Annotated in this window: 59 protein-coding genes and 1 tRNA gene (1 of these 60 cut by a window edge); 39 read left to right on the top strand and 21 right to left on the bottom strand. The window is 64.9% G+C overall.

The annotated features are described in order from the left end of the window. From hisG to AC3WRI_RS14265, 16 genes are all read left to right on the top strand, one after another. Nucleotides 1–31: the final stretch of an ATP phosphoribosyltransferase gene (gene hisG, locus AC3WRI_RS14340; RefSeq protein ID WP_010812333.1), read on the top strand. Its footprint begins 644 nt before the window's first position; the window shows 31 of its 675 coding nt (coding positions 645–675); its start codon lies beyond the left edge, outside the window; its stop codon occupies nt 29–31. Between the two features lie 39 nt (nt 32–70). After that, the gene (hisD, locus tag AC3WRI_RS14335) at nt 71–1,411 is read left to right on the top strand and encodes a histidinol dehydrogenase (protein WP_010812332.1); all 1,341 of its coding nucleotides are present in this window, start codon (nt 71–73) and stop codon (nt 1,409–1,411) included. A gap of 47 nt (nt 1,412–1,458) precedes the next feature. Continuing rightward, entirely contained in the window at nt 1,459–2,559 is a 1,101-nt protein-coding gene (hisC, locus tag AC3WRI_RS14330; protein ID WP_010812331.1) for a histidinol-phosphate transaminase, read from the top strand. Between the two features lie 4 nt (nt 2,560–2,563). After that, nucleotides 2,564–3,151, top strand: a complete 588-nt coding sequence (gene hisB / locus AC3WRI_RS14325; protein WP_010812330.1) for an imidazoleglycerol-phosphate dehydratase HisB — start codon at nt 2,564–2,566, stop codon at nt 3,149–3,151. 92 nt (nt 3,152–3,243) lie between these two features. Further along, entirely contained in the window at nt 3,244–3,867 is a 624-nt protein-coding gene (locus AC3WRI_RS14320; RefSeq protein ID WP_010812329.1) for a YchE family NAAT transporter, read from the top strand. Beyond that, the gene (gene hisH, locus AC3WRI_RS14315; RefSeq protein WP_010812328.1) at nt 3,864–4,517 is read left to right on the top strand and encodes an imidazole glycerol phosphate synthase subunit HisH; all 654 of its coding nucleotides are present in this window, start codon (nt 3,864–3,866) and stop codon (nt 4,515–4,517) included. The genes AC3WRI_RS14320 and hisH overlap by 4 nt, the downstream gene beginning before the upstream one ends. A gap of 138 nt (nt 4,518–4,655) precedes the next feature. Further along, complete coding sequence (gene hisA, locus AC3WRI_RS14310; RefSeq protein ID WP_010812327.1) at nt 4,656–5,402, top strand: 1-(5-phosphoribosyl)-5-[(5-phosphoribosylamino)methylideneamino]imidazole-4-carboxamide isomerase; 747 nt, start codon at nt 4,656–4,658, stop codon at nt 5,400–5,402. 60 nt (nt 5,403–5,462) lie between these two features. Then, on the top strand, nt 5,463–6,233 hold the full coding sequence (hisF, locus tag AC3WRI_RS14305) for an imidazole glycerol phosphate synthase subunit HisF (protein ID WP_492293454.1): 771 nt from the start codon (nt 5,463–5,465) through the stop codon (nt 6,231–6,233). Nucleotides 6,234–6,235: 2 nt separating this feature from the next. Further along, nucleotides 6,236–6,640 (top strand): phosphoribosyl-AMP cyclohydrolase, encoded by a 405-nt coding sequence (gene hisI, locus AC3WRI_RS14300; protein WP_011616141.1) that lies wholly within the window; start codon nt 6,236–6,238, stop codon nt 6,638–6,640. Then, nucleotides 6,637–7,008, top strand: coding sequence for a phosphoribosyl-ATP diphosphatase (locus tag AC3WRI_RS14295; RefSeq protein WP_010812324.1), 372 nt, complete (start codon nt 6,637–6,639; stop codon nt 7,006–7,008). Before hisI ends, AC3WRI_RS14295 begins: the two co-directional genes overlap by 4 nt. Nucleotides 7,009–7,068: 60 nt before the next feature. Continuing rightward, on the top strand, nt 7,069–7,461 hold the full coding sequence (locus tag AC3WRI_RS14290; protein ID WP_010812323.1) for a DUF4870 family protein: 393 nt from the start codon (nt 7,069–7,071) through the stop codon (nt 7,459–7,461). A 63-nt stretch (nt 7,462–7,524) separates the two neighbouring features. Then, on the top strand, nt 7,525–7,881 hold the full coding sequence (locus tag AC3WRI_RS14285) for a histidine triad nucleotide-binding protein (RefSeq protein ID WP_011616140.1): 357 nt from the start codon (nt 7,525–7,527) through the stop codon (nt 7,879–7,881). 148 nt (nt 7,882–8,029) lie between these two features. After that, nucleotides 8,030–8,263: a Sec-independent protein translocase subunit TatA gene (gene tatA / locus AC3WRI_RS14280; RefSeq protein ID WP_010812321.1), complete on the top strand. Its 234-nt coding sequence runs from the start codon at nt 8,030–8,032 to the stop codon at nt 8,261–8,263. 95 nt (nt 8,264–8,358) lie between these two features. Beyond that, a complete protein-coding gene (gene tatB, locus AC3WRI_RS14275) occupies nt 8,359–8,871 on the top strand; it encodes a Sec-independent protein translocase protein TatB (protein WP_010812320.1) in 513 nt (170 codons plus the stop codon). Nucleotides 8,872–9,011: 140 nt separating this feature from the next. Continuing rightward, nucleotides 9,012–9,809 carry a twin-arginine translocase subunit TatC gene (gene tatC, locus AC3WRI_RS14270; RefSeq protein ID WP_010812319.1) on the top strand — a complete coding sequence of 266 codons (798 nt, stop codon included), beginning with the start codon at nt 9,012–9,014 and terminating at the stop codon, nt 9,807–9,809. Nucleotides 9,810–10,052: 243 nt separating this feature from the next. Then, nucleotides 10,053–11,162 (top strand): porin, encoded by a 1,110-nt coding sequence (locus AC3WRI_RS14265; RefSeq protein WP_010812318.1) that lies wholly within the window; start codon nt 10,053–10,055, stop codon nt 11,160–11,162. 455 nt (nt 11,163–11,617) lie between these two features. On the opposite strand, the gene AC3WRI_RS14260 is transcribed toward AC3WRI_RS14265, so the two are convergent. Next, a complete protein-coding gene (locus AC3WRI_RS14260) occupies nt 11,618–12,811 on the bottom strand; it encodes a Do family serine endopeptidase (RefSeq protein ID WP_010812317.1) in 1,194 nt (397 codons plus the stop codon). Nucleotides 12,812–12,831: 20 nt separating this feature from the next. Here AC3WRI_RS14260 and AC3WRI_RS14255 point away from each other — a divergent pair, with 20 nt between their 5' ends. Next, nucleotides 12,832–13,578: a Nif3-like dinuclear metal center hexameric protein gene (locus AC3WRI_RS14255; protein ID WP_010812316.1), complete on the top strand. Its 747-nt coding sequence runs from the start codon at nt 12,832–12,834 to the stop codon at nt 13,576–13,578. 72 nt (nt 13,579–13,650) lie between these two features. Here AC3WRI_RS14255 and mscL read toward each other — a convergent pair whose 3' ends face one another. Further along, nucleotides 13,651–14,076, bottom strand: a complete 426-nt coding sequence (gene mscL / locus AC3WRI_RS14250; protein ID WP_010812315.1) for a large conductance mechanosensitive channel protein MscL — start codon at nt 14,074–14,076, stop codon at nt 13,651–13,653. 214 nt (nt 14,077–14,290) lie between these two features. Between mscL and petA the strand changes: the two genes are divergently transcribed. The 7 genes from petA to AC3WRI_RS14215 all read left to right on the top strand — a co-directional run bounded on the left by petA (nt 14,291) and on the right by AC3WRI_RS14215 (nt 18,900). Continuing rightward, nucleotides 14,291–14,908: a ubiquinol-cytochrome c reductase iron-sulfur subunit gene (gene petA, locus AC3WRI_RS14245; protein ID WP_010812314.1), complete on the top strand. Its 618-nt coding sequence runs from the start codon at nt 14,291–14,293 to the stop codon at nt 14,906–14,908. A 2-nt stretch (nt 14,909–14,910) separates the two neighbouring features. Continuing rightward, a complete protein-coding gene (locus AC3WRI_RS14240; RefSeq protein ID WP_454750839.1) occupies nt 14,911–16,314 on the top strand; it encodes a cytochrome b in 1,404 nt (467 codons plus the stop codon). A 36-nt stretch (nt 16,315–16,350) separates the two neighbouring features. Beyond that, entirely contained in the window at nt 16,351–17,094 is a 744-nt protein-coding gene (locus AC3WRI_RS14235; RefSeq protein ID WP_010812312.1) for a cytochrome c1, read from the top strand. Nucleotides 17,095–17,313: 219 nt separating this feature from the next. Further along, entirely contained in the window at nt 17,314–17,925 is a 612-nt protein-coding gene (locus AC3WRI_RS14230) for a glutathione S-transferase N-terminal domain-containing protein (RefSeq protein WP_010812311.1), read from the top strand. Between the two features lie 57 nt (nt 17,926–17,982). Then, nucleotides 17,983–18,471 carry a ClpXP protease specificity-enhancing factor gene (locus AC3WRI_RS14225; protein ID WP_010812310.1) on the top strand — a complete coding sequence of 163 codons (489 nt, stop codon included), beginning with the start codon at nt 17,983–17,985 and terminating at the stop codon, nt 18,469–18,471. Between the two features lie 52 nt (nt 18,472–18,523). Continuing rightward, nucleotides 18,524–18,599, top strand: a tRNA-Thr gene (locus AC3WRI_RS14220). Between the two features lie 25 nt (nt 18,600–18,624). Next, nucleotides 18,625–18,900 carry a type II toxin-antitoxin system Phd/YefM family antitoxin gene (locus AC3WRI_RS14215; protein ID WP_492293461.1) on the top strand — a complete coding sequence of 92 codons (276 nt, stop codon included), beginning with the start codon at nt 18,625–18,627 and terminating at the stop codon, nt 18,898–18,900. Between the two features lie 20 nt (nt 18,901–18,920). Here the strand turns inward: AC3WRI_RS14215 and AC3WRI_RS14210 are convergent, their stop codons facing one another. Next, a complete protein-coding gene (locus AC3WRI_RS14210) occupies nt 18,921–20,753 on the bottom strand; it encodes a DEAD/DEAH box helicase (RefSeq protein WP_439668323.1) in 1,833 nt (610 codons plus the stop codon). A 389-nt stretch (nt 20,754–21,142) separates the two neighbouring features. Between AC3WRI_RS14210 and AC3WRI_RS14205 the strand changes: the two genes are divergently transcribed. Beyond that, entirely contained in the window at nt 21,143–21,985 is an 843-nt protein-coding gene (locus AC3WRI_RS14205) for a sensor histidine kinase (RefSeq protein WP_439669056.1), read from the top strand. A gap of 13 nt (nt 21,986–21,998) precedes the next feature. Then, entirely contained in the window at nt 21,999–22,760 is a 762-nt protein-coding gene (locus AC3WRI_RS14200) for a LytR/AlgR family response regulator transcription factor (RefSeq protein ID WP_058698048.1), read from the top strand. A 38-nt stretch (nt 22,761–22,798) separates the two neighbouring features. On the opposite strand, the gene AC3WRI_RS14195 is transcribed toward AC3WRI_RS14200, so the two are convergent. Next, nucleotides 22,799–23,122: a 2TM domain-containing protein gene (locus tag AC3WRI_RS14195; protein WP_010812298.1), complete on the bottom strand. Its 324-nt coding sequence runs from the start codon at nt 23,120–23,122 to the stop codon at nt 22,799–22,801. A gap of 253 nt (nt 23,123–23,375) precedes the next feature. Between AC3WRI_RS14195 and AC3WRI_RS14190 the strand changes: the two genes are divergently transcribed. The 7 genes from AC3WRI_RS14190 to AC3WRI_RS14160 all read left to right on the top strand — a co-directional run bounded on the left by AC3WRI_RS14190 (nt 23,376) and on the right by AC3WRI_RS14160 (nt 28,707). Further along, nucleotides 23,376–24,152, top strand: coding sequence for a FadR/GntR family transcriptional regulator (locus tag AC3WRI_RS14190; protein WP_010812297.1), 777 nt, complete (start codon nt 23,376–23,378; stop codon nt 24,150–24,152). Between the two features lie 106 nt (nt 24,153–24,258). Continuing rightward, a complete protein-coding gene (locus AC3WRI_RS14185; protein ID WP_439668322.1) occupies nt 24,259–25,680 on the top strand; it encodes an amidase family protein in 1,422 nt (473 codons plus the stop codon). Nucleotides 25,681–25,695: 15 nt separating this feature from the next. Beyond that, entirely contained in the window at nt 25,696–26,700 is a 1,005-nt protein-coding gene (locus tag AC3WRI_RS14180) for a Bug family tripartite tricarboxylate transporter substrate binding protein (RefSeq protein WP_439668321.1), read from the top strand. A 264-nt stretch (nt 26,701–26,964) separates the two neighbouring features. Next, the gene (locus AC3WRI_RS14175; RefSeq protein WP_010812294.1) at nt 26,965–27,372 is read left to right on the top strand and encodes a hypothetical protein; all 408 of its coding nucleotides are present in this window, start codon (nt 26,965–26,967) and stop codon (nt 27,370–27,372) included. Beyond that, nucleotides 27,369–27,827: a DUF2846 domain-containing protein gene (locus tag AC3WRI_RS14170; RefSeq protein WP_010812293.1), complete on the top strand. Its 459-nt coding sequence runs from the start codon at nt 27,369–27,371 to the stop codon at nt 27,825–27,827. Before AC3WRI_RS14175 ends, AC3WRI_RS14170 begins: the two co-directional genes overlap by 4 nt. A 206-nt stretch (nt 27,828–28,033) precedes the next feature. After that, on the top strand, nt 28,034–28,288 hold the full coding sequence (locus AC3WRI_RS14165) for a type II toxin-antitoxin system Phd/YefM family antitoxin (RefSeq protein WP_010812292.1): 255 nt from the start codon (nt 28,034–28,036) through the stop codon (nt 28,286–28,288). Then, entirely contained in the window at nt 28,285–28,707 is a 423-nt protein-coding gene (locus tag AC3WRI_RS14160) for a type II toxin-antitoxin system VapC family toxin (protein ID WP_010812291.1), read from the top strand. Before AC3WRI_RS14165 ends, AC3WRI_RS14160 begins: the two co-directional genes overlap by 4 nt. Nucleotides 28,708–28,776: 69 nt before the next feature. On the opposite strand, the gene AC3WRI_RS14155 is transcribed toward AC3WRI_RS14160, so the two are convergent. The 3 genes from AC3WRI_RS14155 to AC3WRI_RS14145 form a co-directional block, all read right to left on the bottom strand. Beyond that, entirely contained in the window at nt 28,777–28,956 is a 180-nt protein-coding gene (locus tag AC3WRI_RS14155; protein WP_037023834.1) for a DUF1484 family protein, read from the bottom strand. A gap of 359 nt (nt 28,957–29,315) precedes the next feature. Beyond that, entirely contained in the window at nt 29,316–30,722 is a 1,407-nt protein-coding gene (locus tag AC3WRI_RS14150) for an amidohydrolase family protein (protein ID WP_058698054.1), read from the bottom strand. A 3-nt stretch (nt 30,723–30,725) separates the two neighbouring features. Next, nucleotides 30,726–32,075 carry a nucleobase:cation symporter-2 family protein gene (locus AC3WRI_RS14145; protein ID WP_058698055.1) on the bottom strand — a complete coding sequence of 450 codons (1,350 nt, stop codon included), beginning with the start codon at nt 32,073–32,075 and terminating at the stop codon, nt 30,726–30,728. A 345-nt stretch (nt 32,076–32,420) separates the two neighbouring features. Here AC3WRI_RS14145 and AC3WRI_RS14140 point away from each other — a divergent pair, with 345 nt between their 5' ends. Further along, a complete protein-coding gene (locus AC3WRI_RS14140) occupies nt 32,421–33,428 on the top strand; it encodes an AraC family transcriptional regulator (RefSeq protein WP_037023832.1) in 1,008 nt (335 codons plus the stop codon). Between the two features lie 39 nt (nt 33,429–33,467). Here the strand turns inward: AC3WRI_RS14140 and AC3WRI_RS14135 are convergent, their stop codons facing one another. Both AC3WRI_RS14135 and AC3WRI_RS14130 read right to left on the bottom strand, forming a co-directional pair. Continuing rightward, nucleotides 33,468–34,658 carry a CaiB/BaiF CoA transferase family protein gene (locus AC3WRI_RS14135; RefSeq protein WP_011616133.1) on the bottom strand — a complete coding sequence of 397 codons (1,191 nt, stop codon included), beginning with the start codon at nt 34,656–34,658 and terminating at the stop codon, nt 33,468–33,470. A 130-nt stretch (nt 34,659–34,788) separates the two neighbouring features. Then, complete coding sequence (locus AC3WRI_RS14130) at nt 34,789–35,691, bottom strand: LysR family transcriptional regulator (protein ID WP_439671031.1); 903 nt, start codon at nt 35,689–35,691, stop codon at nt 34,789–34,791. A gap of 157 nt (nt 35,692–35,848) precedes the next feature. On the opposite strand from AC3WRI_RS14130, the gene AC3WRI_RS14125 reads away from it, so the two are divergent. Together AC3WRI_RS14125 and AC3WRI_RS14120 are read left to right on the top strand one after the other, a co-directional pair. After that, a complete protein-coding gene (locus tag AC3WRI_RS14125) occupies nt 35,849–36,832 on the top strand; it encodes a tripartite tricarboxylate transporter substrate binding protein (protein ID WP_010812284.1) in 984 nt (327 codons plus the stop codon). 54 nt (nt 36,833–36,886) lie between these two features. After that, nucleotides 36,887–37,363 (top strand): MaoC family dehydratase, encoded by a 477-nt coding sequence (locus AC3WRI_RS14120; RefSeq protein WP_010812283.1) that lies wholly within the window; start codon nt 36,887–36,889, stop codon nt 37,361–37,363. 33 nt (nt 37,364–37,396) lie between these two features. Here AC3WRI_RS14120 and AC3WRI_RS14115 read toward each other — a convergent pair whose 3' ends face one another. The 5 genes from AC3WRI_RS14115 to AC3WRI_RS14095 form a co-directional block, all read right to left on the bottom strand. Next, on the bottom strand, nt 37,397–38,485 hold the full coding sequence (locus tag AC3WRI_RS14115; protein ID WP_010812282.1) for a CobW family GTP-binding protein: 1,089 nt from the start codon (nt 38,483–38,485) through the stop codon (nt 37,397–37,399). Between the two features lie 62 nt (nt 38,486–38,547). Further along, nucleotides 38,548–39,144: a UbiX family flavin prenyltransferase gene (locus AC3WRI_RS14110; protein WP_010812281.1), complete on the bottom strand. Its 597-nt coding sequence runs from the start codon at nt 39,142–39,144 to the stop codon at nt 38,548–38,550. Then, entirely contained in the window at nt 39,141–41,429 is a 2,289-nt protein-coding gene (locus tag AC3WRI_RS14105) for a xanthine dehydrogenase family protein molybdopterin-binding subunit (RefSeq protein ID WP_010812280.1), read from the bottom strand. The genes AC3WRI_RS14110 and AC3WRI_RS14105 overlap by 4 nt, the downstream gene beginning before the upstream one ends. Then, entirely contained in the window at nt 41,429–41,935 is a 507-nt protein-coding gene (locus AC3WRI_RS14100) for a (2Fe-2S)-binding protein (RefSeq protein WP_010812279.1), read from the bottom strand. Before AC3WRI_RS14100 ends, AC3WRI_RS14105 begins: the two co-directional genes overlap by 1 nt. Continuing rightward, nucleotides 41,923–42,795: an FAD binding domain-containing protein gene (locus AC3WRI_RS14095; protein WP_011616130.1), complete on the bottom strand. Its 873-nt coding sequence runs from the start codon at nt 42,793–42,795 to the stop codon at nt 41,923–41,925. Before AC3WRI_RS14095 ends, AC3WRI_RS14100 begins: the two co-directional genes overlap by 13 nt. Nucleotides 42,796–42,987: 192 nt before the next feature. Here AC3WRI_RS14095 and AC3WRI_RS14090 point away from each other — a divergent pair, with 192 nt between their 5' ends. After that, nucleotides 42,988–43,911: a LysR family transcriptional regulator gene (locus AC3WRI_RS14090; protein ID WP_492293453.1), complete on the top strand. Its 924-nt coding sequence runs from the start codon at nt 42,988–42,990 to the stop codon at nt 43,909–43,911. 5 nt (nt 43,912–43,916) lie between these two features. Here the strand turns inward: AC3WRI_RS14090 and AC3WRI_RS14085 are convergent, their stop codons facing one another. The 4 genes from AC3WRI_RS14085 to AC3WRI_RS14070 form a co-directional block, all read right to left on the bottom strand. Further along, a complete protein-coding gene (locus AC3WRI_RS14085) occupies nt 43,917–45,308 on the bottom strand; it encodes a nucleobase:cation symporter-2 family protein (RefSeq protein ID WP_010812276.1) in 1,392 nt (463 codons plus the stop codon). 230 nt (nt 45,309–45,538) lie between these two features. Next, nucleotides 45,539–46,981, bottom strand: a complete 1,443-nt coding sequence (locus tag AC3WRI_RS14080; RefSeq protein WP_010812275.1) for a UbiD family decarboxylase — start codon at nt 46,979–46,981, stop codon at nt 45,539–45,541. 111 nt (nt 46,982–47,092) lie between these two features. After that, the gene (locus tag AC3WRI_RS14075) at nt 47,093–48,007 is read right to left on the bottom strand and encodes an amidohydrolase family protein (protein WP_010812274.1); all 915 of its coding nucleotides are present in this window, start codon (nt 48,005–48,007) and stop codon (nt 47,093–47,095) included. Nucleotides 48,008–48,052: 45 nt separating this feature from the next. After that, nucleotides 48,053–48,955, bottom strand: a complete 903-nt coding sequence (locus tag AC3WRI_RS14070) for an amidohydrolase family protein (protein ID WP_011616127.1) — start codon at nt 48,953–48,955, stop codon at nt 48,053–48,055. A gap of 416 nt (nt 48,956–49,371) precedes the next feature. Between AC3WRI_RS14070 and AC3WRI_RS14065 the strand changes: the two genes are divergently transcribed. Next, complete coding sequence (locus tag AC3WRI_RS14065; protein WP_010812272.1) at nt 49,372–50,271, top strand: endo alpha-1,4 polygalactosaminidase; 900 nt, start codon at nt 49,372–49,374, stop codon at nt 50,269–50,271. Here AC3WRI_RS14065 and AC3WRI_RS14060 read toward each other — a convergent pair. After that, entirely contained in the window at nt 50,253–50,777 is a 525-nt protein-coding gene (locus AC3WRI_RS14060) for a M48 family metallopeptidase (RefSeq protein WP_011616126.1), read from the bottom strand. The genes AC3WRI_RS14065 and AC3WRI_RS14060 overlap by 19 nt on opposite strands. A gap of 49 nt (nt 50,778–50,826) precedes the next feature. Beyond that, nucleotides 50,827–51,048, bottom strand: coding sequence for a hypothetical protein (locus tag AC3WRI_RS14055; RefSeq protein ID WP_011616125.1), 222 nt, complete (start codon nt 51,046–51,048; stop codon nt 50,827–50,829). Nucleotides 51,049–51,186: 138 nt separating this feature from the next. On the opposite strand from AC3WRI_RS14055, the gene ettA reads away from it, so the two are divergent. Beyond that, a complete protein-coding gene (ettA, locus tag AC3WRI_RS14050) occupies nt 51,187–52,854 on the top strand; it encodes an energy-dependent translational throttle protein EttA (protein WP_010812269.1) in 1,668 nt (555 codons plus the stop codon). A gap of 369 nt (nt 52,855–53,223) precedes the next feature. Here the strand turns inward: ettA and AC3WRI_RS14045 are convergent, their stop codons facing one another. After that, nucleotides 53,224–54,372, bottom strand: a complete 1,149-nt coding sequence (locus AC3WRI_RS14045) for a metallophosphoesterase (RefSeq protein WP_492293460.1) — start codon at nt 54,370–54,372, stop codon at nt 53,224–53,226. Nucleotides 54,373–54,388 lie beyond the last annotated feature (16 nt).

The raw sequence follows: 54,388 nt of genomic DNA, 5'->3' as shown, positions 1-54,388 counted from the left end.
ATTCGAACGGGCTTCGGCGGCGCTGGCGTAAGGCCACACCAGGCCCGCGCCGACTGAGAGGAAAGTAGTCATGAACGCAACCGAAATGGAAAACCTGCCGATCCGCCGGCTCGATTCCAGCAAGCCTGGCTTTGCCGAGGCGCTGCGCCAGGTGCTGGCCTTCGAGGCTGGCGAGGACGAGGCCATCGATCGCGCCGCCGCGCAGATCCTGGCTGATGTGAAGGCGCGCGGGGATGCCGCGGTGCTGGAATACACCAGGCGCTTCGACCGCGTGGAAGCGTCGTCGATGGGCGCGCTGGAGGTATCGCAGCAGCAGCTCGAAGCCGCGCTCGAAGACCTCGAACCCAAGCGCCGCGCCGCGCTGGAGGCCGCCGCCGCGCGCGTGCGCGCCTACCACGAGAAGCAGAAGATCGAATGCGGCAGCCACAGCTGGGAATACACCGAGGCCGACGGCACCATGCTGGGCCAGAAGGTGACGCCGCTGGACCGCGTCGGCATCTACGTGCCGGGCGGCAAGGCCGCGTATCCGTCGTCGGTGCTGATGAACGCGATCCCGGCGCGCGTGGCGGGCGTGAAGGAAATCATCATGGTCGTGCCCACGCCGGGCGGCGTGCGCAATGAGCTGGTGCTGGCCGCCGCGCAGATCGCCGGCGTCGACCGCGTGTTCACCATCGGCGGCGCCCAGGCGATTGGCGCGCTGGCCTACGGCACGGCGACGCTGCCGCAGGTCGACAAGATCGTCGGCCCGGGCAATGCCTATGTGGCCGCGGCCAAGCGGCGCGTGTTCGGCACCGTCGGCATCGACATGATTGCCGGCCCGTCCGAGATCCTGGTGATCTGCGACGGCACCACCGACCCCGACTGGGTGGCGATGGACCTGTTCTCGCAGGCCGAGCACGACGAACTGGCGCAGTCGATCCTGCTGTGCCCGGACGCCGGCTATATCGCCCGCGTCGAAGCCAGCATCCAGCGCCAGCTTGGCACCATGCCGCGGCGCGAGGTGATTGCCGCCTCGATCTCCGGCCGTGGCGCGCTGATCAAGGTGCGCGACATGGAAGAGGCCTGCGAGATCGCCAACGCGATCGCGCCCGAGCACCTGGAGATCTCGGCCGAGAACCCGCGCCAGTGGAGCGAAAAGATCCGCCACGCCGGCGCCATCTTCCTGGGCCCCTATACCAGTGAGTCGCTCGGCGATTACTGCGCGGGCCCGAACCACGTGCTGCCGACCTCGCGCACCGCGCGCTTCTCTTCGCCGCTGGGCGTCTATGACTTCCAGAAGCGTTCGAGCCTGATCGAAGTGAGCGAGGGCGGGGCGCAGATGCTCGGCCAGATCGCCGCCGAGCTGGCCTATGGCGAAGGCCTGCAGGCCCACGCCCGCAGCGCGGAATATCGTTTCACCAAACGCAGTTGATCTACTGACCCACGCTGCCTGATAAGGCAGCCAACTTAGGAGTTCCCATGCCAGCCGTAGAGCCCTCCCTGATCGAACGCATCATCCGTGACGACGTACGCGCCATGGGCGCCTACCACGTGCCGGATTCGCACGGTCTGGTCAAGCTCGACGCAATGGAGAACCCGTACCGGCTGCCTCCCGCTCTGCGCCGCGAACTGGCCGAGCGCCTGGGCGAGGTTGCGCTGAACCGCTACCCGGTGCCCAGCAGCGAAGCGCTGCGCGCCAAGCTGAAGACCGTGATGCAGGTGCCGGCCGGCATGGACGTGCTGCTCGGCAATGGCTCGGACGAGATCATCAGCATGCTGGCGCTGGCCGCGGCCAGGCCCGGCGCCAAGGTAATGGCGCCGGTGCCGGGCTTCGTCATGTACGCAATGTCGGCGCAGTTCGCCGGCCTGCAATTCGTCGGCGTGCCGCTGCGCGCGGACTTCACGCTCGACCGCGCCGCCATGCTGGCGGCGATGGCCGAGCACCAGCCCGCCATCATCTACCTGGCGTACCCGAACAACCCCACCGGCAACCTGTTCGATGCCGCCGACATGGAGGCCATCGTCCGCGCCGCCCAGGGCGAGGTCTGCAACAGCCTGGTGGTGGTGGACGAGGCCTACCAGCCGTTCGCGCAGCACAGCTGGATGCCGCGCCTGACGGAATTCGGCAACCTTTTGGTGATGCGCACCGTATCCAAGCTGGGCCTGGCCGGCATCCGCCTGGGCTACCTGGCCGGCGCGCCCGAATGGCTGTCGCAGCTGGACAAGGTGCGCCCGCCGTACAACGTCAACGTGCTGACCGAAGCCGCCGCGCTGTTCGCGCTGGAGCACGTGTCGGTGCTGGACGAACAGGCCGCCCAACTGCGCGACGAACGCGCCCGTGTGGCCGAAGGCATGGCCGCGAATGCGGGCGTGACGGTGTTCCCCAGCGCCGCCAATTTCCTGCTCGCGCGCGTGCCGGATGCCGCACAGACGTTCGACCGGCTGCTGGCCCGCAAGGTATTGATCAAGAACGTGAGTAAAATGCACCCGTTGCTGGCCAATTGTCTGCGCGTCACGGTCAGCACCCCCGAAGAAAACGCGCAGTTCCTTGAGGCATTCGCAGCGTCGCTGCAGGATTAACACCATGCGTGTTGCAGAGGTCACCCGCAATACTTCGGAAACGCAAATTCGCGTTTCCCTGAATCTCGACGGCAGCGGCCGCCAGAAACTGGCGTCCGGCGTGCCGTTCCTTGACCACATGCTGGACCAGATCGCCCGGCACGGCATGTTCGACCTGGAGGTCGAAGCCACCGGCGACACGCATATCGACGACCACCACACGGTGGAAGACGTGGGCATCACGCTCGGCCAGGCGGTTGCCAGGGCCATCGGCGACAAGAAAGGCATCACCCGCTACGGCCACAGCTATGTGCCGCTGGACGAATGCCTGTCGCGCGTGGTGATCGATTTCTCCGGCCGTCCCGGCCTGGAATTCCACGTGCCGTTCACGCGTGCGCGCGTGGGCAGCTTCGACGTGGACCTGACCATCGAGTTCTTCCGCGGCTTCGTCAACCATGCGGGCGTGACCCTGCATATCGACAACCTGCGCGGCATCAATGCCCACCATCAGTGCGAAACCGTGTTCAAGGCCTTTGGCCGGGCATTGCGCATGGCGGTGGAGCTGGACCCGCGCGCGGCGAACACGATCCCGTCGACCAAGGGTACGCTCTGACCTTTCCACCACGGTAGGCGTGCCGGCTGGTTGCGGCGCCCGCTGACCTTCCAAGCCTGAACCTGGCCAGCGATGCTGGCGACCCGCAACCGATGGATACGCTCAAGTCGTTTATTTCGCTGCTGGCGCTGATCAACCCGATCGGGGCGATCCCGTTCTTCATCAGCCTGACCAGCCTGCAGACGGAAGCGGAAAAGCTGCGTACCATCAAGATCGCATCGGTTTCGGTGGCGATCGTGGTGGCGGTGTCGGCCTTGCTGGGGCAGCAGATCATCGAGTTCTTCAATATCTCGGTGGCGTCGCTGCAGGTGGGTGGCGGGCTCATCATGATCATGATGGCCATGAACATGCTGAACGCGCAGACCAGCCGCACCAAGGCCACGCCGGAAGAAGAGGACGAGGCCGAGGTAAAGTCCAGCATCGCGGTGGTGCCGCTGGCGCTGCCGCTGCTGACCGGGCCGGGCTCGATCAGCACGGTGATCGTCTATGCCGGCAAGACCCAGCACTGGTACCAGTTGCTGATCCTGGTCGGCCTGGGCGTGGTGATCGGTGCGGTGGTGTACCTGGTGTTCCGCGCGGCCGACCCGATCGCCCGGGTCATCGGCCGCACCGGCATCAATATCGGCACGCGCCTGATGGGGCTGATCCTGTCGGCGCTGGCCGTGGAATTCATTGTGGACGGGCTGAAGACATTGTTGCCTGTTTTGAAATCATGACTACCATAGCAATTGTGGATTACGGCATGGGCAACCTGCGCTCGGTGGCGCAGGCGCTGCGTGCCGCGGCGCCGGAAGCGGACGTGCGCGTGGTGGATGCCCCCGAAGGCATCCGCTCGGCGGACCGCGTGGTGCTGCCCGGCCAGGGCGCGATGCCCGACTGCATGTCGGCGCTGGGCGCGTCCGGGCTGCAGGAGGCGGTGGTGCAGGCCGCCGCCAGCAAGCCGATGCTGGGTGTGTGCGTGGGCGAGCAGATGCTGTTCGAGTTCAGCACCGAAAGCCGGGCCGGCGCGGACCGTACGCCGGCGCTGGGCCTGATGCCCGGCCAGGTGGTGCGCTTTGCGCTGGACGGCATGACGCAGCCCGACGGCTCGCGCTACAAGGTGCCGCAGATGGGTTGGAACCGGGTGCGCCAGGCCAGGCCTCACCCGCTGTGGGACGGTATCCCGGACGACAGCTGGTTCTATTTCGTCCACAGTTACTATGTGCAGGCGCAGGACCCGGCCCATGTTGCCGGTGAAACGGAATACGGAGTCGTATTTACCAGCGCGGTAGCGCGCGATAATATTTTCGCGACGCAGTTCCACCCCGAGAAGAGCGCGGCCCTGGGCCTGCAGCTGTACCGGAACTTCGTCCACTGGAAGCCCTGACCCGATTCGTTTTTTTACCGATCATCGACCGCTAACTCGACCCGTCACCCGACCTGTTTCCGATCGACTATCGACCCGACCTGACCGGCAGCGCCGGTCTCGCTCAATCTCTATCACTCAACCACGCTCGTCACGCATATGTTGCTCATTCCGGCCATCGACCTGAAGGACGGTCAGTGTGTACGCCTCAAACAAGGCGACATGGACCAGGCCACCGTCTTTTCCGAAGATCCCGCCGCCATGGCACGCCACTGGGTGGAGCAGGGCGCCCGCCGCCTGCACCTGGTGGACCTGAATGGCGCGTTCGTGGGCAAGCCCCGCAACGAGGAGGCCATCAAGGCCATCATCGCCGAGGTCGGCGACGAGATCCCGGTGCAGCTGGGGGGCGGCATCCGCGACCTGAACACCATCGAACGCTGGCTGGATGACGGGCTGTCGTACGTCATCATCGGCACCGCCGCGGTGAAAAACCCCGGTTTCCTGAAGGATGCCTGCTCGGCCTTCGGCGGCCATATCATCGTCGGCCTGGATGCCAGGGACGGCAAGGTAGCGACCGACGGCTGGAGCAAGCTGACCGGCCACGAGGTGGCGGACCTGGCACGCAAGTATGAAGACTACGGCGTCGAGGCCATCATCTACACCGATATCGGCCGCGACGGCATGCTGCAGGGGATCAATATCGATGCCACCGTCAAGCTGGCGCAATCGATGTCGATCCCGGTGATCGCCAGCGGCGGGCTGTCCAACCTGGCCGACATCGACAATCTCTGCGCGGTCGAGGGCGAAGGTGTCGAAGGCGTCATTTGCGGCCGCGCGATCTACTCCGGGGATCTCAACTTTGCCGCCGCGCAGGCACTGGCGGACAAGCTGCGCGACGGGCAATAAGGCAACGCGCCGCGGGCGCAGCCGCCGCCAGACTGGAGCTGGCGGCGGACAAGGAATCTCATGCTAGCCAAACGTATCATCCCCTGCCTGGACGTGACCAACGGGCGGGTGGTCAAGGGCGTCAACTTTGTCGAGCTGCGCGACGCGGGCGATCCCGTGGAAATCGCGCGCCGCTACGATGAGCAGGGCGCCGATGAAATCACATTCCTGGACATCACCGCGACCAGCGACGGGCGTGACCTGATGCTGCACATCATCGAGGATGTGGCTTCGCAGGTCTTTATTCCGCTGACGGTGGGTGGCGGCGTGCGCACGGTCGAAGACGTGCGGCGCCTGCTCAATGCCGGCGCGGACAAGATCAGCGTCAATTCGTCGGCCATCGCCAATCCGCAGCTGGTGTCGGATGCGACTGCCAAGTACGGCTCGCAATGCATCGTGGTGGCGATCGACGCCACGCGCAGTTCCGCCCCGGGCGAAGCGCCGCGCTGGGAAGTCTTCACCCACGGCGGGCGCAAGGCCACCGGGCTGGATGCGGTCGAATGGGCGCGCGAGATGGCCGCGCGCGGCGCCGGCGAGATCCTGCTGACCAGCATGGACCGCGACGGCACCAAGAGCGGTTTCGACCTGGAACTGACCCGCGCCGTCAGCGACGCGGTGCCGGTGCCGGTAATCGCCTCGGGTGGCGTCGGCGGCCTGCAGGACCTGGCCGATGGCATCACCCGGGGCCGCGCCGACGCGGTGCTGGCCGCCAGCATCTTCCACTACGGGCAACACACCGTGGGCGAAGCCAAGGCATTCATGGCCCGCGAGGGCATTCCCGTGCGGATCTGATCATGGCAAAGAAGTGGCTCAACAAGGTCAAATGGGACGATAACGGCCTGGTGCCGGTGATCGTGCAGGAAGTCGGCTCGAACGACGTGCTGATGTTCGCGTTCATGAACCGCGACGCGCTGCAGCGCACCGTGGAGCTGGGCGAGGCCGTGTTCTGGTCGCGCTCGCGCAAGCGCCTGTGGCACAAGGGCGAAGAGTCCGGCCATGTGCAGAAGGTGCACGAGATCCGCCTGGACTGCGATGAAGACGTGGTGCTGCTCAAGGTGACCCAGATCGACAATATCGCCTGCCATACCGGGCGCCATTCCTGCTTCTTCCAGAAGTTCGAGGGCGATGTGGAAGTCGGCGACTGGCAGACAGTCGAGCCGGTGCTGAAGGACCCTGCCCAGATCTACACCAAGCCATGAGCGACAACCAACTCAGCAGCAATGATGTCCTGGCGCGCCTGGCCGAAGTGCTGGAATCGCGCAAGCCCGCCAACGGCGGCGACCCTGACAAATCCTATGTGGCGCGCCTGTTCAGCAAGGGCGACGACGCCATCCTGAAGAAGATCGGCGAGGAAGCCACCGAGACCGTGATGGCCGCCAAGGACGCGCGCGCCGCCGGGCAGACTGGCGCCGAGGCCGGCAAGGTGGTTTATGAAGTGGCCGACCTGTGGTTCCACAGCATGGTATTGCTGGCCAACTTCGGCCTGACGCCGGCGGATGTGGTCAACGAGCTCGCGCGGCGCGAGGGGCTGTCCGGCCTCGAGGAAAAGGCCCGGCGCAAGGACTAGCTGGCGCAGGCGCCGGCCGGTCTTCCGCCTGCCCGCAAGGCAGGCTTCTAACCAAGGGCAATGATGGCGAACGACTACACCGGGCAGGTCACCACCCCCAGCGGCGAGCAGTTGAGCAGCCTGCGCAAGCTGCTGCACATCCTGTATGCCCTGTATGCGATCTTCTGGCTGACCGGCGGCATCACCGCGCTGATCGCCATCGTGATCGACTACGTCAAGCGCGACGACGCGCGCGGCTCGCTGTATGCCTCGCACTTCGCCTGGCAGATCCGCTCGTTCTGGTGGTCGGTGGTGTGGGGCGTGCTGGGCGGGGTGCTGTTCGCGACAGTCGTGCTGATGCCGCTGGCCTTTGCCGTCTGGGGCGTGCTGTCGCTGTGGATGCTGTATCGTATCGTCAAGGGCTGGCTGTACCTGAATGACAGCAAGCCGATGTACCCGGATCAGCAGTTCTGATCCCGGGCAGGCCGGGCGCGTGAAGCTGACACCGGGTGCCGCGGCCGTCGCAATGAAATCTTCATGAACGCTCAGGATAATTGCATCTTCTGCAAGATCGTGGCCGGCCAGCTACCGTCGCGCAAGGTCTACGAAGACGACGATATGGTGGCCTTCCACGATATCCATCCCAAGGCACCAGTACACTTGCTGGTCGTTCCCAGGTCGCATGTCGACTCGCTGGCCGATTGCGGCGCCGGCGAAGGGGAGCTGCTTGCTAGAATGATGCTGAAGGTGCCTGAACTGGCGCGGGCGGCAGGCTGTGCCAACGGATTCCGGACGGTGATCAACACCGGCCCGGACGGCGGCCAGGAGGTCTACCACCTGCATCTCCATGTGTTGGGCGGGCCGCGCCACGAGTGGAAGGGACCGCTGCCCTGACCGGCAGCTTTTGGCATGGGAGTGTCCGCGGCGGCAACGCCTCGGGCAGAAGCTGCGTCGGCAACCGTCGCCCGGCGCGGCCATAACGGGACGGAACAACGGGTCCGGGCATATCTGATTGCGCCCGCGGCTTCATCAGGAGCAAGAAATGGGTTCGTTTAGCATTTGGCACTGGCTGATCGTGCTGGTGATCGTCATGCTCGTGTTCGGCACCAAGAAACTGCGCAATATCGGCCAGGACCTGGGCGGCGCGGTCAAGGGCTTCAAGGACGGCATGAAGGACGGCGAGGGCAAGGCTGCCGCCGATCCCGCCCAGTCCAAGGAACTGCGCGACTCCACCACCATCGACGTCGAAGCCAAGGAAAAGACCCGCCAGCAGTAATCCGGCGGTGTGCCATCCCTTCTACGCAAACCTCGCTGCCTGCGTGTCGTCCCGCGCCTGCGCTTTTCCGCATGTTGTCCGCATGATGTGTCCGCATGATTGATCTCGGCATTTCCAAGCTGGCGCTGATCGGCGCCGTGGCACTGATCGTGATCGGTCCCGAACGGCTGCCCAAGGTTGCGCGCACTGTGGGCGCGCTGGTCGGCCGGGCGCAGCGCTACATCAACGACGTCAAGGCCGAAGTCAGCCGCGAGGTTGAACTGGAAGAACTGCGCAAGATGCGCACGGAATTCGAGGACGCCGCGCGCGATGTCGAGCGCACCATCCATAAGGAAGTCAACGAGCAGACCCAGGCGCTGAACGAAGCCCTGGGCGGTGCCGAGGGAACCAGCGGCGGCGGTAGCGCCGACGCCGGCGGCGGCTTCGTGCCAAGCTGGGATGCGGCCCACAAGGCGCACAACGGGCGCAAGAGCTGGCGCGTCAAGCAGGGCGCCCGCCCGCTCTGGTTCAAGCGCCAGCACAATGTCCGCGTCTGGGTGCAGTCGGGCGCGGCGCGCGTCAAGCGCCACCGGCCGGTCACCCGGCCATCCCGATCCTTCTTCGAGTGAGCATGCGCCGCGGCATCACCTTGCCGGCCGTCGTTCCGGCCGCTGCCGTCGTGGCTGCAGTCCTGGTTGCATTCGCGCGCCGCCGCGTTGCGGCCCCATCGATCCACCTTGCCAGCCCCCGCGGCTGAGCGGTTCACGCCATGAGCGACACCCGGTCCCCAGATCCCCAAGACCCGCAAGACGAGTCGCAGCAGGAAACCTTTATTTCCCACCTGGTCGAACTGCGCCAACGCCTGGTCAAGGCGGTGGCCGGCATCATCCTGGTCTTCGTCAGCCTGGTCTACTGGGCCCCGGTGATTTTCAATCTGTTTGCCGCGCCGCTGATGGAGTCGCTGCCCAAGGGCGGCAAGATGATCGTGACCGATGTCACCGGCTCGTTCTTCGTGCCGATGAAAGTCACCTTGCTGGTGGCCTTCCTGATCGCGCTGCCGTGGGTGCTGTACCAGGTCTGGCAGTTTGTCGCGCCCGGCCTGTACCAGCATGAGAAACGCCTGATCCTGCCGCTGGTATCGAGCAGCTATTTCCTGTTCCTGTGCGGCGTGGCGTTCGCGTATTTCCTGGTGTTCCCCACGGTGTTCCATTTCATGGCGCACTACAACGCCCCGCTGGGGGCGGAGATGTCGACTGACATCGACAAATACCTCAGCTTTGCCATGACCACTTTCCTGGCCTTCGGCATCACCTTCGAGGTGCCGGTGGTGGTGATCGTGCTGGTGCGCTTTGGCGTGGTGGAGCTGGAAAAGCTCAAGCAGATCCGCCCCTATGTGATCGTGGGGGCCTTCATCATCGCTGCCATCGTGACCCCTCCCGATGTGCTGTCGCAGCTGCTGCTGGCCGTGCCGCTGGTGGCGCTTTATGAACTCGGACTGCTGCTGGCGCGCTTTGTCGGCCGTCCGTCACCTGAAGCGACTGCTTCAGGGGAAACGCAGCCCGACTAATTCGGCTGAGGTAGGTCTTTCGTATCTGCTAATCCCCGTTTTTGCACCAAAACGGGGATTTTCCCTCCCATTCCTGTTGCTCCCCCACAACAAAAACCGCCAGTAAGCATGGTTTACGCCGAAAAAGCCTTCTGACGGCCGGGGGGGCTGGCACATAATACGCAGCAGACGTGAATGTAAATGCGTCGCCCAAGTACTTGGGCAACCAAGATTTCCCAATCAGTTGACAAGGAAAGTGTCGATATGAAGATGAAACTGTTTGCTGCTGCCGTCGCCGCTCTGGCCGCTGGTGGCGCCTATGCCCAATCGAGCGTAACCCTGTACGGCGTGGCTGACGTCGGCCTCGAGTACGTCAACAACGCTAACGCCGCTGGCGACGACCTGTTCCGCATGTCGTCGGGTAACCAGTCCGGTTCGCGCTGGGGCCTGCGTGGCGTGGAAGATCTGGGCGGCGGCCTGAAGGGCGTGTTCGTGCTGGAAAGCGGTTTCGACCTGGACACGGGCAGCAATGCCACGAGCCAAGGTGGTCGTCTGTTCGGCCGTCAAGCCTACGTCGGTCTGCAAAGCCAGTTCGGCTCGCTGCTGCTGGGCCGTCAACAAACGTCGTTCTATGACTTCGGTCTGCAGTTCGACCCGATGGCCATTTCGTCGCGTTACGGCATCCTGTCGCAAGACAGCGCCTTCGCTTCGCGCGCTGACAACACCGTCAAGTACATCGGCAAGTTCGGTGGCCTGACCGCTTCGGCCTTCTACAGCTTCAACAACAACGGCCAGGAAGTCGCCGGCGCATTCCGCCGCGGCCAACAGTACGGCGCGCTGGTGAGCTACGCAGCTGGCCCGTTCGCGGTCGGTGCTGCTTATGACGAAATCCACGGCTCGACCACCGGTACGCCTCCCGTCGATGCAAGCGGCCAGCGTACTCGCCGTGCTACCGTTGGCGCCAACTACGCCTTCGGTCCGGCCAAGGTCTACGCCGGCTATCGCTGGGCCAAGGCCTTCGACGGCGCTGCTCTGACGGGCGGCACGACGGTTGACAATGGTGTCCTGACCACGTCGACGGCTTCGAACCTGTACTGGCTGGGTCTGGGTTACCAACTGACCCCGGCGTTCTCGCTGTCGGGCGCTGCGTACTACCAAGACTTCCGCAAGAGCGAAGCCGATCCGTGGCAGTTCGTGATCACGGCCGACTACGCGCTGTCGAAGCGTACCGACGTGTACACCTCGCTGTCGTACACCCTGAACGACAAGGGCTCGGCCCTGGGCGTGAACGGTTTCAACACCGCCACCACCACCAACGTTCAGGCGAACAAGGATCAGTTCGGTGCTGTGGTTGGTCTGCGCCACAAGTTCTAATCTGACGCGGGTGTAAGCCCGCTTAGGATTGGCTTGAACCAAGAGGCCGGCATCCCAAGGATGCCGGCCTCTTGTCTTTTGTGGCACCAAATGCTGGTACAGGCTGTTGCGCTGTTATCGTGCTGTGCCAGCCATGCCGCGCCTGGATGGCCGGCCAGAGGGCGGGTGGCGTGGGTGCAGCGCGGTGTGCCGGCGTTCTGCTTCGCGGCGATGTGGATCAGGCGCGGCGTTGCTCATGTCGATCGTGACCCGGTATGCACGTCGATCACGCCCCCCGGGCGTGAGTTTGCGCCTGCCAGTGACGGCCCCTGGTTCCACCGCCGCGATCCGGCAGCGCGGCGCGGCATTCCGTGACCGTTGCCTCGATGCCAAGGGCAGCAGCTGCGCCAGGCATAAAAAAACCCCGCCATCCAAGGCGGGGTTCCGTCTTCAGGGCCGTGTCGTCGTGCCCAGCCTCACTCTTCCTCTTCAAACGGCAGCGCGCGGCGCGGCGGCGGAGGCCGTTTGCCGATCGTCACCGTCAGGTCCGTTGCCTTGCCGCGGCGGATCACGGTCATCTTGATGTCCACTCCCGGCTTGAGCTGGGCAATCGCATTGAGCAGCGCGGTCGTGTCCGTGATCGACAAGCCATCCACCTTGGTCAGCACATCGCCGGGCTTCACGCCCGCCTTGTCGGCCGGCCCACCCTGGACCACCGCGGCGATCAGTGCGCCTTCCTTGGCATCGAGGCCGAACGATTCGGCGATCTCGGGCGTCATGTCCTGCGGCTCGACCCCGATCCAGCCGCGCGTCACGCTGCCGGTGGAGATGATCGATTCCATCACCTGCTTGGCCGTTGACACCGGAATCGCAAAGCCGATCCCCAGCGAGCCGCCCGAACGCGAGTAGATCGCCGTATTGATGCCCAGCAGGTTGCCCTGCGCATCCACCAGCGCGCCGCCCGAGTTGCCCGGGTTGATGGCCGCGTCGGTCTGGATGAAGTTCTCGAAGGTGTTGATGCCCAGGTGGCTGCGGCCCAGCGCCGAGACAATGCCCATCGTCACCGTCTGGCCGACGCCGAACGGGTTGCCGATGGCCAGCACCACGTCGCCGACCTTTACGTTCTCGAGCCGGCCCAGCGTGATCGCGGGCAGGTCCTTGAGCGTCACTTTCAGCACGGCCAGGTCGGTTTCCGGGTCGGAGCCCACCACCTTGGCGTTGGCCTTGCGGCCGTCGGTCAGCGCGATCTCGATTTCATCGGCGCCGTCGACCACGTGGTGGTTGGTTAGAATGTAACCCTCGGCGCTGACAATGACGCCGGACCCCAGGCTGGAGACCGGCTCCTGCCGCTCAGGCAGGCGGTCGCCAAAGAAGAAGCGGAACCACGGATCCTCGGCCTGCGGGTTGGGCGAGCGCTTGTTGCCGTTCTTGCTGGTAAAGATATTGACCACGGCCGGCATGGCCATCTGGGCGGCTTCGCTGTAAGACCCTTCGGCGGCAGGACCGGACACGTTGGGCACGACTTCCTTGAGCGCCACGATGGGCGAACCGGACTGGACCGCGACGCGCCCCCTCTGCAGCCAATCAGGCTTGAGCGTTGCCACGACGAACCAGACCGCCAGCACGACGGTGACAGCCTGGGCAAAGAACAGCCAAAAGCGCCGCAACATATTGGAGTTTTGAGCAGAAAATGAAAACAAAAGAGCTTGAATTGTACTTGAATGACCTGTTGGAAGTTTCCCGCTACAAGGACTATTGTCCCAACGGGCTGCAAGTGCAAGGTCGCTCGGAGATCACACACATCGTGACGGGAGTGACTGCAAGCCTGGCATTGGTCGATGCCGCAATCGAAGCGGGGGCCGACGCCATCCTCGTCCATCACGGCTACTTCTGGAAAAACGAAGATGCACGCGTGGTCGGGCAGAAGCACGCGCGTCTGAAGCGCCTGCTTGGCGCGGACGTCAACCTGTTCGCCTTCCACCTGCCCCTGGACAACCACCCGGAGTTCGGCAACAACGCCCAGCTCGGGCTGCAGCTCGGCTTTACCCCGACCGGCCGCTTCAGCGACGACCAGCTCGGCTGGACCGGCACGCTGCCCGCGCCGATGCCGCTCTCCGCGCTGGCCGCGCACGTTGGTGGCGTACTGGGGCGCGAGCCGCTGGCCATCGGTGAGCCGGACCAGATGATCCGCACCGTCGGCTGGTGCACGGGCGGGGCGCAAGGCTATTTCGATGCCGCGGTGGCCGCGGGTGTCGATGCCTACCTGAGCGGCGAAGTCTCGGAGCAGACCACGCACCTGGCGCGCGAAAGCGGCGTGGCTTACCTTGCCGCCGGCCATCACGCCACCGAGCGCTACGGCATCCGCTCGCTGGGCGAGCATGTGGCCGAACGCTTTGGCCTGCTCCATACGTTTATCGATATTCCTAATCCCGTCTGATCTGACGCAAAACAAAACGGCCCCATCGGGGCCGTTTTATCTTCCGGGGTCGGCGCGCATATGGCGCACCAGTCAGCGGGTCTTCAGGCTGTCGCGGATCTCACGCAGCAGCACGACTTCCTCGGGCGGTGCGGCGGGCGCTGCTTCCGGTTCCGCGGCGCGCATCCTGTTAAAGGCACGCACCATCAGGAAGATGATGAAGGCCAGGATCAGGAAGTTGACAACGATGGTCAGGAAATTGCCGTAGGCGAACACGGGCACGCCGGCCTTCTTCAAGGCATCGAGCGTAGTGGGAGTTCCGGGTGGGGGATCCGCCAGCACGATGAACATGCTGGAGAAGTCCAGCTTGCCGATCACGCGGCCTACCAACGGCATGATCAGGTCGTTGACCACTGAATCCACGATCTTGCCGAAAGCCGCGCCGATGATCACGCCGACCGCGAGGTCGATGACGTTGCCGCGTACGGCAAAGGTTCTGAATTCCGAGATCATGCCCATGGGGGGTTCTCCTTCTTGTCGCTAGCGATGAACGGTTTCAAGCTCGAAGCCTGCCGCATCACTCACCGGAAAGCAAGCACCGAAGCCGCTTTCCGGGTTGCACGTCCGATAATCGCGCATGGCCGTGGCATTTTCTGCCTATCTAGTGCGCTGGTGTCTAAGGTACACTTTATGGTTGACGCAAAATCTAAATTGACTTCCCCTGGGGTTTGGAATGAGTGACCAGCAAGACGTGAAGAGCGTGGATAAGGGTCGCCGCAATTGGTTGATCGCGACATCCGTCGCTGGCGGCGTCGGAGGCGTAGCGGTAGCGGTTCCTTTCGTCAGTACTTTTGCACCATCGGAGAAGGCCAAAGCCGCGGGTGCTCCAGTCGAGGCGGATATTGGCGCGCTGAAGCCAGGCGAGATGATGACTGTCGAATGGCGCGGCAAGCCGGTCTGGATCATGCGGCGCACGGACGAACAACTGGCGTCGCTGAAGAAGACGGACGGCGAGGTGGCCGATCCCAATTCCGAGATTGCATTCACCATGCAGACGCCTGAATACTGCAAGAACGAAACCCGTTCGCGCGCAGAACACAAGGACGTCCTGGTCGTGGTGGGTATCTGTTCCCACCTGGGCTGCTCGCCGTCGGGCCCCTTCGCTGCCGGTGCCAATTCCCAGCTCGGCTCCGATCCCGGTTTCCTTTGCCCCTGCCACGGGTCGACCTTTGACCTCGCCGGGCGCGTCTTCAAGAACAAGCCGGCTCCGCAGAATCTCGATGTTCCCCCCTACCAGTTCCTGACCGACAGCAAGATCGTGATCGGCAAGGACGAGAAAGGAGAAGCCTGATCATGGCGGCCGAAAAACAAGTCAAGACGACCGGCCTGCTGGGCTGGATCGACGCCCGCTTCCCCGCAACCCAACTGTGGGAAGACCACCTCTCCAAGTACTACGCGCCGAAGAACTTCAACTTCTGGTACTTCTTCGGTTCGCTGGCGCTGCTGGTGCTGGTGATCCAGATCGTCACCGGCATCTTCCTGGTGATGAACTACAAGCCCGACGCCACGCTGAACGCCGCCGGCATTCCCGTGGCCTTCGCCAGCGTGGAATACATCATGCGCGAAGTCCCCTGGGGCTGGCTGGTGCGCTACATGCACTCGACCGGCGCCTCGGCCTTCTTCGTGGTGGTCTATCTGCATATGTTCCGGGGCCTGCTGTACGGTTCGTACCGCAAGCCGCGCGAGCTGGTCTGGATCTTCGGCTGCCTGATCTTCCTGTGCCTGATGGCGGAAGCCTTCATGGGCTACCTGTTGCCATGGGGCCAGATGTCGTACTGGGGCGCCCAGGTGATCGTGAACCTGTTCTCGGCGATTCCCGTGATCGGCCAGGACCTGTCGCTGTTCATCCGCGGTGACTACGTGGTGAGCGATGCAACGCTGAACCGCTTCTTCTCGTTCCACGTCATCGCCGTGCCGCTGGTGCTGCTGGCGCTGGTCATTGCCCACATCATCGCGCTGCACGAAGTGGGTTCGAACAACCCGGACGGCGTCGAGATCAAGGCCAAGAAGGATGAGAACGGCATCCCGCTGGACGGCATCCCGTTCCACCCGTACTACTCGGTGCACGACACGCTGGGCGTTGCCGGCTTCCTGCTCCTGTTCTCGGCCGTGATCTTCTTCTTCCCGGAAGTGGGCGGCTATTTCCTGGAACACAACAACTTCTTCCCGGCTGACCCGCTGAAAACCCCGCCGCATATTGCGCCGGTGTGGTACTTCACGCCGTTCTACTCGATGCTGCGTGCCACCACGTCGAACTTCCTGCCGATCCTGTGGGTGTTCTTCGCGCTGCTGCTCGGCATGGTGTTCCTGCGCAGCAAGGATGCGCGCGTGAAGATCGGCGCCATCGCCGTCGCGGTGATCCTGGCCGTGGGCTTCTACTTCATCGACGCCAAGTTCTGGGGCGTGCTGGTGATGGGCGGCTCGGTGGTGATCCTGTTCTTCCTGCCGTGGCTGGACCACTCGCCGGTCAAGTCCATCCGCTATCGTCCTGCCTTCCACAAGACCATCCTGACCGTCTTCGTGGTGGTGTTCCTGGTGCTCGGCTATCTTGGCGTGCAACCGCCGTCGCCGGTCGGTGAGAAGGTGTCGCAGCTCGGTACGCTGCTGTACTTCGCCTTCTTCCTGACCATGCCGCTGTGGAGCCGTGTCGGCGAGTTCAAGCCGGTCCCGGAGCGTGTCACGTTCCACCCGCACTGAGCGAAGCGAACCCCGACAAGAGCACAAGGACACAAGATGAAAAAGCTGCTTTCGATCCTCGCGCTGGCCGGCGCCTGCTTTGCCGGCGCGCCTGCCATGGCATCCGAGGGGGGCTTCCCCCTTGAGCCGGCACCGGTGAACACCGCTGACCTGTCGTCGCTGCAGCGCGGCGCCAAGCTGTTCGTCAACTACTGCCTGAACTGCCACGGCGCATCGATGATGCGTTACAACCGGCTCAAGGACATCGGCCTGACCGACGACCAGATCCGCGAGAACCTGCTGTTCAGCGCGGACAAGGTTGGCGAGACCATGACCATCGCCATGCAACCGAAGGAGGCCAAGGCCTTCTTCGGTGCGCAGCCGCCGGACCTGTCGGTGATCGCCCGCGCCCGCGGTGACGACTGGCTCTACACCTACCTGCGCACGTTCTACCGTGACGACAGCCGCGCCACCGGCTGGAACAACCTGGTGTTCCCGAGCGTCGGCATGCCGCACGTGCTGTGGGAACTGCAGGGCCAGCGCGCCGCCAAGTTCACGGAAGTGGAAGAGCACGGCGAGAAGGTGCACAAGTTTGCCGGCTTCGAGCAACTGAGCCCGGGCAAGCTGAGCAAGGTCGAGTACGACCAGGCCGCCGCTGACCTGGTCAGCTTCCTGGACTGGATGGCCGAGCCGGCGCAGAACCACCGCAAGCGCCTGGGCGTCTGGGTGCTGCTGTTCCTGGGCGTGTTCACTGTCTTTGCCTGGCGCCTCAACGCCGCGTACTGGAAGGACGTGAAGTAAAGGCATGCCAGGGCCCGAATCCGGGCCCGGACAAGGCAAAGGCCAGGGGTGGCCGCTGCGAAAGCAGCACCGCCCCTGGCCTTTTCTCTTGGAAAACCTGCCGAAGCGGGCCAATAAAGTGCGTCATTTGCCACTAATTTGCTTTCTGGTGGTCGACTTTGGCAGAATGGCAGACCTTACTGTCCGACCCTGCTTCGGCTAAGCCCAAGGAATCCAACCATGATGGTGTTGTATTCGGGTACGACTTGCCCGTTTTCCCAACGTTGCCGCCTTGTCCTGTTTGAAAAGGGCATGGATTTTGAAATCCGCGACGTCGACCTGTTCAACAAGCCCGAAGATATTTCGGTGATGAACCCGTACGGCCAGGTGCCCATCCTGGTCGAGCGCGACCTCATCCTGTATGAGTCGAACATCATCAACGAATACATCGACGAGCGCTTCCCGCACCCGCAGCTGATGCCGGCCGATCCGGTGCAGCGTGCCCGCGCCCGCCTGTTCCTGTTCAACTTCGAAAAGGAACTGTTCACCCACGTCTACACGCTGGAGAACGAAAAGGGCAAGGCCGCGGAGAAGAACCACGAACGCGCCCGCGCTGCGATCCGCGACCGCCTGACGCAGCTCGCGCCGATCTTCGTCAAAAACAAGTACATGCTGGGCGAAGAGTTCTCGATGCTCGACGTCGCCATCGCGCCGCTGCTGTGGCGCCTGGACCACTACGGCATTGAGCTGTCGAAGAACGCCGCGCCGCTGCTGAAGTATGCTGAACGCATTTTCAGCCGTCCCGCGTACATCGAAGCGCTCACCCCGTCCGAAAAGGTGATGCGCCGCTAACCGGCACCGGCCCGAAGGCATCCGCCCTCGGGCCACTACGGCGCCATTGGAAGCACAATGCCTGAAACCTCCACCAAGCCCTACCTGATCCGCGCCATCTATGAATGGTGCACGGACAACGGCTTCACGCCGTACATCGCCGTCTTCGTCGACGCCAACACCAGCGTGCCGCGCGAGTTCGTCAAGAACAACGAGATCGTGCTCAACGTCAGCTTCGACGCCACCAGCGGCCTGGACATGGGCAACGAGTGGATCACCTTCAGCGCACGCTTTGGCGGCGTCTCGCGCAAGATCGACGTCCCCGTCGAGAACGTGCTGGCCATCTACGCCCGTGAAAACGGGCAGGGCATGGCCTTCCCGGTCGAACGCAGCCTGCCGGAAACCCAGGCCGCCACCGAGCGCGAAAACAACCCGCCGCCCAAGCTGGCCCCGGTGGAAGCCGAGACCTCGGCAACTACCACCGACTCCGGCCCCGGCGACGACGACACGCCACCCCCGGTGCCCCGCATCGGCAGCAAGAAGCCCGCACTGAAAGTGGTGAAGTAAGCCATCCCAAAGCGGACCGCAATGCAGTAGAATCGCGGTCTGCACCAGACATGCCGGCTTAGCTCATCAGGTAGAGCAGTTGATTTGTAATCATCAGGTGGCGGGTTCGAGTCCTGCAGCCGGCACCAGAATTTGAAAACGGGCTACGCAAGATTGCGTAGCCCGTTTTGTTTTTGTGGCAAGGGCGCACAGCCGCTCAATGCCGAGCTGATTTCCAAGACCGAGTTCAAGGCGCGCGCCCTCGAGTATTTCCGCCAGATCGAAGCCTCGGGCGAGCCGGTCATTGTCACGGACCACGGCAAGCCCACACTTGAAGTGCGTCCCTATCGCGGGCTGGAGCGCGACCCCCTTCAGGTATTACGCGGCACCGTGGTGCGCTACGACGCGCCGACGGAGCCAGTGGACGTTGAGTGGGAGGCCGAGCGGTGATCGTGCTGGATAAGCGTGCCTTATTCCCTTACTGCACCCAGCGCAGCACTCAGCTTTCCAGCAAACCGCGACCCATCCCCAAACGTCATCACCAACTGCCGCGTAGCCCGCGTCATCGCCACATACATCAGCCGCGCTTCGTCTTCATCCGCCTCATCGTGCTTATGCGGCATCCCCGTGGCCGGAATGCACACCAGCGGAAACTCAAGCCCCTTGCTGCTATGCATCGTGATTACCTTGACGCTGTCCGCGCCGGGCGTAAATCGCTTGGTGATTTGGGGACATTCGAACGGAATGCCCTTGCGCGTCAGCGCGCTGGTGACGTGTCCGACCGTGTCCCAATGGCGATAGAGCACCGCCATTTCTGACCAGGGCGTACCAGCCCGGTTCTCGTCAGTCAGGATCTGCGCAATGCGCTCAGCTTCCGCCTCTACGTTTGGCAATTCGATCAGCAGCGGTTTGTTGCCGCGGCGCCCGGCACCGACAGGTTGCACGGTAGGCGCTTCGTCTTCGGTTGCCTCGGTCGGCCGCAGCAACTCATCCGCAAAGCTGCGCGCGACAGCCAGTATCTCCTGCGTATTGCGGTAGTTCAGCTTGAGGATGGTCGTACGGCCTCGGGCCTGGATGCCCACGCTGGCAAAGGTCATCCCGCGTTTCCTGGCGCCGCCATAAATGGACTGCGCATCGTCGTAGAGCACCAACAGGGAATTGCTCTCCGGATTCACCATCTGCACGACCAGCTTGAACCACTCCGGCCGGAAGTCATGCCCCTCATCGATCAGCACGGCGTCGTACTGGCCGGCCGGGATCGCTTTCCGGTCCACGCCCTGGATGACCCGATTCACCATTTCCTCAAACAGCGCATCACTGGGGCGGCCCTTGGGGCGGTCAATGTTGTAAGTCTCCAACTGCCGCGAGCACCACGCGTGGAAGTTATAGACGTGGACCTTTTCTTCGATGCCTTTCTCGATCATCGTCGCCGCCAGCTTGGCGGCGAGGGTCTTGTTGTAGCAAAGCACGAGCACTGGCCGTGTGACGATCTTTGCCAGATGCTCAGCCCGGTAGCCGAGGATCATCGTCTTGCCAGAGCCGGCGACGCCATGAATGACCCGGTGACCTTCGCCAAGGCTGCGTGCCAGCTGCTCCTGCTGGAGATCCATGACGCGAAGGATGTCAGGCATATCCAGCGGCTCCGCGGCTTCCTCCGGGAAGAGCGCGCGTTGCTCCGGCATGCGGATCTGCGGGAACAGGTGCCAGCGAATCCGCTCGATCTGCGGCAAGGAAAGCTTGAAGGTGAACTTGACCGGGAACATCTCCCACAGGCGCTGCTGGAAGTGTTCCGCGTCGACCGACTCGTACATCTCGTCCTGGCAGATCACCAGGTGCGGCAGCAGGACGTCGCCGAGGTTGGTCTTGTCGAACTGGGCACGCGTGATGTTGGACAGGACGACGCCGCAGCCGTAGGGAAAGAAGGGTTTGCCTTTCAGCGAGCCGCCAGGCCAGACCAACTGCGGATCGCGCTGCAGCAGGTTGGTGACATAGAACATGTACTGGCGGGCTTGCTCGAGGGGATTCATCTCCCGCACCAGCCCGCGATCCGTCAGCAGCGTGACATCGCGCTGGTCGATTTCCCGGATGGTATCCAGCCTCCAGTCTTTCACCTCCAACACCAGCAGACCCCGGCTGGGATGGAAGACGATGAAATCCGGATGCCTGGTTTTCTCTCCGATGGCAACGTCATACCAGCACAGGTAGTCGTCCTCCAGCTTTGTCTCCAGACGCTCGGCGAAGCGTCTCTCTCCACTGGTCATGCGCGAAGTGACCGAACCCAGCGCGGGAATCAGCGTGGCCATGCGTTGTTGCTCTTCTTATTGCCCGTTCAGGAGCTGCGCTGACCACGGTAGGTGTCGCGGACCCGGTGCGACGGCGGTCAGGCAGGTTTGTTATGCGGCAATTGTAGGCACAAAACGGTAACGGTGGTTATTTCGGTAGTTTTGGTGATTTGCCGGTTGGCGACACTGGCGAGCCGGCGGCTCCGGGGGACTGCCAAGCGGTCTGCGCCTGCCTTCCGGCGATCCGCGCCGCCGATCCGTCGATTCCCGCCACCCCCATATCAGAGCCCGGATCGCAGTGGTAACCTCCCGCTATCTCCGCCCCCAGCCACCCGCACGTGCACCCCCCAGACTCCCGCATCTGGCGATCCGCCCCCGAGCAGCGCGCCTTTGAAGACGCCCGCCGCCGCGTGCGCGCGCTGCGTTTCTTCTATATGCACGCCATGGTCTACGTGGCGGTCAACGCATTGCTGATCGGCTTCCATCTGGTGGGATCGCCGCATCGCCCATGGTCCGGTGGGCCGCTCATGGGCTGGGGTATCGGGCTGGCGATACACGGCGTGATGACGTGGAGTCGCGTCGGCCTGCTCGGGCGGCAGTGGGAAGAGCGCAAGATCGCGCAATACATGGCGCAGGAACAGGTGCGCACGCTGTCGACGGAGAAGCAGCTGGTCGAAGCCCGCATGCGCCTGCTGCAGGCCCAGATCGAACCGCACTTCCTGTTCAACACCCTGGCCAACGTGGTCAGCCTGATCGAGCCCGCGCCGCAGAAGGCCACGCTGATGCTGGAGCATTTCATCGCGTACCTGCGCGCATCGCTTGCAGCCAGCCGCGCCACGCAAGGCACGGTAGCGCAGGAGGCGAAGCTGCTGCGTGACTATCTGGCGCTGATCCGGATCCGCATGGGGGACCGGCTGCATTACTCGGTCGATGTCGACCCCGAACTCGAATCGATGCCGCTGGCGCCGATGCTGCTGCAGCCAGTGGTTGAGAATGCGATCAAGCATGGGCTGGAGCCCAAGATCGAAGGCGGGCGGCTGCTGGTCCGGCTGGAGCGGCGCGGCCCGCGCATGCTGGCGACCATCGAGGACGATGGCATGGGCTTTCGTCCCTCGGCCGGCGCCGGCGTCGGGCTTTCTAACCTGCGTGAACGGCTGGCCGTGCTGTATGACGGTGACGCCCACGTTCGGATTGAAGAACGCTCGCCCGGCACTGCCGTGCTGATCGAAATCCCGCTGCCGCGTGCATTCTGAAACGGAGACGCCCATGACGCCCACCGCCCTGATTGCCGACGACGAAGAGCACCTGCGCGCATATCTGCGCAGCAAGCTGCAACGCCATTGGCCAGAACTGCAGATCGTTGCCGAGGCGACCAACGGCATCGAAGCCGCCGACGCCATCGCACGGTTGTCGCCGAGCGTAGCCTTCCTCGACATCAAGATGCCCGGCCTGTCCGGCCTGGAGGTGGCGCAAGGGATTGAAACCGATACGCGGCTGGTGTTCGTTACGGCCTATGATGAATTCGCGCTCGATGCGTTCGAGCGCGCGGCCGTCGATTACCTGGTCAAGCCGGTCAGCGAGGAACGGCTCGGCCGCACCATCCAGCGGCTGCGCAAGGCGTTGCAGGAAGCGGCGCCTTTGCCGGAACTGGCACAGCTACTCAGCCAGCTCACACGCGCCCAGCCGCGCGCGGAAAGCGGCGGCCAGTTGCGCTGGGTACGCGCCAGCCGTGGCAATACCACCAGCCACGTGCCGATCCAGGAAGTGATGTACTTCCAGAGCGACGACAAGTACGTGGTCGTGCATACCCGCGATGGCGAGCACCTGATCCGCACGCCGCTGGCGGAGTTGATCGCCGGCCTCGATCCCGAGGTGTTCTGGCAGATCCACCGCTCGTCCATCGTCAACATGGAATACGTGGCCGGAACGCGCCGCGATGAGGCAGGGCGGCTCTTTGTCCGGATGCGTGACAGCGAAGCCGAACTGCCGGTATCGCGCGCCTACATGCACCGCTTCCGGCAGATGTAAGGCGGTCGGGGGCGCCACTGCGCCGCCGGCTGAGGGATTCACTTGCGATCCATGAATTCCTGGATCTTGCGCTGTTCCCAGTCACGCCCGCGGCGCGACAGCCGCATCCATACCAGCAACCCATGCACGGTCAGCGCCAGGCCCCAGGCCAGGGTGGTGGTCAGCGGCCATGGCCAGCCGGTGGCGGCGTAATGCGACCACCGCGGCGACGGAAAGTAGAAGAAGCGGAACCACAGCCAGCCGTTGACGACAGCGTAGACCAGCAGGTGGATGTACCAGCCGCGCAGGGCGTGCACCATGCGGCGCGCGCGCCAGTAGGCCATGGCGTTGGGGTCGTCGTTGGGCGGGAAGGCGTGGTGCATGGGATACCTCGTGATCAAGATGGTTGGCTTGCGTCAGGTATAGGCCATCGCAAAGCGCCGCTCCAGGCCCAAGGGCCGAATCGACGGATTTCGTTCGCCGGTGGGCGCGCGGATCGCGCGAATGTCGGCGGGTCCGACCCTCCATGACCCCCGACTTGTTGCAGCTCTTGACCCGTCTCGCCGGGAATACCCGCATAGGAAAAGCCCAGTCCTTCACCATAATCATAGTAATTATGATCATAAATACGAGGCGATGGATTCCAAGCCGACCCCGCAGATAGAGGGCAGCAAACGCGTGAAGCGCTCGGACCAGGTGGTCAACGATATCAAGCGCTGGATCGTGCAGACGCACCAGAAGGTCGGAGACAAGCTGCCGCAGGAAGCAGCGTTGATCGAACAGATGGGCGTCGCACGCGGGACGGTGCGTGAGGCGCTTGCCTCGCTGCAGGCGCAGGGGCTGGTCAAGGTCAGCACGGGGCCAAACGGCGGTGCCACGCTGACGCAGCCGCCTTATGAGCGATGCCTGGAGGCAGTGTCCAACTTCCTGTACTTCCAGTCGGTCGACATCGTCACGCTGTACGCCCTGCGCCGCGCGGTTGAGCCGGAGCTGGCCGCCAACGCCGCCTTGCGCCTGACCGATGCCGACATCGCCGATCTCGAAGCGCTGATCGGGCTGAGCCACCCGGAACATGGCGGCAGCACGGACTGGAACGAGCGGCGCGAGGCCGACCTGCTGTTCCACGACCGCCTGGCCGATGCCTGCAGCAGCCCGATGCTGGCGTTGTTCTGCCGCCTGCTCAACGACATCATCCGCCGCGTCATCGTGGTCCGGAATGCTCAGGATGATTTCGACGACTTTGATGAAGAGATCTTCCACAGCCACAACGCGCTGATTGAAGCCTTCCGGTCGCGTGACCCGGAGCGTGCGCGTGCCCTGATGCAGGAGCACATGGAGCATGCCGAATCCCTGGCCCTGGAAGCCGAATCCCGCGTGGACCGCGGGAGCTTGCTGATGAGCCCGGTCGACTGATCCCCTGACGCGCTAGCGTCCCCCTTTTTTCTGCACACCCAACCGCCATCGTCGCATCCGACACGGCGGGTGGGATTCCTATTGCCTGAATCCTGGGAGCCTTGACGTGAAACCTGCTGAATTGCTTTGGCGCTGGAGCGCTGTCGATATTGCCGATGCCGTGCGGCGGCGCGAGATTTCCTGCCGCGAGGTCACGGCCAGCGTGCTGGCCCGCATCGATGCCCTTAACCCTCGCCTGAATGCGTTGCCGGAGGTGCTGGCAGAAGAGGCGCTGGCCAGCGCGGATGCCGCGGACCGCCAGGTCGCTGAGGGCGCAGAGCTGGGGCCGCTCCATGGCGTGCCGGTCACGATCAAGATCAATGTCGACCAGGCCGGCCATGCCACCACCAACGGCGTGATCCCGCTGAAGCACAACATTGCGCGTGAGGATGCCCCCGTGGTTGCGAACCTGCGTAGTGCCGGGGCCATCATCGTCGGGCGCAGCAATACGGCTACCTATTCCTCGCGCTGGTTTACCGACAACGGCCTGCACGGGCGCACGCTGAACCCGTGGGATGCGGATATCACCCCCGGCGGCTCCAGCGGCGGTGCCGCGTCCGCGGTCGCTTCCGGCATGGGGGCGCTGGCGCATGGCAATGACATCGGCGGCTCCATTCGCTATCCGGCCTATGCCTGCGGTGTCGTCGGCTTGCGGCCGACGACCGGGCGGGTGCCCGCGTACAACCCGTCGGCCACTGCCGAGCGCAGCATCACGCCACAACTCATGTCCGTGCAGGGGCCGCTTGCGCGCAGCATTGCCGACCTGCGGCTCGGCTACCACGCCATGGCCCGCTATGACGGGCGCGACCCGGCATGGGTGCCGGTGCCGCTGGAACTGCCGCTGCCGCCGGGACCGATACGCGTGGCGCTGTTCCGGCGGTGTCCGGGCGTTCCCGTCGATCCCGCGGTCAGCGCGGCGCTGGACAGTGCCGGGCAATGGCTGCAGCAAGCGGGCTACGCCGTCGAAGAAGCCAGGCTGCCTGACTTCATGGAAGCGGCAGCGCTGTGGCGCACGCTGACGGTCGACGACAGCCGCCGCAACATCATCGCAGGCGTTGACCAGCATGGCGACGAGGCCATGCGGCAAAGCCAGCGCAACATGCTGGACGGGATGCAGGAGACCGACCGCGATGGCTTTCTCGATGCCCTGGCGCGACGCCAGGCGATCGCACGCAACTGGTCGCTGTTCATGCAAACGTATCCGCTGGTGCTGATGCCGGTGTCGTGGCAGCGCCCGAGCGTGCAAGACGCGGATACCCGCACGCCCGAAGAGAACCGGGCCTTGCTGGACGCACAGAGCCCCATGCTGGCAACGGCGATGCTCGGCATGCCGGGGCTGTCCGTGCCGACTGGCATGGCCGGCGGCGTGCCGGTCGGCGTGCAGCTGATGGCATGGCGCTTCCGGGAAGACCTGTTGCTGCGCGCCGGCCAGGCGATTGAGGACGCGGCGCGTTTTACCCCTTACACCGACGTGCAAACCGGCATCTAGACCCAGGAGCTTCCCATGAATAAACGCAAACCTGCTTACGCCCCACGGCTGTCGCGCCGCGCCATGCTGGCCGGCACCGCCGCCGCTCTGTGTACCGGTGGCCTGCTCTCCAGGGCCGCATGGGGGCAGTCCGTATCGCGCATCATCGTGCCGTTTCCACCGGGAGGGCCGGCCGACTACATGGGCCGCCTGCTGTCCGAGAAGCTGAAAGATGCCATGGGCCGTACCGTCATCGTCGACAACCGCCCCGGTGCCGGGACGCGCGTGGCGGCCGAAGTGCTGAAGAACGCCCCGGCCGACGGCACCACCGTGCTGCTGGCACCTGTCGATCCGATGTTCATCGGGCCGCTGATCTACAGCAATATGCGCTTCAACCCCGCCACCGACTTCACGGCGATCACCGATGTGACGGGCGTCCAGTTCGGCATTGCAGTCAGCGCCAGCTCACCCATCAAGACACTGGCCGACTTCGTCAAGGCCGCCAGGGCCAAGCCGGCTGACTATTCGATCGGCATCAGCACGGTTGGCTCGCTGCTGCATTTCCTTGCCGTGGAGTTCGTCAGCCAGTCGCGCACCGGCAGTACGCTGGTGCCGTATCGCGGTGGCGCGGCGATGGTGACGGAAATAATGGGTAACCAGGTCGCGGCGGGCATGGACGCCATCACGACCTTCACCGAGCTGCATCGCGGCGGCAAGCTTCGCGTGCTGGCCGTGGCAGGGGAAAAGCGCGCCGATGCCTTGCCGGATGTGCCTACGTTTGCGGAGTCTGGTTTCCCCAACCTGGTGACCTCGTCGCGCTACCTGCTTTATGTCCGCGCCAACACGCCGGCCGACGTGACCGCGCAGTGGTATCAAGCCGTGCGCAAGGTGCTGGCCATGCCGGACGTGCGCGAGAAGCTGGCGCGCGCCGGGTATGACATCCTGCCGGGCGGCACTTCTGATGAGGTTGCCAGGTATGCAAGCGCGCTTTCGGCACGGTGGACGCCGGTGATCAAGGCGTCGGGTTTCAAGGGGGATTGAGAGGAATTTCGTAGCCGCACCCCAAACTCGGCTGGAGACGATTTCCATTTGTGTCAGCTTGCTGGAGAATTCCCGCGGCACCCTCCTCCTGTAGGGTGCCGCTTTGTATTAAGCATGTCTGTCCCAGTGTCGTAATTGGCCTCAGAAGACAACCTGGGCGGCGCCAAGGGAAAGTGCCAATGGCGCCGCATCGTGCCGACTGGCGCAATTGCTGTGGCTCGCAGCCGCTCAGGCTGCGAGCCATACACCCGAGCGTATCCAGCCATGACCTCCTTCTCTTTCCGCGCCCGCCGCCTGTGGCTCGCCACAGGCTTTGGCCTGGCACTCTCCGCCTGTGCCCCGATGATCGCGACCACCCCGGCAACGGTGGAGCTCATGCAGCCAGCCGCCACGGCCAAGCGCGTCCAGCTTCTGGCGCCGGCGCAGGTCAAGCTCGACACCGGCTATTCCCGAGACCTCGCTGCCAGGTCGACCTGGTCGCAGGTCGGGCGCCTCCCGCAAGGCGATGTCTACCGCCCCATCGGCACCATTCTCACAATCGAGGGCCGCCACGTTCATGAGGCCTACCTGGTCGTCCGCAACAAGACGCTGGTGGGCTTCTATCTGCCTGGGGAGCAGAACTACTCCCCGCTAACGACAGCAGTACCTTTGAACTTGGGAGAATCGGAATGAAACGGGTTGCGCGCATGCTGATCGCCGGACTGGCGGTGTCATCGCTGCTGGCGGGATGCGCTTCGGGCGTGAAGCACGCCGAGATGGCGGCATCGATGCCCACGCTGAAGCCGGGCGAGGGTCGGATTTATTTCCTGCGTTCGGCGTCGATGTTCGGGGCGGCCATCCAGCCGGATATCCGCCTGAATAGCCAGGTCGTTGGCGAATCCAAGCCCGGCGGTTTCTTCTTCGTGGACCGCACGGCTGGCAAGTATGTCGCGGCGGCCTCGACCGAAACCGAGAAGACGCTCAGCTTCGTGCTGGATGCCGGCGAGACCAAGTACGTGCGCAGCTCGCCGTCGCTGGGGCTGATGGTGGGCCGCGTGGTGCTGGAGCTGGAAACGCCGGAGAAGGCGAAGGAAGAACTGGCTTCGCTGAGCTACACGGGGGACCAGGTGAAGACTGCGGCGAAGTAAGTGGATTGACTCAGCCGCGTTGCAGGCTGAGTCGCGTTGACGACGCCGATGCGTCAATTGACGCATCGGAATTCCGCATGGCTTGCGGCTCAGCGCGGGCCTATCAACGTAGGCGGGGCACCTCCTCGTGATGTTGGCAAAGCAGGGTTGCGCCACCCTTTTCATTGTAGTAACGTAACTACATTGAAGTTGCTAGGAGGGTCATCATGACGATCACAACCCTATCGAGCCGAGAACTCAATCAGGACGTGACAAAAGCCAAGAAGGCGACGAAGGACGGTCCGGTCTTCATCACGGACCGCGGCAAACCGGCGCATGTGCTGTTGAGCTTCGAGGAATATCAGAGGCTCACCCAGCAGCGTCGCAATATTGCAGATGCACTCGCGATGCCCGGCATTGAGGACATCGAGTTCAATCCGCCACGTGCCAACATCAAATTCCGGCCCGCTGATCTCACATGATGTTCGTGCTCGATACCAATGTCGTTTCCGAACTGCGCAAGGTCCGAGCCGGTAAGGCTGATGCAAACGTTGCAGCGTGGTCTGCCAGCGTTGATGCAGCTTGGCTCTTTGTGTCGGCGGTCACCATCATGGAACTGGAAACCGGTGTCTTGCAAATCGAGCGGCGGGATGCCCGCCAAGGTGCGCTGCTGCGGGCGTGGCTGGACCACCATGTATTGCCCGAATTCGCAGGCCGCGTTTTGCCCATTGATACCGCCGTGGCCCTGCGTTGCGCTCGGCTGCACGTACCAGACCGGCAATCGGAGCGGGATGCGTTGATTGCCGCAACAGCAATCGTGCATGGAATGACCGTCGTTACACAAAATGTCGCCGACTTCATGGCAACTGGCGTGAGCGTCCTGAACCCTTGGGACGCCTGATCGTGAGCCGCCGTCTTTTCCCAAGGAGCTTCCCGACGTCACAGTCATCAAGCCGGGAAGCCATCCCCGTTAAGACGCAGGCAGCTCATCCGCCAACACACTCTCCAGCTGCGCCTTCACCAGCCCCAACAAGCAAAATGCACTAAAGCAGCCCTCGAATTGCACACTCTGCTGTTCCAGCAGGGTAAGCACACCATCCATACCAGCCGAGACTGACTGAAGGCTGTACCGCGCCGTGGATAGATCGATTTCCGACTAGGACCTCCTATCGTTGAGTGAAGGTCCGCCGCACGACGTTAGGGAAGGGCGGCGGGCCTGACGACGAGGGTGGAAACCGGTGCCACAGCCATTGCCGGTCAGCCTTGCGGCTGCCTCATCCGGCCCGCCATAGATGGCTTGCCCGTATAGGCAAGAACGGTCGTCAGGGACGACCGTCCGGCTGCTGACATTCGGGTTTCCACACCCGGTCACCGTTGTGTGCGATGACCGTGTCAGTCTCACGCGTCAGAGCCAACAACTCGATAAGACACTTCGCATTCCTACACGGACGCCGCATCCTGCCCGAGCCACGCCCGCCAGCAAATAGCCAAACGCCTAAACCACTCGCCTCAATCCACCAGCGTCGCCAATGCCTCCCGCGCCTCCCGGCGCAGCTTCTCCAGATCCAGCCCCACGATCGCGCCATCACGCACCACGTGCCGCCCGCGCACCAGCACATCCCGCACCGGCGTAGGCTCGCCAGCCGCCACAGGCGCAGTGCCGATGTCATGGAAGCCATGGAACCGCAGCCCGCTGACGTCATAGATCGCCAGGTCGGCAGACTGCCCTGGCGCGAGCGTGCCGATACCCGGCAGCCCCAGCACCTGCGCACCGCCTGCGGTACCCCAGTGGATGACTTCCTCCACGCGGGTTTGCGCGGCCCCGCCCAGCGCCCGGTGCACCAGCCACGCGAAATTGGCCTCATGCACCATGCTGCCCGATTCATTGGACGCCACTCCATCCACGCCCAGTGAAATCGGCACGCCCGCATCGGCCATCGCGCGCACTGGCGCAATGCCGCTGCCGAGCCGCGCATTGCTGACGGGGCAGTGCGCCATGCCGGTGTTGGTTACGGCGAGCATTCGGATCTCTTCGGGATTCACGGTGACCAGGTGCGCGAACCAGACGTCCGGCCCCAGCCAGTCGTGGTCGGCCACGAACTGCACCGGCGTGCACTGGTACTTCTCGCGGCAGAACTTCACGTAGTTGTCGGTCTCCGACAGGTGCGAATGCAGCCGCAGGTCCATGCCGCGCCCGAAGGCGGCCAGCTCGCGCAGCAGTGCGGGGGGCAGCGAAAAGGTTGGCGTCGTTGGTGCGACCACTACGCGGCGCAGGCCATCGGCCGAAGCGTCGTGATAGCGCGCCTTCAGTCGCTCGATATCGGCCAGCATCTCGTCCAGCGTCTCGGGCACCAGCGCGGTGGCGCGCATACCCGGATGATCGGAGGCTGACTGGATGGCGCCGCCGCGGCACAGCACCAGGCGCATGCCAAGCTCTTCCGCTACCTCGAACAGCACGTCCCCGGTCTCCGCCCCATGGCCGTGGTGATACAGGTAGTGGTGATCGGCGCAGGTGGTGGTGCCGGACAGCAGCAGTTCGGCCATGCCCAGTCGCACGGCGGTACGAAAGATCTCCGGCGTGAAGCGCGCCAGGCGCGGGTAGGCGACGGAGGCCAGCCATTGCTCCAGCCCCACGTTCATGCCGCTGGGCACGGCCTTGAGCAGGTTCTGGAACAGGTGGTGGTGGGTGTTGACCCAGCCCGGGTAGACCACGCAACCGGTGGCGTCCAGCACAGCCTCGTCGTCGTGGCGCGGCAGGACTGCACCGATCTCGGCGATGCGGCCGTCGCGGATGCGGATGTCGGCGGCGCCCGCTCGCGCGGCATTGCCGGTGCGGCCGGTCATCACGGCGGCGGCGTTGCGGATCAGAAGGCCGCCGGCGGGCGCGGCGCTGGTGGCGTTGGTGTTCTGCACCATGTTTCAGACCCCTTGGACGTTGTCGGCACTGGCGGGCAGCTCGTCGGCTTCACGGGCGGGCACGCCGTTGAGAATCAGGTTGAGCAGCACAGAGACCACGCAGGCGATGATCACGCTGCTGTGGACAAAGGGCTGCAGGAAGCCGGGCAGCTTCTCCAGCATGCCGGGCAGCATCACGGGCATCATCGCGCAGCCGAGCGTGATGGAGACGATGGAGAGGTTGTTGGGATTGCGGTCGTATTCGACCTCTCCCAGCGTCTTGATGCCGGCGGCCACGACTACGCCGAACATGACCATGGTTGCACCGCCCAGCGCCGCGGCCGGGATCGAGGCAAACAGGGCGCCGATCTTGGGCACCAGCGCCACGGCGCACAGCATCGCGCCGCAGGTGGCTACTACCCAGCGGCTGCGCACCCCGGTGACGATGACCAGGCCCACGTTCTCCATGAAGGCGATATACGGGAACGCCGCGAACATGCCGCCGATGGCGCTGGCCAGGCCGTTGGCACGCAGGCCGCGGGTGGCATCGCGCTCGGTCAGGGGGCGCTTGACGATATCGCCGACGGCGATGAACAGGCCCATCGATTCCACCATCTGCACCACCATCACGATCACCATGGTGGTGATGGCGCCCACGTTGAAGGTGGGCATGCCGAAGGCAAACGGCGTCACCATGGTGAACCACGGTGCGCGCGCGACTTCGTCGAAGCTGCCCATGCCCAGCATCCACGCCACCGCGCCGCCGACCAGCAGGCCGATCACGACGGACAGGTTGCGGATCAGCTCGCCGCCGTGCCGGTTGATGAACAGGATCAGCGCCACCACGCCGAAGGCAACGATGAAAAAAATGGGGGCGCCGAAATCCGACGCCCCCCTTCCGCCTCCAAACCAGTGAAACGAAACCGGGAACAGCGACAGGCCCACCGCGGTGATGGTGCAACCGCTAACCACCGGCGGGAAGAAGCGCTTGAGCTTGCCGATGATGGGCGCAAGGAACATCGCGATTACGCCCGCGGCGATGATGGCGCCGCAGACGCCGTTGAAGCCCAGCGACGGATCGGTGCCGATGGCGATGACGGGGCCCACTGAACTGAATGCAACGCCCTGCATCAGCGGCAGGCGCACGCCGAACTTCCAGAAGCCGACGGTCTGCAGCAGGGTGGCGATGCCGGAGGTGAACAGCGCGGTGCTGATCAGCATGGTGGTCTGCGCCGGCGTCATCTTGAGCGCGCCGGCCACGATCATCGGCACGGCGATGGCACCGAGATAACTGACCAGCATGTGCTGGAAGCCGAGCGTCGCCATGGCGCGTGCCGGCAGGACCTGGTCGACGGGGTGAACCGCTGCTTGCATGATGTTGTCTCCTGCCGCGTGCTGGGGGAAAGTGCGCCATGCCGGCGGCGGCTGGCCCGGTCTGTTGGTTGCCGGGCTCGGTCCGTCACGGTGCCATGCGCGGCGCATGGCCGACGCATGCCTTGCACAGTAGTGATGCACGGCATGCCGTCATAGCGCTATTGCGAAGGCCCTGGCACCGGGCCGCAATCGCGCTTGCAAAATGCGCGCCCGGGGCATCAGGGGTTTCCCTTGGGTTGCGTGAGGGCGGGGGTGGTCATAGGATGGATGCGCTTCTTCATTGCTATCCGAATGCGCTGGAAGCGAAGACGTATTCCCGGCGCTTTCCACCATTTTCCCAACGCCATGTCACCCACCGCAGGATGGTCTGCTGCTGCCTCCCGCTCGCCAGTCAGCCGCGGCGGTGACCTCGACCGCATCCAGTCTCTGTCTGGCCGCGTGTTCGGTCCCACGCGGCTGCGCGCGACGGAGGCCGATGCGGCGCTCGATGCCCGTATCGACACCAGCACCATCGGCCGGCTGACGCTGGTCACCATTGCCTACAACCAGGCAGTGCAGATCGAGCCGCAGCCGAACAAGGATGAGTTCGTGATCCAGACCGTGCTGGCGGGTACGTGCCGCGTGGAGACCCCGCGCGGTGCGATGCTGATGCCGCCGGGTGCGACCTTTGTGTTCTCGCCCACCGTGCCGGCCACGTTGTCGCTGGACCCTGGCTGCGAGCGCTTCAGCGTGGTGATCCGCCGGCAGCTGATCGACGAGGCGTTCCGCCAGCAGTTCAGCTTCGAGCCGCCGGTGCCGATTGAATTCGACATGCAGCCGGTGGCGGACGATGGCCGCGCCGCGCGCTGGCAGGCGCTGGTGAGCTACCTGCGCGCGGAAACGCGGGTGCGGCGCGAAGGCAGCGGCGTGCCGGCGGTGGACGGCAGCATCGAGCGCATCGTGCTGTCGACACTGCTGCTCGACCGCTTTGCCGCGGACGGCAATATGCTGCCGCGCCGGTTCGAGGCGGTGCTGCCTGACTATGTGCGCAATGCCATCGCCTACCTGCGCGCCAATCTTGAACAGCCGCTGACGCTGGAGCAGATCGCCGCACATTGCGGCGTATCGGCGCGCACCTTGCAACTGGGTTTTCGCAAGAGCAAGAACACCACGCCGATGGAGTACCTGCGTCTGCTGCGCCTGCATGGCGCACGCGCCGATCTGCAACGGGCGCGGCAACAGAAGGGGATGGTCAGCGCGATTGCGCTGCGGCACGGCTTTACGCACCTGAGCCTGTTCTCGCGCGAGTACCGGCGCGAGTTTGGCGAGCTGCCGTCGCAGACCTTGCGGGCGGCAGCGCAGCAGGGGGGCTGACGGCGAGCCGGCCCCCCTGTTGCTCAGGACCTTCAGCACTCAGATCGTGCCCGCCGCCACCAGTGCCTCGATCTCTGCCTCGTTCATGCCGAGCGACTTCAGGACAGAAGCAGAGTGCTCGCCGACTGCCGGAACATTCCCCATGGAAGCCGGTACGCCCGACAGCGTAGCCGGCGGCAGAAGTGCCTGGATGGCGCCACCCGGCGTCTGGACTTCCCGCCAGCGATTGCGTGCGGCAAATTGCGCGTGCTGCCAAACATCATGCATGTCGTTCAGGGGCGAGTTGGCAATGCCCCCGCGATCGAGACGTTTGACCAGCTGTTCCCCGGTCATGGAGCGGAGATGACTGGCGATCTCCTGGTCCAGCGCCGCGCGATTGGCGACGCGTTGGAGATTGGAGTTAAAGCGGTCATCTGCCGCCAGGGCCGGGTCCTCCAGCACCTCGGAGCAGAACCGCTGCCATTCCCGTTCGTTCTGCAGCCCGAAGATGACGCTGGCCCCATCGCCGGTCTGGTACTGGCCATAGGGGGCGATACCCGGATGCGCAACGCCGTTGCGTGCCGGCGGCGTGCCGCCATAGTGAGCAAAGTTCAGGGGATATGACATCCATTCGCTCAACGCCTCGAGCATGGTGACTTCAACCCGGAGGCCGGCGCCAGTCCGTGCGCGTTGCAGCAAGGCGGACAGGATGCCGGTATAGGCGTACATGCCAGCGGCAATGTCCGCGATGGAAATGCCGGTGCGCGACGGCGCAGCTTCCGTACCGCTTACCGAGATCAGGCCCGCAGCGGCCTGGATCAACAGGTCATAGGCCTTCTTGTCGCGGTATGGCCCGCTGTCACCATACCCTGAGATATCGCAGACGATCAGCTCAGGATAGTCAGCATGCAATGACTCGAAGTCCAGTCCCATGCGTTGGGCGGCTCCCGGCGCCAGGTTCTGGATGAACACGTCCGCTTCGGCGAGCAGCTTGTGCACGATCGCCTTGGCCTCGGGCTTCTTGAGATCCAGCGTGAGGCTTTCCTTGCCGCGATTTGCCCAGACAAAGAACGACGACTGGCCGTGCACGGAATGGTCATAGTCGCGGGCGAAATCGCCAACGAGCGGGCGTTCCACCTTGATGACGCGGGCGCCGAGATCGGCGAGCTGGCGGCTGGCGAAGGGCGCCGCTACAGCGTGCTCAAGCGCCAGAACGGTGATGCCATCAAGGGGGCGTAGGCTGGGTTTCATGGAGGGAGAATGAAGGGACCTGGCGGCACACGGGCCGGACGACAAAGTATAGGAATGGTCCTCTTCCCCCGAACAGTCGAGAATTCCTAAGGCGGCTTCGAAGTCTTCGAAACTGGCCGCATGCCTGCCCTTAGGGCGCAGCGTCCGGTGCGCCCCATTCGGCGACATACCGGATAAAGTCCCGCGTATAGGCCGGGAGCGCCTTCTGGCTCCGCACGACAATCCGCTGCTCGCGCCGGGCCCATGGCTCATCCAGGGTGACCCCTTCCACCACCCCTTGCTCAATCAGGGGACCCGCTACGGAACGTGGCACGAGGGAGATGCCGGCGCCTTCCTGTACGCAACGCATGGCCGCGGCAAAGTCGGGTGCATGCACGCGAACGCGTGGCTTGATGCCGGCACGCGCGGCCATGTCATTGAGGAAGAGGAAATTGCTGCTCTTGCTGCCGACGGATACCAGGTCGTAAGCCAATGCCTGTGCAAGGGACATCTTGTCGAGCAGCCCGGACGGGTGGCGTGCCGGAACCACGAACATCAACTCATCGACGCCATATCGAATGAACTCCAGGCCCCGCATATCGATCGCGCCGGCCACCAGTCCGACGTCCGCCCGGTCCTCGATCACTGCCCGCACGCTGTCCTCGCTGAGGTGCTCCTCCAGGTCGACATTGACGTTCGGGTACGCCGCCAGGAACCGGCTAAGCGCCGCGGGCAGGCTGGCCATGGTGCTGCTGTTGGCGTAGACACGGATATGCCCTTCAATGCCGTCGGTATGGCGCCGCATCTCCGACTGCAAGCGTTCGACGTTCTCCATGATCGCCTCGGCATAGTGCTGTACCGTCTCGCCCGCCGGCGTCAGGGCCATGCCCTTCTGTGTCCTGTTGAACAACGGGACGCCCATTGCCTGTTCGAGGTTCTTGAGGCGGTAGCTGGCCGAAGGCGCCGTCAGATGCATATCTGACGCTCCTGCCGTCACGCTCTTGGCCTGCGCAATGGCGAGGAATACTCGCAGGTCGGTGAGTTCGAAACGCACGCTTGTCTCCGTTGCCCGACAGTTCCCGGGGATGTTTAGAGGAATTCTAACGACACCCCAGGAGCTTTCGACTGGTGTCCTTGCAGGGTCCGATTCTATATTTCGGCTCGTCACGGCAGCTACCGCTGTGCTATGCGAGAAATAATCGGAGACCAACATGACTATATTCTTCCGCAGGATCGCCAGCGCGCTGGGCAGCGCCGCGACACTCCTGGCCTGGGCGTCCCCGTCAGTGGCGCAGACAGACTACCCGGTGCGGCCTGTCCGACTGATCGTTCCGTACCCCGCTGGCGGGCCGACGGACACCTTCGCCCGATCGCTGGCTGCAAGCTGGGGCCGCAAGCTGAACACCTCGGTGGTTGTCGAGAACAAGTCGGGGGCCGGCACGATAGTCGGCACCGAGCTCGCGGCGAAAGCGGCACCGGACGGCTATACGTTGCTGCTGACCACTGTCGCGCATGCCGTGAACCCAAGCATTCACGCCAGCCTGCCGTATCGCACGATCGAGGACTTTGCGCCAGTCGGGCTGGCGGCTCGTGCGCCGCTGGTGCTGGTCGTGAACAAGGGCGTCCCGGCGAAAACACTGCCGGAATTCTTCGCTTATCTGAAGTCGCGTCCCGGCCAGGTCAACTATGGCTCAGCCGGAGTTGGCAGTGCCCCGCATCTCGCCGGGGAACTGCTGAACTACACGGCAGGAACGAAAGCGGTCCACGTCCCATATCGGGGGAGTGCGCCTGCCATGGCCGATCTTATCGGTGGCCATGTCGAATTCATGATCGACAGCGCACCGACAGGGCTGGCGCAGGTGCGCGCGGGAACGGTGCGATTGCTGGGAACGTCGATGGGAAAACGCCTGCCGCAGACCAGGGAGACGCCGGCGATTGCGGAAGCCGTGTCAGGCTATGAGGCGTACACCTGGAACGCGGTATTCGTGCCAGCCCGAACACCGTCGGCAGTTGTCCAGAAGCTGGTCTCGACACTTGGCGATGCACTCAGCGATCCCGCCCTGCAAAGCAAAGCCTTCGAACTCGGATTGCAGCTGGAGACGCAGCCTACACCAGCGGGGCTCGACCAGTTCCTGCGCGCGGAACTGGAGAAGTGGAAGCGGGTGGCCGTCGCCACGAATATGAAAGCCGACTGAGCGAAACCCGCGCAGGCCAGCGCCGGAACCAACCATCAGGAATACGGAGAAGCCATGAACGCCTATCAACTTTGTCCGCAACGCTACTTTGAGGATTTCGAACTCGGAGAGCACTTCAACCTGCCGTCCCGCACCATGACCGACGCGCTGTTCGCGGCGTTCCAGCTGGCAAGCGGGGACAACCATCCGGTTCACTACGACGTCGAGTACTGCCGTGCTCTCGGCATGCCGCACATGCTGGCGCACGGCTTCCAGGTCGTGATCCAGACTGCCGCGGGGGCGGGCCTGTTTCCCCATATGGTCGAGGAGTCCCTGAAGGGCTTTATCGAGCAGAGCAGCCGCTTCCTCGCGCCTGTCTATGTCGGCGATACGTTGTACTGCCGCCTCACCGTCACCGAGCTGGTTCCCGGTCGTACGACCGGCGTGCTGGCGATGCGGTCGGAGGTGCGAAACCAGAACGACGTCTGCGTCATGGAGGGTACGCAAAGGTACTTGCTGCGCAAGCGTGTGCCGGGCAGCAGCGGGGACTGACGGGAGGTCAGCCTCCGCTGCCGGTCAGGACCGTCAGGCTGCCTGGGCCACGGGCAGGCAGACCCTCAGCAGCGTCTGCAAGCGCAGCTTGTCGAGGTGCCGGCCGATAAATACGAACTTGCTTTGCGCGGCCTCCGCGCCCCACGCATCGGCGGGATGAAAATCCATCAGCCGGTGCACGGCTTGCAGCACGTAGCGGCGGTCATCGCCCTCCACGGCCACGATCCCCTTCATCCGGAACACATCGTCCCCTTGCGCCGCGAGCAGTGCCTTCAGGCCGTGCTCCAGGCGCTGGCGGTCGAACGGCTGGTCGAACACCAGCGATACGGACGTCACCGACGGATCGTGGCGGTGGCCGTGCGCGTCGTCATCGTGCACGTGGTCGCAATGCTCGTCGCACACGTGGTCGTGATGGTCGTGGTCGTGCGCATGTTCGTGGTGGTCAGCGTGCGCGTCCGCCTGGATCGTGCCCGTGGTAAAGCCGCCGATGCCGAGGATCTTGCCCAGGTCCACCTGTGCAAAGTTTGAGCGCAGGATCTGCGCACCCTCATTCAGGCGGTGGATGCGTGCCTCCAGCCTGTCTAGCTGCGCGGCGTTCACCAGGTCGGTCTTGTTGAGGATCACGCGGTCGGCCGCCACGATCTGGTCGACGGCCTGGTTGTCGAAGCCGGTCAGTTGGGGATCATCGAGGTGGCTCTCGATATGCACCGCGTCCACCAGCGTCAGGATGCCGTCGAGCGTGACCTGCTTGGCGACTTCGTTGTCCATGAAGAAGGTGGCCGCCACCGGCGTGGGATCGGCCAGGCCGCTGGTCTCGACCAGGATATGGTCGAAGCGCTCGGGCTGCTCCAGCAGCTTCTGCAGGATGCGCACGAGGTCGGTGCGCACATCGACCACGCAGCAGATGCAGCCGTTGGTCATCTGGTAGATCTCTTCGTCGGAGGTCATCACCAGGTCGGAATCGACATCGACCTCGCCGAACTCGTTCTCGATCACGGCGATGCGGTGGCCATGCTTCTGCGTCAGGATGTGGTTGAGCAGCGTCGTCTTGCCCGAGCCGAGGAAGCCGGTAAGGATGGTGACCGGGACGGGCGGTTGTTGTGCGACGGCAGGTGCGTTCATGTTGTCTCCTGATTGGGTACTGCGTTCCCCGCTATCGCGGGGCGAAAGTTCTCTAGTTCTCTTCAGGCGGTAGCCACGTTGGGGCGCAAGCCTTGCCAGCGTTCCACCAGCCCGTCGTGCGGCACGTCGAACAGGTCCAGCACGCGCCCCACGGTGTGGTTGACGATGTCGTCCACTGACTGCGGATGTGTGTAGAAGGCCGGCACCGGCGGCACCACGATGGCGCCCATCTCGGTCACCGTGGTCATGTTGCGCAGGTGCACCAGGTGGAAGGGCGTCTCGCGCGCCAGCAGCACCAGCCGGCGGCGCTCCTTGAGCATCACGTCGGCGGCGCGGGTGACGAGGTTGTCGGCAAGCCCGGTGGCGATGGCGGCCAGCGTGCGCATGGAGCACGGCGCCACTACCATGCCGTCGCAGCGGAACGAGCCGCTGGCGATGGTGGCGCCGATGTCGCGCACGTTGTGCACCACGTCGGCCATGGCTTCGAGCTGCGGGCGCTGCAATCCCAGTTCATGGTGCGCGGTCAGCAGGCCGGACGGCGAGCAGACCAGGTGGGTCTCCCAGCCGTCCAGTGCCGACAGTGCCTGCAGCACGCGCACGCCGTACACCGCGCCGCTGGCGCCGGTAATGGCCACCACCAGGCGTTGCTTGCGGGTCATGGGGTGGCGCCTTCCTTCGCTGCCTTCTCAGCCAGTGCCTGCAGCACTTGCTCCGGCTTGATCGGGTAGTGCCGGAAGCGCACGCCGATGGCATCGAACACCGCATTGGCAATCGCCGGCCCGATCGCGACGATCGGGTCCTCGCCCACCCCCTTGGCGCCGAACGGGCCGCCGGGGTCGGGGGCCGCTTCCAGGATCACCGTGTGGATGGGTGGCATGTCCATCGCCAGCGGCATCTTGTAGTCGACGAAGTTGGCGTTGAGCGAGCGCCCGGTGCGCATATCGATCTGGTAGTCCTCATACAGCGTATGGCCGATGCCTTGCTGGATGCCGCCTTCGATCTGCCCTGCGGCAGCCACCGGGTGGATCACCTTGCCGACGTCATGCACAGGCAACACCTGCTGCACGGTGATGAAGCCGGTTTCGGTATCGACCGCCACCTCGACAAAATGCGCGGCGAATGAATACGACTTGGTCGGGTGATAGGTGGCGGTGCCCACCAGCTGCGCGGCGGGGATGCCCTTGCGCGGCATCACGGCCTCGCGCACGGTCAGGGTCGGGCCGTCGCGGTCGCGCACGGCGATCACGCCGGCGGTCAGTGTCAGGGCCTCGGGCTCGCATTCCATCAGCTTGGCCGCGCGATCGAACAGCTGGCGCTTGATCTCGCCCGCCGCCATCTGCGCGGCCTTGCCGACCATATAGGTGGTGTGGCTGGCAAAGGCGCCGATGTCCCAGGGCACCACGTCGGTATCGCCGTGCACGACCGCCACCGCTTCGAACGGCAGGGTCAGTTCTTCTGCAACGATCTGGGCGAGGGCGGTATGCGCACCGGTACCCAGCCCGGCCGCGCCGGTCAGCAGCACCACGGTGCCATCCTCATTCATCTTGATGATGGCGTTGCCCTGCTCCTTGATGCCGGGATAGGCGCTGCTGCCGTGCATTTCGCAGCCCAGGCCCCAGCCGGTGCGGATCGGGCCGTTGGTGTCGCGCGGGCGCCGGCGCAGCGCGGGCCAGTCGACCAGTTCCATGCCTTTCTCGATGCAGGCCTCCAGGCCGTGCCCGATCAGCGGATGGTTGGACGGCGCAATGTCGCCTTCGCGCACGGCGTTCTTCAGCTTCAGCCCGGCGGGGTCCAGGCCCAGGTGCTCGGCGGCCTCGTCCATCTGCACGTCGAGCGCGTAATAGGTCTGGACCACGCCATAGCCGCGGAAGGCGCCGGCGATGGGGCTGTTGGTGTAGACGCAGCGGCCTTCGAGCAACACGTTGTCGCAGCGGTACAGCGAGACCATGGCGGCGGTGCCGACATTGGTCACACCCGGGCCATGCGAGCCATAGGCGCCGGAGTTGAACACCACTTTGGCCTGGCGCGCGGTGATGGTGCCGTCGTTGCGGAAGCCTTGCTTGAGCCAGATCTTCGCCGGATGGCGCGTGCGCCCGCCGAGGAAGGTTTCCTCGCGCGTGTATTCCATGCGCACCGGGCGGCGCGTCTCGCGCGCCAGCAGCGCGCACAGGAACTCCTGCTGGAATAGGTCCTGCTTGGCGCCGAAGCCGCCGCCCATGTGGTCGACCAGCACGCGCACCTTGTGCAGCGGCAGGCCCAGCACCTCGGCCATGATGCCGCGCACCATGAAGGCGGTCTGGGTGGAGATCCACACCGTCAGGTTGCCGTTGCCGTCCCAGCTGGTGGTGCAGACGTTGGGCTCCATGTAGGCGGGGGTGGGGCGGCCGCCTTCGTAGATGCCTTCGAGGATGAAGTCCGCCTCGGCAAAGCCCGCTTCGACGTCGCCGCGCTTGATGATCACCGGCGGCAGCACCAGGTTGCCGCCGGGTTCGCGGTCGTGGATGCGCGGGGCGTCAGAGCGCTCGGCGTCCTCGGTGGTGAAGACGGCGGGCAGCGTTTCGTACTCGACTTCGATCAGCTCGACCGCGCGCTCGGCGATCTCTTCGCTGATGGCGGCCACCGCGGCGACGCCTTCGCCCCAGTAGCGCACCTTGTCGTCCAGGATGTACTGGTCGCAGGTCACCGAGGCGGAGCGCGGGTGGGGCGAGCCGGCGTGCAGCACGCGCGGCACGTTCTCATGGGTCAGCACGGCTTTGACGCCTGGCAATGCCAGCGCACGCGAGGTGTCGATGCGGTGGATTTTCGCGTGCGCGAGGTTGCAGCGCTTCATCTTGCCGAACAGCAGGCCGGGGAAGGGCATGTCGGCAACGTATCTGGCGTTGCCGGTGACCTTGTCGAGCAGGTCGGTGCGCTTGACGCTGTGTCCGATCACGGCGTGGGTCATCATGCCTCCTCGCTGGCGCGGGCCTTGCAGCCCGCGAATTCCATGGCCTCGGCGGTCCTCTCGATGGCCTCGATGATCTTGGTGTAGCCGGTGCAGCGGCAGATATTGCCGGCAATGGCAAAGCGGATTTCGTCGCGCGTGGGACGCGGGTTCTCGTCCAGCAGCGCCTTGGCCATCACCACGAAGCCCGGCGTGCAGAAGCCGCACTGCGCGGCGCCGCACTGCATGAACTGCTCCTGGATCGGGTGCACGGTGTCGGGCGCGGGCTGCACGCCTTCGATGGTGGTGATGTGGCAGCCGTGCGCTTCGGGCGCCAGCACCAGGCAGGAATTCATCGGCTGGCCGTCGATGATGACGGTGCATGAACCGCATTCGCCCACGTCGCAGCCCTTCTTGGTGCCGGTCAGGCAGGCGTCGTTGCGCAGGGCGTCGAGCAGCGTGCCGTGCGGTTCCACCGCCAGTTCGCGCGGTTCGCCGTTGATGACGAGTTCGATTATCTTTCGCATGTTGCGGCCTCCAGGGCTTGCTCCAGGGCGCGGCGGGTCAGCACGCTGACCATCTGCCGCCGGTAGGCTTCGCTGGCGCGCACGTCGCTGATGGGGCGCGCTTCGCCCATGGCGGCGTGCGCGGCCTGCAGGACCAGGGCGTCCGTCACGCGCTGGCCGCGCAGCACCTGCTCGGCACGCACGGCGCGTACCGGGGTCGGGCCGACCGCTGCCAGCACGATGCCGACCTCGGCGCAGTGGCCGTTCTCGACTGTCAGTGATACCGCCACGCCGACGGTGGCCAGTTCCATCTGCACGCGGCGGCCATGCTTGAGGTAGACCTTGCCGGTGTGGGGGCGCGGCGCCGGCACGGTGATGCGGGTGACGATCTCGTCCGGCGCGATGGCGGTCTTGCCGACGCCGGTGACGAAGTCCTCGACGCGCAGCTCGCGCGAGCCTGACAGGCCATACAGGTGTACCGAAGCACCGTCCGCCACCAGCGGCGCGATCGAATCGGCCGACGGTGACGCGCGGCAGACGTTGCCCACCACGGTGGCGCGATGGCGCACCTGGATCGAGGCGAAGTCCGTCACGGCTTTCGCCAGGCTGGCGTAGTGGCGCTGCACGAAGCCCGAGGTCTCCACCGCGCGCGTGGTCACCAGCGCGCCGATGCGCAGGCCGTTGACGGGGTCGAACGTCAGCACGTCCATGCCCGGGATCTTCTTGATGTTGATCACCTGCTCGGGCTTGCGCACGGACTCCTTGATCTGGACCAGCAGGTCCGTGCCGCCGGCCAGCACGCTGGCCTTGCCGCCGCACCGGTGCAGCATGGCCGAGGCTTCCGCCAGCGTTGCCGGTTCGAAATATTCAAACGCTCTCATTGCTCCTCCTGGTCTGTGCCATCGGCGTCTGCCTGTCGTGTGGGGCGCGCACCGTTGAAGTCATCATGGGCGGATGGGCTTCATCGGTAAAGACCCGGAAACGGATTAATTGATCGTGTTACCCTCTGAATCAGACGCGCCGGCCAATCTGGCAAGACAAGTGCGCACCCCGACATCCCGGAGGTAGACAACGTGCCCAACATCAGCAACATGAACGTGTCGCTGCGCCAGCTGCGCGCGTTCATCGCCGTGGCGCAGGAGCGCCACTTCACCCGCGCGGCCGAGAAGCTGGACCTGTCGCAGTCGTCGGTCAGCGCGCTGATCCACGAGCTGGAAGGCAACCTCGGCCTGAAGCTGTTCGACCGCCACACGCGCCAGCTGCACATCACGCAGGCGGGCGCGGAGCTGCTGCCGCTGGTGAAGAAGGCGGTGGCCGATATCGACAGCGTGATCGAGAACTCCAGCGAGCTGCGCACGCTGGGGCGCGGGCGCGTGTCGATCTCGGCGTCGTCGATCCAGGCGGCGCTGATGCTGCCGCGCGTGATCCGCGAGTTCTGCGTGAGCCATCCCGGCGTGAAGGTGGAACTGCACGACGTGTCCGAGCATGAGGTGACCAAGATGGTCAGCTCGGGCGAGGTGGATTTCGGCATCGGCACCATTCCCGAGGGCCAGCCCGACCTGAGCGCCCACCGGCTGATGTCCGATCCCTTCGTGATCGTGATGCCGGCGCATCATCCGCTGCGGCGGCGCAAGACGCTGCGCTGGGAAGACGTGGCGGGCCTGCCCGTGATCGGGCCGCACAAGGGCAACCCGATCCGCGACTGCCTGGATACCGCTCTGGCCGCGCGCGGCATTTCGCTGCAGCGGGTGCACGAGGTGTTCCTGCCGCTGACCATGGTGGGCATGGTGGATGCCGGGCTGGGCATCGCGGTGATGAGCGCGGCGGTCACGCGGCTGACTTCCGCGCTGGGGCTGGCCACGGTGATGCCGACCGATCCGGTGATCCACCGCGAGATCTCGCTGCTGGTGCACGCGGACCGGTCGCTGTCACCGCCGGCCCAGGCTTTCCGCGACCTGCTCATGCGCTTTCGCGCCAAGCTGGCCGACGCAGCCTGACTACGTCAGGCCGGCTCCTTCGCCAGCCCGTGGGCCTGGGGGACCGGCGAGCGGGCGTTGAACAGCAGGTTCAGCAGCACCGCGGTCAGCGTGCCGAGCAGGATGCCGTTCTGGCAGAACTTGGCCAGCAGCTCCGGCATCTGCGCGAAGAACTTGTCCGACACCAGCGGGATCATGCCCAGCGCTACGCTGACGGCGACGATATAGGCGTTCTTCTTGTTCTCGACAAAGTCCACATGGCCGAGGATGCGCACGCCGGTGGCGGCCACCATGCCGAACATCACCAGCGCGGCGCCGCCCAGCACGTATTGCGGGATCGAGGCGGCAAAGAAGGCCAGCTTGGGCAGGCAGCCCAGCACGATGAGGATGCCGCCGGCGGTGGCGCAGACCCAGCGGCTGCGCACGCCGGTGACCTGCACCAGCCCCACGTTCTGCGCGTACGAGGTGTAGGTGAAGGTGTTGAACACCGCTCCCACCAGCGCGCCCACGCCGTCGGCACGCAGGCCGCGCGCGAGGTCGTCGCAGCCCACCGGGCGGCCCACGATCTCGCCTAGCGCCAGGAACTGGCCCACGCCCTCGATCATGATCACGATCATCACCACGCACAGCGTGACCGCGGTCATGGCATCGAAGGTGGGCCAGCCGAAGTGGAAGGGCGTGATGAACTCCACCCAGTGCGCGTTGTGCAGGCCGTCGAAGTTGACCTTGCCCAGCGACAGCGCGATCACGAAGCCCACCGCGATGCCGATCAGCACCGCCACGTTGCACAGGAAACCCCTGGCAAAGGCCACCAGCGCCAGCACCGTGCACAGCACAGCGGTGGCGATGGCGATGTTCACCGGCAGGCCGAAGTTGGGATTGGGCACGGGGCCGGCCGCCGTGTTGATGGTCGGGTTGCCGCCCGCCGCCCAGTTGATGCCGACGCGCATCAGCGAGACGCCGATCACCAGCACCACCGTGCCGGTCACTACCGGCGGGAACCAGCGCACCATCTTGCCGACATAGGGCGCGGCAATGTAGGTGAAGATGCCCGCCACCATCACCGCGCCGAACACGGCCGGCAGGCCCAGCGACGGATTGGAGCCGGTGGCGATGATCGGTGCGATGGCGGTGAAGGTGACGCCCATCATCACCGGCAGGCGGATGCCGACCTTCCAGATGCCGATGCTCTGGATCATCGTCACCAGGCCGCAGCAGAACAGGTCCGCGGCGATCAGGAAGGCCACCTGGTCCTTGGGCAGCTTGAGGGCGCCGCCGATGATCATCGGCACGGCAATGGCGCCGGCATACATCACCAGCACGTGCTGCAGGCCAAGGGCCAGCAGGCGGGTCGGGGGCAGGACCTCGTCGACGGGATGCACGGGGGCATTCCCTTGCGTAGGCAGGGTGGAATTCATACTGTCTCCTTTGGTCGGTACCACGCCGGTCGCGCATTGCGCTCACGTGTCGCCAAGGTCGCCGGCAGTTTCCTTTCCGGGATGGTCAGTGGCCATCCTTCTCGTGCGATGCCCGCGCCTGTCCTGTCTTGTCAGTCCAGCATGACAGCGGCGGCGGGAAGGTACAACGTTCGCGGCGGATTTATCGATCGGGTGAAACGATGAGTCCGCCAGTTTCAGCGGGTTATCCCTTACGGCACGTGGGAGCCCGCGCGTTCCAGCCGCTTCAGCAGTGCTGCCGCGCGCTCCATCGCGGCAGGGTCGATGCGAGCGCGGATACCGTCGAAGGCAGGTCCGCGCGTGGCGTCCAGTCCCATGCGTGATGTGGTGCCCACACCCGAGGCCGAGGGGTCGAGTGCGCTGCCAGGCAGGCCGTCGACCACCACCACGTCCAGGTGCGGTTGCAGGTGCGTGGCCATCGCCCACAGCACTTCTTCATCGCGGGTGATGTCGACGTCCTCGTCCACCGCGACCACCGTCTTCAGGTACGGATCCCAGCCGAGCAGGCCCAGCATCACCTGGCGCGCCTCGCCTGGGCGGCTCTGGCGCAGCGCCACGTAGGCGTGAAAGTGCGTACCGGAGCTGGGGTAGTGCACGGCGGTGACGCCGGGGAAGCGCTCCCTGAGCTTGTCGACCATCTCCGATTCGCGCGGGATGCGGCCCAGGTTCAGGTGTTCGGCCGAGTTGCCGCCGACCACGTCGACCAGCCATGCATCGGTGCGGCGCATCACGCTTTCCACGCGCAGCAGGTTGTTGGTCGAGCGGTCCGACGAATAGCCGGTGAATTCACCGAAGGGGCCTTCGTCGACGCGCGCGTCGGGATCAATCACGCCTTCAAGCACGATCTCCGCATGCGCCGGCACCAGGATGCCGTGGCGCGGCGTGCGTACCGCTTCCAGCGGCGCGCCGAACAGGCCGCCGGCAACGTGGCGCTCGTCCACGCCGTAGGGCAGCCGCGCAGCGCCGGCCAGCATGAACAGCGGATGCGCGCCGATCACCATGGCCACCGGCAGCGGCCGGCCCAGTTCGGTGGCGCGCTGCTGCATGCGCCACAGGTGCCCGCGCGAATGCAGGCTGGTGGCGATCTCGGTCGGCGAGTGCAGCATCGAGCGGTGGTAGCTGGCGTTGCCGATGCCGGTGTCGGGGTCTTCCGCGATCAGGATCGCGTTGGTGATGTATGGGCCGCGGTCGGTGGCGAAGTGCTTGATCGCCGGGATCGTGCGCAGGTCGATGTGTTCAGTCTCGACATGGCCGGTGACGGCGCCGCTGTCCAGCACGCGCGGCGCCACCATGCGGCGGCTGCGGGTCTGGTATTCGCCATGGATGCCGGCGGGCGCCACGCCGCCCAGCATGCGCCCCACGCGCTCGCGCGAGGCGAAGAGGTTGGTCGCCAGCGACGTGCCCAGCCCTTCGACATGGTCGAACAGCAAGGCCGGATGGCGGCCCTGCGCGGCCAGCGCCCACACCAGTGCGGTCGGGTCCTGGTCCGCGCCGACCGGCTCGCGGATATGCAGCACGTCTTCGGGAAAGGCCTCGCGGTAGGCGGCCAGGAACTGGTGGAAGTCCTGCGAGGTGTCGTGAAAGGGCTTGCGCGCCGATGCCGCTGAGGCGAAGGGCGCTGAGGGTGAGTTCATGGATCGGCTCCTGTGGTCAGGGTTGGCCAGGGCGAAGGCTGCCCCGGGGGGGGCGGGGGGGCTCCCGGCCGCCGTGCCGTGCCTGCCTGCCGAACAGCTAGCGACTACATGTCAGCGCGTGCTGGCGTACGTATCCTTCAGCCGCGCCAATGCCTCTTGCTGCGTCCTGGGCGGCGCCGTGGTCTCGATGCCGACCAGCCGGGCGATGTTGTTGCCCATGTAGTCCTCCAGCCCGTCCTCGTCCAGGTCCATGCCCTGCGGCGCGGGACCGCACAGCATCTCCAGCTCGCGCAGCCACATGCCGGGCTCGTTGGGCGGGGTGTCGGTGCCGAACACGATCTTGTCGCGCGGCAGCTGGCGCGCGAACTCGACGATGCGCGACTGGAAGCACCAGCCCGATTCGCAATACACGTTGGGCGTGTCCATTGCCATCCAGAAGGCCTCGAACGAGTAGTTGCCGCCGGTCTGGATGCCGAAGTGGCCGATGATGAAATTGACCATCGGGAATTCGCGGATGATCGGGTAGAACATCGTCGGGATGGTGTACGGGCCGTCGCCGGTGTGGATCAGCACCACCACGTTGTACTTGGCGCAGACCTTCATCGCCGGGCGCAGCCAGTCCAGCGCGCGGTCGGGGCGGTAGCCGTGCATGTTGGCATGCAGCTTGAGCATCTTGAAGCCGTATTCCTTGACGTGGAATTCCAGCTCCTGCGCGCCTTCTTCCGGGCCCCAGCGCGGGTTGAAGGTGAAGTTGCCGATAAAGCGGTCGGGGTACTTCTGGCAGAGCTCCGCGATGTAGGCCATGTAGTCGCGGATGCCTTCGCGCCCGCGGCGGTTGCCGTCGCGGTAGCCGGTGTTGCCCGGCGGCGGCTGGATAAAGCCCATGTCGATGCGGCGCGGCTTGCCGTTGATCATGTAGGGGCCGTCCATCATCTTGAGCATGCGCTCGCCGTTGAAGGGCTCGCCGGTGTGGCGCCAGGCCTCGTCGACGAGATTGGTCGGGTGCAGATGGGTATCGATAATCATGTTGTGTGCTCCGGAGTCCGTTGTCGGTGGCGCGGGCCTGTGCGCTTACGCGGCCAGGCGTGCTTTCGCTTCTTCGAGCGTGCGCGGGACCGGCGTCGGTTCCAGGCCGATCATCCGGGCGACGTTGTTGCCGAGGTAGTCTTCCAGCGTGTCTTCATCCAGGTTCAGGCCCTGCGGCGGCTCGAAGCACAGCACTTCCAGCAGGCGCAGCCACATGCCGGGCTCGTTGGGCGGGGTGTCGGAGCCGAACAGGATCTTGTGCTTGGGCAGCACCTTGGCGAACTCGACGATGCGCGACTGCAGGCACCAGCCCGATTCGCAGTACACGTTGGGCATGTCCATGGCCATCTGGAACGGCTCGAAGCAATACACGCCGCCGGTCTGCACGCCGAAGTGGGCCATGATGAAGTTCACCGTCGGGAACTCCTTCATCATCGGCACCCATTCGGTCGGGATGCTGTAGGGGCCGTCGCCGGTATGCAGCTTGACCAGCACGCCCAGCTCGGCGCACTTCTGCAGTGCCGGGCGCAGCCAGTCGAGGGCGCGGTCCGGGCGGTAGGCATGCATGTTGGCCTGGAACTGGACCATCTTGAAGCCCAGCTTCCTCACGTAGTGCTCCATGGCGTTGACGCCGTTCTCGACGCCGCAGCGCGGGTTGTAGACGAAGCAGCCGATAAAGCGTTCCGGATACTTCTTCACCATCTCCGCGGTGTAGGCCATGTACGCGTCGATGGACTCGCTGCCTGACTTCACGCCGTCGGTGTAGGTGTAGATGGTGTTGCCCTGCGGGGGCTGGATAAAGGCTTTGTCGATGCGGCGCGGCTTGCCGTTGATGGTGAACGGGCCGTCCATCATCTGGATCAGGCGCTCGCCGGTGAACGGGTCGCCGTCGTGGCGCCAGGCCAGGTCCACCAGGTTGGTCGGATAACAGCTGGTGTCGATGATCATGGGAGATCCCCTAACAATGACTAGGTTGGACACGCATGCGGCGGGCGTGCGCGAACAACGCCGCGGGGCCGGCCTTGCATGCTGCTATCGGGAGTCTTTGTCAGGGGAGCTGTTGGACCACTGCGCCACCGACGAAACCCTCCGTCAGTGAGCAATCTCCAGTTGAACCTCGCGGCATTGCGCCGCTGCTGTCCAATCGACCGCTTCTACCCACGCGCTCTTTATACCTAGCGCGCAAGCGTTGCGTCAAGCGCATCATGTGTTGCGCCGCACGAACAGCGGGCGCACGTGCATTCCAACCATGGTACGAATCCGCTACATTGCATAAACCGTGGTGGCAGGCCCGCCGGCGCGGGGCAGGGAGAACTCGGGCCGATTGCTTTGAACGGGGTTTATCACGGGGAAGGGTGAAAAACATGCACGGCAACTATGCGGTGATGGCGGGGGCCATGCTGTCTGTTGCGCTGTCGATGGCGCTGGGCGGCTGCGGCGGGGATGGGGGCCAGACGGAGATGGTGTCGCCGACTGCGACGACCACGGCGGCCACGACAACAAAATACGGGGTCACGGAAACCACCACCAGCGCCACCACGCGCTGGGCACCGGCGCTGACCGATACCTGGCAGATCCAGCTGACCGGCAAGCTCAACACCAGCTATGCGGTGACTGCCTATGACTTCGACCTGTTCGATACGCCGCAGGCCACTATCGCTGCGCTCAAGGCCCAGGGCCGGCGCGTGATCTGCTATTTCTCCGCGGGCAGCTCCGAGGACTGGCGCCCCGACTACAACCAGTTTGCCGCCGCGGACATGGGCGCGCCGCTGTCGGGCTGGGCGGGCGAGCGCTGGCTCGATACGCGCTCGGCCAACGTGCGCCGCATCATGCAGGCGCGCATGGACCTGGCGGTCAGCAAGGGCTGCGACGCGGTCGATCCGGACAACGTCGATGGCTATACCAACAGCACCGGCCTGCCGCTGACGGCCGAGACCCAGCTCGACTACAACCGCTTCCTGGCGGCCGAGGCGCATGCGCGCGGGCTGGCGGTGGGGCTGAAGAACGATGTGGAGCAGGTGGCGGACCTGGCGGCGAGCTTCGATTTCGCCATCAACGAGCAGTGCTTCCAGTACCGGGAGTGCGGCGCCTATACGGCGTTCACGGGGCAGGGCAAGCCGGTGTTCCAGATCGAGTACGCCACCAAGTACAAGGACGCGGCCACGCGCGCCGGGCTGTGCGCCAAGGCGCAGGCCGCCAACCTGCGCACGCTGGTGTTGCCCAAGACCCTGAACGGCTCGTTCCGCTACGCCTGCGACGCCTGAGTGCCTGCGCCGGCGGGGGCGGCGCGTTCCAGCTCCCGCCAGGCCAGGTAGAGCCGGGTATCGAATTCCAGCTGGTGGTAGCGCGGCTCCATGTGTTCACAGAGCCGGTAGAAGGCCTTGTCGTGATCGCTCTCCTTCAGGTGGGCGAGCTCGTGCACGACGATCATGCGCAGGAATTCCGGCGGCGCTTCCTTGAACAGCGACGCCACGCGGATTTCCTTCTTGGCCTTGAGCTTGCTGCCCTGCACGCGCGAGATCGCGGTGTGCAGGCCCAGCGCACGCTGGGCCGAATCGAGGCGCGCATCGAAGCCGACCTTGTGCAGCGGCGGCGCGCTGCGCAGATATTCCTGCTTGATGTCCGTGGTGTACTCGTACAGCGCGCGGTCGGTCTGCACGGTATGGCGCCCGGGGTAACGGCGGGCGATATGGTCCCCGAGCCGGCCGGCGGCGATCAGCTCGCGCACCTGCTCCAGCACGCCGGGCGGGTAGCCGCCCAGGAAGCGCATCGGGTCCTTGCCGGCGGGGCGCCAGGTTTCCCTCACGGCAGTGGCCTGCTCAGTGGTGGTGATGGTGGTGCATCCAGCTGTTGTCCAGCGAGTTGACGAAGGACTCGACCGCGTCCTTGTCGCCGGTGGCGTGACGCATCATCTCGCCGCACTTGCAGAAGCCCTGGTACGGGGTGATGTGCGAGCAGGCCGACGTCTTCTGCAGGTACAGCGTGACGGGTTTGGTGCACTTCTTGCACTTGAACTTCAGGGTCAGGGCGGGTTTGCTCATGGCGATGGCTCGGGAAATCGGCGAAAAATCGAACCTGTCATTGTACCGGCCAGGGCGGAATCGAGCAGCGCTGCCTCAGCGCGCCGCGCCTGCCTGATACACTCCCGCCATTCCCGAACAACCCTCCAACACGCACCCATGGCACAGTACGTTTTCACCATGAACCGCGTGGGCAAGATCGTCCCGCCCAAGCGTCACATCCTGAAGGACATCTCGCTGTCGTTCTTCCCCGGCGCCAAGATCGGCGTGCTGGGCCTGAACGGCTCGGGCAAGTCCACGGTGCTCAAGATCATGGCCGGCCTCGACAAGGAAATCGAGGGCGAAGCCACGCCGATGCCGAACCTGAACATCGGCTACCTGCCGCAGGAACCGCAACTCAATCCCGAGCAGACCGTGCGCGAATCGGTGGAAGAGGCGCTGGGCGGCGTGTTCGAGGCGCGCAAGAAGCTCGACGAGATCTACGCGGCCTATGCCGAACCGGACGCCGACTTCGATGCACTGGCCGCCGACCAGGCCAAGTACGAAGCCATCCTGGCCGCCAGCGACGGCAACAATGTCGAACTGCAGCTGGAAATCGCCGCCGACGCGCTGCGCCTGCCGCCGTGGGACGCCAGGATCGAGCATCTCTCCGGCGGTGAAAAGCGCCGCGTGGCGCTGTGCCGCCTGCTGCTGTCGCGCCCCGACATGCTGCTGCTGGACGAGCCGACCAACCACCTGGATGCGGAATCGGTGGAATGGCTGGAACAGTTCCTGACGCGCTTTCCGGGCACCGTGGTGGCCGTGACCCACGACCGCTACTTCCTCGACAACGCCGCCGAGTGGATCCTGGAACTGGACCGCGGCCAGGGCATCCCCTGGAAGGGCAACTACAGCTCGTGGCTGGACCAGAAGGAAGCGCGCCTGAAGCAGGAAGAGGCCAGCGAATCGGCCCGCCAGAAGGCGCTGCACAAGGAGCTGGAGTGGGTGCGCCAGAACCCGAAGGGCCGCCAGGCCAAGTCCAAGGCGCGTCTGGCCCGCTTTGACGAACTGAACAGCCAGGACTACCAGAAGCGCAACGAAACCCAGGAAATCTTCATCCCGGTGGGTGAGCGCCTGGGCAACGAGGTGATCGAGTTCGACGGCGTGAGCAAGGGCTACGGCGACCGTCTGCTGATCGACAACCTCAGCTTCAAGGTGCCGCCGGGCGCCATCGTCGGCATCATCGGCCCGAACGGTGCCGGCAAGTCGACCTTCTTCCGCATGCTGACCGGCAAGGAACAGCCCGACAGCGGCGAGATCAAGATCGGGCCGACCGTGAAGATGGCCTTTGTCGACCAGAGCCGCGACGCGCTTGATGGCACCAAGACCGTGTTCGAAGAGATCTCGGGCGGCTCCGACATCCTGACGGTGGGCAGGTACGAAACGCCGTCGCGCGCCTATATCGGCCGCTTCAACTTCAAGGGCGGCGACCAGCAGAAGCAGGTCGGCACGCTGTCGGGCGGCGAACGCGGCCGCTTGCACATGGCCAAGACGCTGATTGCGGGCGGCAACGTGCTGCTGCTGGACGAACCGTCCAACGACCTTGACGTGGAAACGCTGCGGGCGCTGGAAGATGCGCTGCTGGAATTCGCGGGCTGCGTGATGGTGATCTCGCACGATCGCTGGTTCCTGGACCGGATTGCTACGCACATCCTGGCGTTCGAGGGGGACTCGCATGTGGAGTTCTTCCCCGGCAACTACCAGGAATATGAGGCGGACAAGAAGCGGCGGCTGGGTGAGGAAGGGGCCAAGCCCAAGCGGATTCGGTATAAGCCGATTGTGCGGTGAGCGTTGTGGAGGGGAGTTAATTCGCCGTTCGCGTTTTCGCGCGAATGGCGAATGGCGAATGACGCAGTGTTGTCGCAAGTCCTGCAGGACGGGAGGAGTGATGATGAAATCTGGCAGGTCTCCAGTTTCCCTATATCTGACGAAATCCGAAATCGCCGAGCTAAGGCGGAACAAGAAACGCATCTCAGACTTGGCTCGAAAGGCATTCAGCTCGATGAACCTGAAGGGCAAATAAAGCCCCTTGGGCCCGAGCGGCGCCAGCGGTGAGCAGACAGCGCTCGTGCCATAAGCAAAAGCCCCGACTCAAATGAGCGGGGCTTTCTGCTGAGTAATCCCTGCGACCATTCTTCGGCCTTCTACGGCATTCTCCTAGCCCGCTTTCACCAGCCTAACCCGCGTAATCTCCGACGGCGCCCCAAACCGCTTCGGCGGCCCCCAATACCCGGTGCCACGGCTGATATAGATCCACAGTGAACCATGCCGCACCAGTCCGGCGGTGTATGGCTGCTGCATCGGCACGAACAGGTTCCACGGCCAGAACTGGCCGCCGTGGGTATGGCCGGACAACTGCAGGTCGAAACCGGCTTCCGCCGCGGCGGCAGCGGTGCGTGGCTGGTGGGCCAGCAGCACGCGCGCGCCGGCGTGTGCCGGGGCGCCGGCGATGGCGCGGTGCGGGTCGCTGCGGTGGCTTTCGTGGAAGCGGCCGGCGGAGTAGTCGGTGACGCCGCCAAGTACCAGCGCGTCGCCGTCGTGCTGCAGCACCACATGTTCGTTCATCAGCACGCGCACGCCCAGGCGGCGCAGCTCAATGATCCACGGCTCCGCGCCGGAGTAGTACTCATGGTTGCCGGTGACGAAGTAGGTGCCGTGGCGCGCCTGCAGCCGGGCCAGCGGCGCGGTGTGGGCGGATAGTTCGCGCACGGTGCCGTCGACCAGGTCGCCGGTGATGGCGACGGCGTCGGCCTGCAGGCTGTTGACGCGGTCGACGATGCGGTCGAGGTAGGGCCGCTTGATGGTGGGCCCGACATGGATGTCGCTGATCTGGGCGATGGTGAAACCATGCAGGGCGTCGGGCAGGCCGGCCACGGGCACGTCGACTTCGACCACGCGCGCCAGCCGGCGGGCATTGATATAGCCGGCCAGCGTGACCAGCAGCGCCAGCAGCGGCACCGCCACCGCACTGCCCGCGGACAGGCCGGGCGCGTGCCAGCCGAGCAGTTGCCCGGCCAGCCAGGCCGCCGCCAGCGCCACGTCGCGTACCAGCGTCAGCACCAGCAGGGATGAGAAGAATCCCATTGCCAGCATGCCGATCCAGGAAACCAGGTCCGACCAGGGCTGGCTGACGCGCCGCGCCAGCAGCCCGGCCGGCAGCAGGGCGCAGGAGAGGGCCAGCCAGGAGACGGCCAATGCCTTGACCGCCATCGGCACCGGCATCGCCGGCAGCAGGCGCAGCCCGATATAGCCGTGCAGCAGGGCTGTCACGAGGGCGGCGGTCAGGATGGTGGTGCGTGGAGGCATGGGGGCGGGCCTGGGC

The sequence above is a fragment of the Cupriavidus sp. FW305-27 genome, assembly GCF_058787995.1.
This window is presented reverse-complemented; position numbering and strand designations above follow the sequence as displayed.

Bases quoted from the DNA above. Each gene is read 5' to 3' on its own strand.
- AC3WRI_RS14265 (WP_010812318.1), top strand. From the start codon at position 10,053: ATGAAGATGAAACTGTTTGCTGCTGCCGTCGCCGCTCTGGCCGCTGGT.
- AC3WRI_RS14175 (WP_010812294.1), top strand. From the start codon at position 26,965: ATGACCTCCTTCTCTTTCCGCGCCCGCCGCCTGTGGCTCGCCACAGGC.
- AC3WRI_RS14080 (WP_010812275.1), bottom strand. From the start codon at position 46,981: ATGAACTCACCCTCAGCGCCCTTCGCCTCAGCGGCATCGGCGCGCAAG.
- AC3WRI_RS14180 (WP_439668321.1), top strand. From the start codon at position 25,696: ATGAATAAACGCAAACCTGCTTACGCCCCACGGCTGTCGCGCCGCGCC.
- AC3WRI_RS14055 (WP_011616125.1), bottom strand. From the start codon at position 51,048: ATGAGCAAACCCGCCCTGACCCTGAAGTTCAAGTGCAAGAAGTGCACC.
- tatC (WP_010812319.1), top strand. From the start codon at position 9,012: ATGAGCGACACCCGGTCCCCAGATCCCCAAGACCCGCAAGACGAGTCG.
- AC3WRI_RS14285 (WP_011616140.1), top strand. From the start codon at position 7,525: ATGAACGCTCAGGATAATTGCATCTTCTGCAAGATCGTGGCCGGCCAG.
- tatA (WP_010812321.1), top strand. From the start codon at position 8,030: ATGGGTTCGTTTAGCATTTGGCACTGGCTGATCGTGCTGGTGATCGTC.
- AC3WRI_RS14115 (WP_010812282.1), bottom strand. From the start codon at position 38,485: ATGAACGCACCTGCCGTCGCACAACAACCGCCCGTCCCGGTCACCATC.
- AC3WRI_RS14140 (WP_037023832.1), top strand. From the start codon at position 32,421: ATGTCACCCACCGCAGGATGGTCTGCTGCTGCCTCCCGCTCGCCAGTC.
- AC3WRI_RS14260 (WP_010812317.1), bottom strand. From the start codon at position 12,811: ATGTTGCGGCGCTTTTGGCTGTTCTTTGCCCAGGCTGTCACCGTCGTG.
- hisA (WP_010812327.1), top strand. From the start codon at position 4,656: ATGTTGCTCATTCCGGCCATCGACCTGAAGGACGGTCAGTGTGTACGC.
- AC3WRI_RS14210 (WP_439668323.1), bottom strand. From the start codon at position 20,753: ATGGCCACGCTGATTCCCGCGCTGGGTTCGGTCACTTCGCGCATGACC.
- AC3WRI_RS14060 (WP_011616126.1), bottom strand. From the start codon at position 50,777: ATGCGCTTCCTGGGCGGCTACCCGCCCGGCGTGCTGGAGCAGGTGCGC.
- AC3WRI_RS14135 (WP_011616133.1), bottom strand. From the start codon at position 34,658: ATGAAACCCAGCCTACGCCCCCTTGATGGCATCACCGTTCTGGCGCTT.
- mscL (WP_010812315.1), bottom strand. From the start codon at position 14,076: ATGGGCATGATCTCGGAATTCAGAACCTTTGCCGTACGCGGCAACGTC.
- tatB (WP_010812320.1), top strand. From the start codon at position 8,359: ATGATTGATCTCGGCATTTCCAAGCTGGCGCTGATCGGCGCCGTGGCA.
- AC3WRI_RS14290 (WP_010812323.1), top strand. From the start codon at position 7,069: ATGATGGCGAACGACTACACCGGGCAGGTCACCACCCCCAGCGGCGAG.
- AC3WRI_RS14075 (WP_010812274.1), bottom strand. From the start codon at position 48,007: ATGATTATCGATACCCATCTGCACCCGACCAATCTCGTCGACGAGGCC.
- AC3WRI_RS14195 (WP_010812298.1), bottom strand. From the start codon at position 23,122: ATGCACCACGCCTTCCCGCCCAACGACGACCCCAACGCCATGGCCTAC.
- hisB (WP_010812330.1), top strand. From the start codon at position 2,564: ATGCGTGTTGCAGAGGTCACCCGCAATACTTCGGAAACGCAAATTCGC.
- AC3WRI_RS14165 (WP_010812292.1), top strand. From the start codon at position 28,034: ATGACGATCACAACCCTATCGAGCCGAGAACTCAATCAGGACGTGACA.
- AC3WRI_RS14225 (WP_010812310.1), top strand. From the start codon at position 17,983: ATGCCTGAAACCTCCACCAAGCCCTACCTGATCCGCGCCATCTATGAA.
- AC3WRI_RS14085 (WP_010812276.1), bottom strand. From the start codon at position 45,308: ATGAATTCCACCCTGCCTACGCAAGGGAATGCCCCCGTGCATCCCGTC.
- hisH (WP_010812328.1), top strand. From the start codon at position 3,864: ATGACTACCATAGCAATTGTGGATTACGGCATGGGCAACCTGCGCTCG.
- AC3WRI_RS14160 (WP_010812291.1), top strand. From the start codon at position 28,285: ATGATGTTCGTGCTCGATACCAATGTCGTTTCCGAACTGCGCAAGGTC.
- AC3WRI_RS14320 (WP_010812329.1), top strand. From the start codon at position 3,244: ATGGATACGCTCAAGTCGTTTATTTCGCTGCTGGCGCTGATCAACCCG.
- AC3WRI_RS14190 (WP_010812297.1), top strand. From the start codon at position 23,376: ATGGATTCCAAGCCGACCCCGCAGATAGAGGGCAGCAAACGCGTGAAG.
- AC3WRI_RS14170 (WP_010812293.1), top strand. From the start codon at position 27,369: ATGAAACGGGTTGCGCGCATGCTGATCGCCGGACTGGCGGTGTCATCG.
- AC3WRI_RS14070 (WP_011616127.1), bottom strand. From the start codon at position 48,955: ATGATCATCGACACCAGCTGTTATCCGACCAACCTGGTGGACCTGGCC.
- hisI (WP_011616141.1), top strand. From the start codon at position 6,236: ATGGCAAAGAAGTGGCTCAACAAGGTCAAATGGGACGATAACGGCCTG.
- AC3WRI_RS14065 (WP_010812272.1), top strand. From the start codon at position 49,372: ATGCACGGCAACTATGCGGTGATGGCGGGGGCCATGCTGTCTGTTGCG.
- AC3WRI_RS14120 (WP_010812283.1), top strand. From the start codon at position 36,887: ATGAACGCCTATCAACTTTGTCCGCAACGCTACTTTGAGGATTTCGAA.
- AC3WRI_RS14100 (WP_010812279.1), bottom strand. From the start codon at position 41,935: ATGCGAAAGATAATCGAACTCGTCATCAACGGCGAACCGCGCGAACTG.
- AC3WRI_RS14230 (WP_010812311.1), top strand. From the start codon at position 17,314: ATGATGGTGTTGTATTCGGGTACGACTTGCCCGTTTTCCCAACGTTGC.
- petA (WP_010812314.1), top strand. From the start codon at position 14,291: ATGAGTGACCAGCAAGACGTGAAGAGCGTGGATAAGGGTCGCCGCAAT.
- AC3WRI_RS14145 (WP_058698055.1), bottom strand. From the start codon at position 32,075: ATGCAAGCAGCGGTTCACCCCGTCGACCAGGTCCTGCCGGCACGCGCC.
- AC3WRI_RS14125 (WP_010812284.1), top strand. From the start codon at position 35,849: ATGACTATATTCTTCCGCAGGATCGCCAGCGCGCTGGGCAGCGCCGCG.
- hisC (WP_010812331.1), top strand. From the start codon at position 1,459: ATGCCAGCCGTAGAGCCCTCCCTGATCGAACGCATCATCCGTGACGAC.
- AC3WRI_RS14200 (WP_058698048.1), top strand. From the start codon at position 21,999: ATGACGCCCACCGCCCTGATTGCCGACGACGAAGAGCACCTGCGCGCA.
- AC3WRI_RS14110 (WP_010812281.1), bottom strand. From the start codon at position 39,144: ATGACCCGCAAGCAACGCCTGGTGGTGGCCATTACCGGCGCCAGCGGC.
- AC3WRI_RS14255 (WP_010812316.1), top strand. From the start codon at position 12,832: ATGAAAACAAAAGAGCTTGAATTGTACTTGAATGACCTGTTGGAAGTT.
- hisF (WP_492293454.1), top strand. From the start codon at position 5,463: ATGCTAGCCAAACGTATCATCCCCTGCCTGGACGTGACCAACGGGCGG.
- AC3WRI_RS14105 (WP_010812280.1), bottom strand. From the start codon at position 41,429: ATGACCCACGCCGTGATCGGACACAGCGTCAAGCGCACCGACCTGCTC.
- ettA (WP_010812269.1), top strand. From the start codon at position 51,187: ATGGCACAGTACGTTTTCACCATGAACCGCGTGGGCAAGATCGTCCCG.
- AC3WRI_RS14045 (WP_492293460.1), bottom strand. From the start codon at position 54,372: ATGCCTCCACGCACCACCATCCTGACCGCCGCCCTCGTGACAGCCCTG.
- AC3WRI_RS14240 (WP_454750839.1), top strand. From the start codon at position 14,911: ATGGCGGCCGAAAAACAAGTCAAGACGACCGGCCTGCTGGGCTGGATC.
- AC3WRI_RS14235 (WP_010812312.1), top strand. From the start codon at position 16,351: ATGAAAAAGCTGCTTTCGATCCTCGCGCTGGCCGGCGCCTGCTTTGCC.
- AC3WRI_RS14095 (WP_011616130.1), bottom strand. From the start codon at position 42,795: ATGAGAGCGTTTGAATATTTCGAACCGGCAACGCTGGCGGAAGCCTCG.
- hisD (WP_010812332.1), top strand. From the start codon at position 71: ATGAACGCAACCGAAATGGAAAACCTGCCGATCCGCCGGCTCGATTCC.
- AC3WRI_RS14295 (WP_010812324.1), top strand. From the start codon at position 6,637: ATGAGCGACAACCAACTCAGCAGCAATGATGTCCTGGCGCGCCTGGCC.
- AC3WRI_RS14150 (WP_058698054.1), bottom strand. From the start codon at position 30,722: ATGGTGCAGAACACCAACGCCACCAGCGCCGCGCCCGCCGGCGGCCTT.